50 protein-coding genes (2 of these 50 only partly in view) are annotated in these 57,671 nt (G+C 49.2%); 15 read left to right on the plus strand and 35 right to left on the minus strand.

Annotated features, from left to right (window positions below; genetic code table 11):
* The 5 genes in view from V5J77_RS19915 to V5J77_RS19935 are tightly spaced (at most 48 nt apart) and all read right to left on the minus strand, a layout consistent with a single transcriptional unit that may run on beyond the window.
* Nucleotides 1-1,839, minus strand: partial view of an ABC transporter ATP-binding protein gene (locus V5J77_RS19915; protein ID WP_338552576.1) — the 5' portion only. The gene continues 180 nt to the left of window position 1, outside the view; only the first 1,839 of its 2,019 coding nucleotides appear in the window; it begins with the start codon at nt 1,837-1,839; the stop codon falls past the left edge of the window.
* Nucleotides 1,840-1,885: 46 nt separating this feature from the next.
* Nucleotides 1,886-2,782 carry an ABC transporter permease gene (locus tag V5J77_RS19920; RefSeq protein WP_338552577.1) on the minus strand — a complete coding sequence of 299 codons (897 nt, stop codon included), beginning with the start codon at nt 2,780-2,782 and terminating at the stop codon, nt 1,886-1,888.
* A 29-nt stretch (nt 2,783-2,811) separates the two neighbouring features.
* Nucleotides 2,812-3,738 carry an ABC transporter permease gene (locus V5J77_RS19925; RefSeq protein WP_338552578.1) on the minus strand — a complete coding sequence of 309 codons (927 nt, stop codon included), beginning with the start codon at nt 3,736-3,738 and terminating at the stop codon, nt 2,812-2,814.
* A gap of 48 nt (nt 3,739-3,786) precedes the next feature.
* Nucleotides 3,787-5,466 (minus strand): ABC transporter substrate-binding protein, encoded by a 1,680-nt coding sequence (locus V5J77_RS19930; protein WP_338552579.1) that lies wholly within the window; start codon nt 5,464-5,466, stop codon nt 3,787-3,789.
* 14 nt (nt 5,467-5,480) lie between these two features.
* The gene (locus tag V5J77_RS19935) at nt 5,481-6,818 is read right to left on the minus strand and encodes an LLM class flavin-dependent oxidoreductase (RefSeq protein ID WP_338552580.1); all 1,338 of its coding nucleotides are present in this window, start codon (nt 6,816-6,818) and stop codon (nt 5,481-5,483) included.
* A 305-nt stretch (nt 6,819-7,123) separates the two neighbouring features.
* On the opposite strand from V5J77_RS19935, the gene V5J77_RS19940 reads away from it, so the two are divergent.
* Nucleotides 7,124-8,119, plus strand: coding sequence for an ABC transporter substrate-binding protein (locus V5J77_RS19940; protein ID WP_338552581.1), 996 nt, complete (start codon nt 7,124-7,126; stop codon nt 8,117-8,119).
* 149 nt (nt 8,120-8,268) lie between these two features.
* Nucleotides 8,269-9,912 carry an AraC family transcriptional regulator gene (locus V5J77_RS19945; RefSeq protein WP_338552582.1) on the plus strand — a complete coding sequence of 548 codons (1,644 nt, stop codon included), beginning with the start codon at nt 8,269-8,271 and terminating at the stop codon, nt 9,910-9,912.
* Nucleotides 9,913-10,031: 119 nt separating this feature from the next.
* Here the strand turns inward: V5J77_RS19945 and V5J77_RS19950 are convergent, their stop codons facing one another.
* The 7 genes from V5J77_RS19950 to V5J77_RS19980 all read right to left on the minus strand — a co-directional run bounded on the left by V5J77_RS19950 (nt 10,032) and on the right by V5J77_RS19980 (nt 19,370).
* Complete coding sequence (locus V5J77_RS19950; RefSeq protein WP_338552584.1) at nt 10,032-11,747, minus strand: ABC transporter ATP-binding protein; 1,716 nt, start codon at nt 11,745-11,747, stop codon at nt 10,032-10,034.
* A 221-nt stretch (nt 11,748-11,968) separates the two neighbouring features.
* Nucleotides 11,969-12,850, minus strand: a complete 882-nt coding sequence (locus V5J77_RS19955; RefSeq protein WP_338552585.1) for a carbohydrate ABC transporter permease — start codon at nt 12,848-12,850, stop codon at nt 11,969-11,971.
* Between the two features lie 13 nt (nt 12,851-12,863).
* A complete protein-coding gene (locus tag V5J77_RS19960; RefSeq protein ID WP_338552586.1) occupies nt 12,864-13,745 on the minus strand; it encodes a sugar ABC transporter permease in 882 nt (293 codons plus the stop codon).
* Nucleotides 13,746-13,840: 95 nt separating this feature from the next.
* Nucleotides 13,841-15,169, minus strand: a complete 1,329-nt coding sequence (locus V5J77_RS19965; protein WP_338552587.1) for an extracellular solute-binding protein — start codon at nt 15,167-15,169, stop codon at nt 13,841-13,843.
* A 110-nt stretch (nt 15,170-15,279) separates the two neighbouring features.
* A complete protein-coding gene (locus V5J77_RS19970) occupies nt 15,280-16,068 on the minus strand; it encodes a response regulator (protein WP_338552588.1) in 789 nt (262 codons plus the stop codon).
* Nucleotides 16,043-17,824: a sensor histidine kinase gene (locus tag V5J77_RS19975; protein ID WP_338552589.1), complete on the minus strand. Its 1,782-nt coding sequence runs from the start codon at nt 17,822-17,824 to the stop codon at nt 16,043-16,045. The genes V5J77_RS19970 and V5J77_RS19975 overlap by 26 nt, the downstream gene beginning before the upstream one ends.
* A 178-nt stretch (nt 17,825-18,002) precedes the next feature.
* Nucleotides 18,003-19,370 (minus strand): aldehyde dehydrogenase, encoded by a 1,368-nt coding sequence (locus V5J77_RS19980; RefSeq protein WP_338556939.1) that lies wholly within the window; start codon nt 19,368-19,370, stop codon nt 18,003-18,005.
* 189 nt (nt 19,371-19,559) lie between these two features.
* Here V5J77_RS19980 and V5J77_RS19985 point away from each other — a divergent pair, with 189 nt between their 5' ends.
* From V5J77_RS19985 to V5J77_RS19995, 3 genes are all read left to right on the plus strand, one after another.
* On the plus strand, nt 19,560-19,895 hold the full coding sequence (locus V5J77_RS19985; RefSeq protein WP_338552590.1) for a DUF1904 family protein: 336 nt from the start codon (nt 19,560-19,562) through the stop codon (nt 19,893-19,895).
* Nucleotides 19,896-20,056: 161 nt separating this feature from the next.
* Nucleotides 20,057-20,209, plus strand: a complete 153-nt coding sequence (locus V5J77_RS19990; RefSeq protein ID WP_338552591.1) for a DUF1540 domain-containing protein — start codon at nt 20,057-20,059, stop codon at nt 20,207-20,209.
* A 56-nt stretch (nt 20,210-20,265) separates the two neighbouring features.
* Entirely contained in the window at nt 20,266-20,526 is a 261-nt protein-coding gene (locus V5J77_RS19995) for a cysteine-rich CWC family protein (protein WP_338552592.1), read from the plus strand.
* Between the two features lie 22 nt (nt 20,527-20,548).
* Here the strand turns inward: V5J77_RS19995 and V5J77_RS20000 are convergent, their stop codons facing one another.
* From V5J77_RS20000 to V5J77_RS20015, 4 genes are all read right to left on the minus strand, one after another.
* Nucleotides 20,549-22,654 carry an EAL domain-containing protein gene (locus V5J77_RS20000; RefSeq protein WP_338552593.1) on the minus strand — a complete coding sequence of 702 codons (2,106 nt, stop codon included), beginning with the start codon at nt 22,652-22,654 and terminating at the stop codon, nt 20,549-20,551.
* A 25-nt stretch (nt 22,655-22,679) separates the two neighbouring features.
* Nucleotides 22,680-25,148 (minus strand): EAL domain-containing protein, encoded by a 2,469-nt coding sequence (locus V5J77_RS20005; protein ID WP_338552594.1) that lies wholly within the window; start codon nt 25,146-25,148, stop codon nt 22,680-22,682.
* A gap of 115 nt (nt 25,149-25,263) precedes the next feature.
* The gene (locus V5J77_RS20010) at nt 25,264-26,415 is read right to left on the minus strand and encodes a response regulator (protein WP_338552595.1); all 1,152 of its coding nucleotides are present in this window, start codon (nt 26,413-26,415) and stop codon (nt 25,264-25,266) included.
* 193 nt (nt 26,416-26,608) lie between these two features.
* Nucleotides 26,609-27,091, minus strand: coding sequence for a Fur family transcriptional regulator (locus V5J77_RS20015; protein ID WP_338552596.1), 483 nt, complete (start codon nt 27,089-27,091; stop codon nt 26,609-26,611).
* Nucleotides 27,092-27,420: 329 nt separating this feature from the next.
* Between V5J77_RS20015 and V5J77_RS20020 the strand changes: the two genes are divergently transcribed.
* Complete coding sequence (locus V5J77_RS20020; protein WP_338552597.1) at nt 27,421-29,031, plus strand: sensor domain-containing diguanylate cyclase; 1,611 nt, start codon at nt 27,421-27,423, stop codon at nt 29,029-29,031.
* 84 nt (nt 29,032-29,115) lie between these two features.
* On the opposite strand, the gene V5J77_RS20025 is transcribed toward V5J77_RS20020, so the two are convergent.
* Nucleotides 29,116-29,898 (minus strand): SDR family oxidoreductase, encoded by a 783-nt coding sequence (locus V5J77_RS20025; RefSeq protein ID WP_338552598.1) that lies wholly within the window; start codon nt 29,896-29,898, stop codon nt 29,116-29,118.
* 139 nt (nt 29,899-30,037) lie between these two features.
* Nucleotides 30,038-30,457 (minus strand): AraC family transcriptional regulator, encoded by a 420-nt coding sequence (locus V5J77_RS20030; protein WP_338552599.1) that lies wholly within the window; start codon nt 30,455-30,457, stop codon nt 30,038-30,040.
* 216 nt (nt 30,458-30,673) lie between these two features.
* Between V5J77_RS20030 and V5J77_RS20035 the strand changes: the two genes are divergently transcribed.
* From V5J77_RS20035 to V5J77_RS20050, 4 genes are read left to right on the plus strand one after another with little or no spacing between them, the layout of a single operon-like run.
* The gene (locus tag V5J77_RS20035; RefSeq protein WP_338552600.1) at nt 30,674-32,215 is read left to right on the plus strand and encodes a spore germination protein; all 1,542 of its coding nucleotides are present in this window, start codon (nt 30,674-30,676) and stop codon (nt 32,213-32,215) included.
* A 54-nt stretch (nt 32,216-32,269) separates the two neighbouring features.
* Entirely contained in the window at nt 32,270-33,376 is a 1,107-nt protein-coding gene (locus V5J77_RS20040) for an endospore germination permease (protein ID WP_338552601.1), read from the plus strand.
* A complete protein-coding gene (locus V5J77_RS20045) occupies nt 33,373-34,593 on the plus strand; it encodes a Ger(x)C family spore germination protein (protein ID WP_338552602.1) in 1,221 nt (406 codons plus the stop codon). Before V5J77_RS20040 ends, V5J77_RS20045 begins: the two co-directional genes overlap by 4 nt.
* Nucleotides 34,594-34,623: 30 nt before the next feature.
* Nucleotides 34,624-34,839 (plus strand): hypothetical protein, encoded by a 216-nt coding sequence (locus V5J77_RS20050; RefSeq protein ID WP_338552603.1) that lies wholly within the window; start codon nt 34,624-34,626, stop codon nt 34,837-34,839.
* 37 nt (nt 34,840-34,876) lie between these two features.
* Here the strand turns inward: V5J77_RS20050 and V5J77_RS20055 are convergent, their stop codons facing one another.
* From V5J77_RS20055 to V5J77_RS20065, 3 genes are all read right to left on the minus strand, one after another.
* Nucleotides 34,877-35,485 carry a DUF1349 domain-containing protein gene (locus V5J77_RS20055; protein ID WP_338552604.1) on the minus strand — a complete coding sequence of 203 codons (609 nt, stop codon included), beginning with the start codon at nt 35,483-35,485 and terminating at the stop codon, nt 34,877-34,879.
* 16 nt (nt 35,486-35,501) lie between these two features.
* Nucleotides 35,502-35,966, minus strand: coding sequence for a GNAT family N-acetyltransferase (locus V5J77_RS20060; RefSeq protein WP_338552605.1), 465 nt, complete (start codon nt 35,964-35,966; stop codon nt 35,502-35,504).
* A gap of 97 nt (nt 35,967-36,063) precedes the next feature.
* The gene (locus V5J77_RS20065) at nt 36,064-36,633 is read right to left on the minus strand and encodes a GNAT family N-acetyltransferase (protein ID WP_338552606.1); all 570 of its coding nucleotides are present in this window, start codon (nt 36,631-36,633) and stop codon (nt 36,064-36,066) included.
* A gap of 85 nt (nt 36,634-36,718) precedes the next feature.
* On the opposite strand from V5J77_RS20065, the gene V5J77_RS20070 reads away from it, so the two are divergent.
* Nucleotides 36,719-38,782, plus strand: a complete 2,064-nt coding sequence (locus tag V5J77_RS20070) for an ATP-dependent helicase (RefSeq protein ID WP_338552607.1) — start codon at nt 36,719-36,721, stop codon at nt 38,780-38,782.
* 30 nt (nt 38,783-38,812) lie between these two features.
* Nucleotides 38,813-39,820 (plus strand): HD domain-containing phosphohydrolase, encoded by a 1,008-nt coding sequence (locus tag V5J77_RS20075; protein WP_338552608.1) that lies wholly within the window; start codon nt 38,813-38,815, stop codon nt 39,818-39,820.
* Between the two features lie 66 nt (nt 39,821-39,886).
* On the opposite strand, the gene V5J77_RS20080 is transcribed toward V5J77_RS20075, so the two are convergent.
* The 3 genes from V5J77_RS20080 to V5J77_RS20090 all read right to left on the minus strand — a co-directional run bounded on the left by V5J77_RS20080 (nt 39,887) and on the right by V5J77_RS20090 (nt 42,250).
* Entirely contained in the window at nt 39,887-40,390 is a 504-nt protein-coding gene (locus tag V5J77_RS20080) for a ferritin (RefSeq protein ID WP_338552609.1), read from the minus strand.
* An 81-nt stretch (nt 40,391-40,471) separates the two neighbouring features.
* Nucleotides 40,472-40,768, minus strand: coding sequence for a DUF1450 domain-containing protein (locus tag V5J77_RS20085; protein ID WP_338552610.1), 297 nt, complete (start codon nt 40,766-40,768; stop codon nt 40,472-40,474).
* Between the two features lie 66 nt (nt 40,769-40,834).
* Entirely contained in the window at nt 40,835-42,250 is a 1,416-nt protein-coding gene (locus V5J77_RS20090; protein WP_338552611.1) for a S41 family peptidase, read from the minus strand.
* A 313-nt stretch (nt 42,251-42,563) separates the two neighbouring features.
* Between V5J77_RS20090 and V5J77_RS20095 the strand changes: the two genes are divergently transcribed.
* Nucleotides 42,564-43,361 (plus strand): Cof-type HAD-IIB family hydrolase, encoded by a 798-nt coding sequence (locus tag V5J77_RS20095; protein ID WP_338552613.1) that lies wholly within the window; start codon nt 42,564-42,566, stop codon nt 43,359-43,361.
* Between the two features lie 380 nt (nt 43,362-43,741).
* Here the strand turns inward: V5J77_RS20095 and V5J77_RS20100 are convergent, their stop codons facing one another.
* From V5J77_RS20100 to cysT, 4 genes are read right to left on the minus strand one after another with little or no spacing between them, the layout of a single operon-like run.
* Entirely contained in the window at nt 43,742-44,809 is a 1,068-nt protein-coding gene (locus V5J77_RS20100; RefSeq protein ID WP_338552614.1) for a sulfate ABC transporter substrate-binding protein, read from the minus strand.
* Nucleotides 44,810-44,853: 44 nt separating this feature from the next.
* The gene (locus V5J77_RS20105; protein ID WP_338552615.1) at nt 44,854-45,918 is read right to left on the minus strand and encodes an ABC transporter ATP-binding protein; all 1,065 of its coding nucleotides are present in this window, start codon (nt 45,916-45,918) and stop codon (nt 44,854-44,856) included.
* Between the two features lie 3 nt (nt 45,919-45,921).
* Nucleotides 45,922-46,719 carry a sulfate ABC transporter permease subunit gene (locus V5J77_RS20110; protein WP_338552616.1) on the minus strand — a complete coding sequence of 266 codons (798 nt, stop codon included), beginning with the start codon at nt 46,717-46,719 and terminating at the stop codon, nt 45,922-45,924.
* Nucleotides 46,716-47,522 carry a sulfate ABC transporter permease subunit CysT gene (gene cysT / locus V5J77_RS20115; RefSeq protein ID WP_338556941.1) on the minus strand — a complete coding sequence of 269 codons (807 nt, stop codon included), beginning with the start codon at nt 47,520-47,522 and terminating at the stop codon, nt 46,716-46,718. The genes V5J77_RS20110 and cysT overlap by 4 nt, the downstream gene beginning before the upstream one ends.
* Before the next feature lie 518 nt (nt 47,523-48,040).
* Between cysT and V5J77_RS20120 the strand changes: the two genes are divergently transcribed.
* Entirely contained in the window at nt 48,041-49,402 is a 1,362-nt protein-coding gene (locus V5J77_RS20120; protein WP_338552617.1) for a DJ-1/PfpI family protein, read from the plus strand.
* 125 nt (nt 49,403-49,527) lie between these two features.
* On the opposite strand, the gene V5J77_RS20125 is transcribed toward V5J77_RS20120, so the two are convergent.
* Both V5J77_RS20125 and V5J77_RS20130 read right to left on the minus strand, forming a co-directional pair.
* Nucleotides 49,528-50,163: a YigZ family protein gene (locus tag V5J77_RS20125; RefSeq protein WP_338552618.1), complete on the minus strand. Its 636-nt coding sequence runs from the start codon at nt 50,161-50,163 to the stop codon at nt 49,528-49,530.
* Nucleotides 50,164-50,188: 25 nt separating this feature from the next.
* Nucleotides 50,189-51,538: a glucose-6-phosphate isomerase gene (locus V5J77_RS20130; RefSeq protein ID WP_338552619.1), complete on the minus strand. Its 1,350-nt coding sequence runs from the start codon at nt 51,536-51,538 to the stop codon at nt 50,189-50,191.
* Between the two features lie 228 nt (nt 51,539-51,766).
* On the opposite strand from V5J77_RS20130, the gene V5J77_RS20135 reads away from it, so the two are divergent.
* Complete coding sequence (locus V5J77_RS20135) at nt 51,767-52,663, plus strand: NAD(P)-dependent oxidoreductase (protein WP_338552620.1); 897 nt, start codon at nt 51,767-51,769, stop codon at nt 52,661-52,663.
* A 256-nt stretch (nt 52,664-52,919) separates the two neighbouring features.
* On the opposite strand, the gene V5J77_RS20140 is transcribed toward V5J77_RS20135, so the two are convergent.
* The 5 genes from V5J77_RS20140 to V5J77_RS20160 all read right to left on the minus strand — a co-directional run.
* Complete coding sequence (locus tag V5J77_RS20140; protein WP_338552621.1) at nt 52,920-53,477, minus strand: DUF420 domain-containing protein; 558 nt, start codon at nt 53,475-53,477, stop codon at nt 52,920-52,922.
* A gap of 503 nt (nt 53,478-53,980) precedes the next feature.
* Nucleotides 53,981-54,298 (minus strand): pyrimidine/purine nucleoside phosphorylase, encoded by a 318-nt coding sequence (locus V5J77_RS20145; protein WP_338552622.1) that lies wholly within the window; start codon nt 54,296-54,298, stop codon nt 53,981-53,983.
* Between the two features lie 30 nt (nt 54,299-54,328).
* Nucleotides 54,329-56,347 (minus strand): transketolase, encoded by a 2,019-nt coding sequence (gene tkt / locus V5J77_RS20150; protein WP_338552623.1) that lies wholly within the window; start codon nt 56,345-56,347, stop codon nt 54,329-54,331.
* Between the two features lie 239 nt (nt 56,348-56,586).
* Nucleotides 56,587-57,477 (minus strand): formyltetrahydrofolate deformylase, encoded by an 891-nt coding sequence (purU, locus tag V5J77_RS20155; RefSeq protein WP_338552624.1) that lies wholly within the window; start codon nt 57,475-57,477, stop codon nt 56,587-56,589.
* A 65-nt stretch (nt 57,478-57,542) separates the two neighbouring features.
* On the minus strand, nt 57,543-57,671 hold the final stretch of the coding sequence (locus tag V5J77_RS20160; protein WP_338552625.1) for a deoxyribonuclease IV. It continues 990 nt past the right edge of the window; the window shows 129 of its 1,119 coding nt (coding positions 991-1,119); the start codon falls outside the window, past its right edge; its stop codon occupies nt 57,543-57,545.

Here is a 57,671-nt window from a genome sequence, read left to right on the forward strand (position 1 = left end):
GGGGCCGGGCTGGGGAATGGAAGCAAGTAATCCTTGCGTATACGGATGCGCTGGTCGGAGAAACAGCTCCTCGCTGGGCGCAATTTCGACCAGCTTTCCCAAATACATAACACCGATCCGGTCGGAAATATGTCTGACGATATTAAGCCCATGGGCGATAAACAAATAGGTCAGATTCATTTTTTGCTGCAAATGCTGCATGAGATTGACGATCTGCGCCTGAACCGACACATCAAGCGCAGATACCGCTTCATCCGCAAGAATAAAGCTTGGATTAAGCGCTATGGCGCGGGCAATGCCAATACGCTGGCGCTGCCCGCCGGAAAATTCATGCGGATAGCGGCTGTACCAGTCTGCCTTCAGCCCGACTAGCTCCATCAGCTCCTCTACACGCGCTTTTCTTTCCTTGCTGCCAGACTTGTCATGGACGCGCAGCGGCTCGCCGATAATGTCGCCGATGCGCCAGCGCGGATTAACCGAGCCATATGGGTCCTGAAAAACAATTTGCATATCGCGCCGCGCCTGTCGCAGCTCAGAGCTGCTTTGCCCGGTCAGCTCCCTGCCCTGAAACTTAACGCTTCCAGCTGTCGCCTGCTCCAATTGCAAAATCACCCGACCAAGCGTCGATTTTCCACTGCCAGACTCCCCAACGAGGCCAAAGGTTTCCCCTTTTTTAATGGAGAACGTAACATTGTCCACCGCTCTGACCTGCGGGCCGGAACGATGCAGCAAACCTCTCTGAATCGGATAAAATTTACTTAGTCCGCTTACCTCGAATAAATTCTCGCCTTGCAGACCGGCTTCTTGGGGAAGCCTCGTCCAAGACGCTGTTTTAGGAGCATCTCTCAGCCTTTGTTCCTCGGATTGAACGAGCTGCTCGGCATGCCAGCATGCCGTCAATCGCTTGCCAAGCGCGAGCAGCGGCGGGCTTTCGCTGCGGCAGCTATCCGTCGCATAAGAGCATCGCGGGTGAAAGCGGCAGCCAGACGGCAGCTCTGACAGGCTCGGAATCGAGCCCTCGATGGAATGAAGCTTGACGCTGCGGTCGCTGTCCAGCGTCGTAATGGATTGCAGCAGCCCTCTCGTATACGGATGATACGGCTGCCCGAACAGCTCCGCCGCCGTCGCTTGCTCAACAACCTGCCCGGCATACATGACGATAATGCGATCCGCCATCTCGGCGGCAATGCCCATATCATGGGTCACCAGCAAAATCCCCATATTAAATTCTTCCTTAAGCTCTTGCAGCAAATGGAGAATTTGCGCTTGGATCGTCACATCCAGAGCCGTCGTCGGCTCATCTGCAATAAGCAGCTCAGGGCCGCAAGCGAGCGCCATTGCAATCATAGCCCGCTGCAGCATGCCTCCCGACAGTTCGCCAGGATACTGCTTCATCCGCGCCTCCGGCTCAGGAATACCGACGCGGCGCAGCAAATGGACAGCCCGCTCCCGTGCCTCACGTTTTTTATCGCGCTTATGGCGCTCGATGACCTCCGTAATTTGACTCCCGATTGTAAAAATCGGATCAAACGCCGCCATCGGCTCTTGAAAAACCATCGCCATCCGCTTGCCGCGCAGCGCGCTCAGCTCCTTCTCCGGCATCGCTACAAGATCCGCATCGCCAAGCCGCATACTGCCACCGGCAATAACGCCATTCTCATAGTCGATTAGCCGCATAATGGCTTTGGATGTAATCGTTTTGCCGCTGCCGGACTCCCCAACGAGACATACCGTTTCCCCAGGCGCAATATGAAGCGAAACGTCTGTAATTGCCCGCAGCATGCCCCGTTTCGTCTTAAAATCAACCGTCAGATGCTCCATTGTGAGCAATTGGCTCATTTACGCTTCCTCCTTCCGCCTAGCAGGCACGGCGTTCTAGGCTGTCTTATAATCTGCTTTGCTTCGGATCTAATTGATCGCGAACCTTGTCACCCAGTATGTTAATGGAGAGAACAAACAGCGTGATGGCAAGACCTGGGAAGGTGCAAATCCACCAGGCTACGGTCAAATAGCCGCGGCCTTGGGAGAGCAGCGCTCCCCAGTCTGGAATTTCCTTTATCGTGCCAAGCCCTAAAAAGTTGAGGCCTGCTCCGGTCAAAATCGCCGTGCCAATACCGATTGCCGCCATGACAAACATGGGGGATAAAGAATTCGGCAGCACATGCCGCACAAAGATTGATAAACTCGAAGCGCCAATAGAGCGGGAGGCGGTAATGAAAGGCCGACCTTTTATACTCATGATTTGCCCGCGCATTACACGCGCGTATCCGGGTATTGAGGCTGCCGCTACAGCAAGCACGACATTCATCAGGCTTGGCCCAAGTGCCGCTGCAATTGCCAGCGCGAGCAGCACGCCCGGAATCGTCATCAGCACGTCAATCAGCCGCATAAATACAGCATCTACCACACCGCCAATATAACCCGCTATCGCTCCAATCGCTCCGCCCGTCACGCAGCCGACAAGCACCGATATGAAGCCGATCAGCAAGGAATCCCGGCTGCCATGCACGACAACACTAAATACGTCACGTCCAAAATAATCCGTCCCGAACACATGCTCAAGACTCGGCGGCTGCATAATTTGCTCCGCATCCATTAATGTAGGCGAATAGGGAGCAATCAAGCTCGGAAATAATGCACAGCTAATAATAAACAACACGATAACCGCTGCCGCATAAATCAGCAGGTCCGTAGCCGTCAGCCTTATTTTTTTGCGAGTTTTCGCAGCACCATCTACCCTGCTTCCTTGCCAAATTTGCTTGCCAATGACGGCTTGCTTCATTTGAATTCTTTGCCCCCTTTCTACCTGCGCTACCCGGTACGCCTTACGCGCGGATCAATTAACGTATAGGAAATGTCCACAAGCAAATTCACAACAATGTACACAATCGCCGAGAAAAAAATAACGCCTTGCACGACCGGCAAATCCTTCGCCATAATCGCATCAGCAATAATTCGTCCAATGCCTTGGCGCGAAAACACCGTCTCAATGACTACCGTCCCCGCCATTAAATCACCAATAATGACGCCAACCATTGTCAATGCTGGTATCAGCGCATTTCGCAGCGCATGCTTATACATGATGAACCTCCCCGGCAATCCCTTTGCACGAAGCGTGACGATAAACGGCTCATTAATGACCTCAAGCATGCTATTGCGAACCATCCGCACGATAAAGCCTGAGCCAACAAAGCCGAGTGTAATGGCCGGCAGCACCAGCGTGCTGAAGCCATCCGAGCCCATTGCTGGAAACCAGCCGAGCTGTACCGAGAAAATCAGAATCAGCAAAATGCCCGACCAGAATGTCGGCATCGAAATGCCGAACAAGCCTACTATTCGCGCGACAATGTCAATCCAGCGATTGCGGTGAATCGCCGACAGCACGCCTAGCGTGACGCCGATAACAACGGCAATGAGTGAGCTTAACACCGTCAAAGCGAGCGTCGCAGGAAAATGCTCAACGATTTTCGGCAATACCGGCTCCGAATTAACGATTGATTTGCCAAAGTTGCCTTGAAGCACATGTAGAAAATATTCCCCAAACCGCTCATAGAACGGCTGGTTCAGCCCAAGCTGCTCCCGCAAATTGGCAATCATCTCTGGAGTGGCAGAGGATGGATCAAGAATAAGGAGCGCAGGGTCGCCGGGCAGCACATTGACGATACAAAAGACGAGCACCATCGTGCCGACCAGCACGAGCAAGGACGTATAAAGCCGAACGCTTACCACTTTTAACATACTGCTTCTCCGCCCCTTTCCAGCCTTTACACTTAAAACACGGTATGTTTACTCGGCTATATACACATCATTAAAGATCGGATAGCCCAATGAGTCAAAAGCTAAGCCTTGCACCTTTTTCGAGGCGGCTACTGTATAAGGGAATACATAAATCGGGATAATGACGGCCTTGTTAATAATGAGCTGCTGTGCTTCCTTATAGATCGCTTCGCGCTTCGTTTGATCCTGCTCCGTTGCCCCATCCTCAAGCAGCTTATCGAGCTCGGGATCGGATAAATTCGGCAGGTTTTGGCGTGCCCCCGGCGCTGTTGTGTGATAGATGGAATAAAGCGCGTTAGGATCAGAGTTCACCTGACTATTGCCATACAGATCATAGTTATTATTCGCATAAACAACAGTTGCGACATCCTTCGTAATTTCCACGTCTACCTGAATGCCCAGCGGCTTCAGCTGCTGCACGATTGCCGCAATATCATTGCGCTTCTCGCGGTTCGGCGAGCCATCCACATAATGAAGCGTCAGCTTCTTGCCGTCCTTTTCCCGGATGCCATCTGCTCCGGCTTTCCAGCCCAACTCGTCAAGCAGTTGCTTCGCCTTCTCAATATCCGGCTTTACGCTGCCTTCAAGCGAAGCGTCATAACCGAAAATACCCGGTGATAGCGGCGACCACGCTTGCTCATACGTGCCTAGATACAGCGTTTTGACGATTGCCTCGACATTAATGCCAAGCTGCAGCGCCTGCCGAGCCTTTAGCTCATTCCATGGTGCTCTGCTTTGATTGATAAACAGCGTATACGGCAGACCAACGGTGTTCGCTTGGTATAGCTGGCTGTTTGCATCGTTTTTCAAGGAGAGAATATTTTGCGGCGGTACGGTCTCAGCAGCAAGCACCTGCCCGCTTTGGACGCTGCCGATCCGCGTAGCCTCCTCTGGCACAATTTTGAAAATGATTTTATCCAAATTTGGCGCGCCTTGCTGGCCGACCGTTTCCGGCGCCCATTTATAATCGGGGTTTTTCTCCACGACGATTTCCGAATTTTCATCCCATTTCACAAATTTGAAGGGCCCTGTTCCGACCGGATGCTTGGTGAATTGATCCCCGTCCTTCTTCGCCGCTGTCGGCGACACGATGCTGAGCAGCGCCTGGCTTACATTGCCCAAGAACGCCTGTGATGGCTCGGATAAGTTCAATTTGACCGTATATTCATCAATAACCTCCGACGATTCATAAGGTCGAACGAGCGCTAAAGCATTAGCAGCTTTCGTCTCCGGGTCAATAATCCGGTCAAAATTATATTTCACTGCTTCGGCGTTAAAAGGAGTGCCGTCCTGAAACTTAACGTCCTGACGGAGCTTAAACGTATACGATTTTCCATCCTCCGAAATCGACCATTCCGTTGCTAGCCAAGGCTTGATCTCTCCGCCTGGAAGCTGGACGACCAGCGTGTCATAAAGCGTCCGAATGACCCGGACAGCGACGGCAAGGCCGCTGCGATGCGGATCAAGCTGGTCGGGCGAGGTGGCGAGCGCATAGCTTAGCTCGCCGCCTTGAGCAGGTGCGCTGCTCTGCTCGGCAGAAGCCGCAGGTGCAGCGCTAGAGCTACTCCCCGCCGCATTCGTGCTGCTCTTGCCCCCGCCTCCGCTGCATCCTGCCAGAACAAGAGTAACGGCTAGGGAGAGACTGACCATTTTCATCCAAACGGCTGGCTTGCTGTATGCTTTGCTCATATCCCTCACCCTTCCTATACGGTCGTCACCTTGGCTTTGGCATAACGGTTTTCCGGCACAGGCACGCCGAGATGTCCGCGCAGCGTATCATGCTCGTATTCCTCGCGGAACAAGCCGCGCTCCTGCAAGATCGGTACAACCTGATCGACAAATTCCGTAAGGCCCGCCGGGGTAGCTGATCCAATAATAAAGCCGTCTACCGCCCCCTGTTCGAACCATTGCTGAATTTGATCTGCTACCTTCTCAGGCGTGCCGATGAATGTCGGCCTAGGCGTTGTTTCTTGAAGCGCCACCTGCCGAAGCGTCAAGCCGCCTTCCTTCGCCTGCCGCTTAATGCGGTCCGTCGTGCTGCGGAAGCTGTTTTGCCCAATTTCACCGAGCTCAGGGAACGGTTCATCGAGCGCATATTGCGAAAAGTCATGATGGTCGAAATATCGGCCCAAATAGTCAAGCGCCTTCTCGATATTCACAAGCTGCGCCAGCTCCTGATATTTGCGTTCTGCTTCCTCATCCGTCGCCCCGAGAATGGGCCCAATGCCTGGCAAAATTGCAATATCCTCCGTAGAGCGCCCATGCGCAGCAGCACGTCCCTTCACATCGTCATAAAACTGCTTGCCCTGCTCAACTGATTCAAAATGAGCAAATACTGCATCCGCTACTTTAGAAGCAAAGTTTTTGCCATCCTCAGACGAACCCGCTTGAAAAATAACCGGATGCCCCTGCTTGGATCTGGCAATGTTCAGCGGCCCCTGCACGGAGAAAAACTCACCATTATGATTCAAGGTGTGCAGCTTTTTCGGGTCAAAAAACTGCCCGCTTTCTTTATCGCGAACAAAAGCGTCATCCTCCCACGAATCCCACAGCCCCCGCGTTACCTCCAAATATTCATTCGCAATCCGGTAGCGTGTCGGATGGTCGGGATGCTCGGTTTTGCCAAAGTTTTTCGCAGAGCCTTCAAGCGGCGAGGTTACGATGTTCCAGCCTGCACGGCCTCCGCTAATATGATCAAGCGAGCTGAATTGTCTCGCTACCGTGAAAGGCTCGCTATAGGAGGTTGAAAGTGTGCCGACTAGGCCAATCTTCGAGGTAACCGCACCAAGCGCAGATAAAATAGTCAATGGCTCAAAGCGGTTTAAAAAATGAGGAATAGATTTTTCATTTATATATAAGCCATCGGCAATGAACACAAAATCAAATTTTCCAGCCTCCGCCTTCTGTGCCTGCTGCTTGTAAAATTCAAGACTAACACTTGCATCAGGCTGTGCGTCTGGATGTCTCCATCCAGCAATATTCCCGCCTACTCCGTGTATAATAGCGCCTAGCTTCAATTGTCTCTTTTTAGTTGTTGTCAAGATTGTTCCCTCCTGTTGGTTGTTCACTTTTAATTTTTATTATTCCTAGTGGTTTTGTCGTGTTTAATAATGATTGAAACGAGTTTACCATCGTTTGACGAATAAAAGCCAATAGAGCTTTTCTATTTCGGCATTAAAAAAATCAATGATCAGTTGTCCAGCCCATGCTGAACGGCTGAACTGACTTTTGTCCCAAGCATTTACTGCTGTTTGTCCATTGAACGCGAGCAGCCCCTACATTATGATAAACCATATTCGATAATGATTATCATTGTCTAAAGAGATAATAAAATGGGGGTACAAAAGTGAAATCAACTAAACATTTAATTATGTCAACCGCGAGTCTTACTCTAATGATAGGCATGCTGCTGTCTGCATGTGGAGCCAATCCATCGATTATTGAAAGTCCTGCTGCCAGCTCTGCCTCATCCGTTCAGCCAAGCACAGAAGCAGATGCTGCTGCGCAAACACGCACCTATACGGACTCGAAGGGCCATACAGTTGAAATTCCAGTCGAAGCTAAGCGCATCATCTATACAGGGAGCGATATCGGCGACATCCTGGCACTCGGTATAAAGCCTGTCGGTGCAGCGCTGGGCATTATTAAGGATCAGGTCGCATTCCCGGAGCTGCTGGATGGCATAGAGGATGTTGGCGATTTGCTTGGCGATGCCGAGAAAATAACGGCGCTTGATCCCGATTTGATTTTGCTCGACAGCGGCGGTACTTATTATGAGGAGGGCGCTTTTGACACCTTGTCCAAAATTGCTCCAACGCTCACTTATGATCGCCTCGATACGAACGAGCGACTGCGCATGCTTGGCGATATTGTAGGGAAAGAGCAGCAGGCGGAGGAATGGATTGCCTCCTATGATGCAAAGGCTAAAGAGGTTGCAGCCAAGCTTAATATCCAAACAGGAGAAAGCGCATCCGTATTCCTTCTCCTTGGTAAAGATTTCTATGTCATGGGCGACAAGAGCTTTGCAGCAACGCTGTACCATACGCTTGGCTATAAGCCAACAGAGGAAATACAGAAAAATTTAATTGATGCAAATGAACAATTTTCCAACATTTCGAGTGAGCTGCTGCCCGATTTTGCCGGAGACTGGCTGTTCGTCCTGACGGATGAAGACGATGCGGAGCGATCGGCGGCTGACTCCTACGCCCAAAGCGCCATTTGGAAGTCCATTCCCGCAGTGAAAAATGGTCAAGTCATCTATTTACCGACGAAATGGAATTTCTCTGATCCTATAACAATGGAGCGCCTGCTTGATCAACTGCCTGCCATTATGAATAAATAAGCTTTGCTGTCTGCTAGACAGGTGGCTGGCAACAGCAAAAAGCTTTTCAACATTCGGTTGAAAAGCTTTTTTATTTTATATACAATTAGCATCATATTGATAAAGGTTCTCACAAGGAGTCGATCATACTGAACAACGATCAGAAGCCTATGCCGCTAGAAGCTTTGTTATTCTCTTTTCAGGCAGCCACGGAGCTGCATGGCACTGACCAAGCATCCGTAACTCGCGAGAAAATACTTTCCCGCCACACGTTGTTTGCTATGACAACAGGTGATGCGATATGGCAGATCGAGGGGAAAGAGCCGATGCAGGCGCAACAAGGCGATTGTCTCGTGCTGCCCCCAGGGGCTGCGCTGCATTTGAGAGCTAAATCAGCCGCCAGCTTTCGCTGTGCTCGAATAACCTTCGATCTTTATAAAATAGGACAAGCCTGCCCGGAAGCTAGCCTTGGTGACCGCTTTCCCTATTATATGCCGCTTGCTATTCGGCCTCTTTCGCTGCTGCTTGATGCTCTGGAGCAGCTTCTGTCCGATAGACAAAGCTCCTCTCCGCTTGCTCGCTTCAAGCAGCAAATCAAGCTGCAGGAGCTTATTGCTATGCTGCTTGAGCAGCATGAGCGCTGCAATCAGGGAGACAGCCCAATCGCAGCGGTTGAATCGTCGGTAGCTTATATGAAGGAGCACTATTGCGAGCCGATTACGGTTGAGAAGCTGCTGCAGCTTTCCGGCGTAGGCCGCTGGCAATACAGCACGCTGTTTCAGTCATTGACCGGACGCAAGCCGCTCGACTATTTAACCGAGCTGCGATTAAACCGGGCCAAGGAACTGCTGCTGCTTCGTCCGCAGGAGCCGCTCCGCGAAATTGCCCATAGCGTAGGCTTTCAGGATGAATATTATTTTAACCGCCGTTTCCGGAACCGTATCGGGCTTTCTCCTAAACAATATGTAAGGAGAATCACCGATGTCGCCGCCTCTGCTGACTGGGCGGGCCGGAAGATCAGGCTGCCGCTGCAATCGACACGAATTGTTGCAATCGGCTATTCGCTTGGCGACATGCTGACGCTTGGTATCAGGCCAATCGGAGCCGATTTGTCGCTTATCGGCAAGCAGGTCGTTTTTCGGAGCGAGCTTCAGCATATTGCCGATGTTGGCAGTAAAGGCGATACTGCCATTATTGCCGGGCTAGAGCCTGAGCTGATTCTCCATTGCAATCTCAAGCATGAGTCTCCAGAAGCACTGGCGCGTATCGCTCCTACTCTATTTATCGAAAAAAATGCTCCTACTTATGCCAGGCTGCGCCAAGTAGCTGACATTTTGGGTAAAACCGAGCAGGCGGAGCGCTGGATTGCTGACTACGAATCTAGAGCGGAGGCCATGTGGAAATCTATTCGTCCGTATTTGCTTCCCTCTGAGACAGCATCCATTTTCGTCGTGGTCAGAGGAGACTTATACGTAATGGGCAATCACGGTCTGGCACCGTCTATTTACCACCCGCACGGGTTCGGGCAGACCGACAGAGTCAAGCAGCTGTATCGCGCCAATATCCCCTTCCTGAAAATCGATGCAGCGCAGCTTGAGGAATATTCCGGCTCGCGGATTTTTCTGCTGAGCACAGACGATGCATTATCGAAAGAATTGATTCGCCGCATCGTTATGAGTAAAGGCTGGAAGCAGCTTCCTGCTGTAAGAAGCGGACGTTTTCATATCGCGGATGCAATGTGGAATTTTGACGATCCATTAACGCGCGATCGGCTGCTGAATGTGCTGCCCCGCCTTTTGCGTCAAAGCTCCTAAGCCGGATTTTTACCGTTTGCCTATTAATGATATGCATAAGGCCCAGCATGAGATTAATTACCCTCATGCTGGGCCCTTTTTTAGCAATTCACTTGGATTTGCAGGTTTTTCAGACTCTGCTAAGCGCCGAACTGCGCTTTATGCAGGCGATTGTATACGCCTTTAATGGCCAGCAGCTCATCATGGCTGCCCTGCTCCTTAATGCCTTCCTCCGTAACGACAACGATGCGGTCAGCGTTTTTGATTGTCGCAAGACGATGGGCAATAACGAGCGTCGTGCGCCCTTTCGACAGCTCAGCCAGCGCCTGCTGGATTGCTGCCTCCGTGGCAGTATCAAGCGCCGAGGTCGCCTCATCAAGAATAAGGATTGGCGGATTTTTCAGAAACATGCGGGCAATGGAAAGGCGCTGCTTCTGTCCGCCAGACAATTTCACGCCGCGTTCGCCGATAAGTGTGTCCATTCCTTGGCCCTGCGAAAGAATAAGCTCCTCCAGCTGCGCTCGGCGAGCCGCCTCCCAAATTTCCTCCTCAGTAGCATTCAGCTTGCCGTAAGCAATATTTTCGCGAATGGTGCCATCGAACAAGAACACATCCTGCTGCACGATACCGATTTGTCCGCGCAAGGAATCCAGCTTAATTTTCCGAATGTCGAGGCCATCAATTTCAATCGCCCCGCCTGTAACCTCATAGAAGCGCGGAAGCAGGCTGCATATCGTCGTTTTTCCGGCTCCCGATGGTCCAACAAGAGCTACCGTCTCTCCTGCTTTCACGGTTAAATCAATATGATTCAAGATCGCTTTGCCTTCCTCATAACCAAAGGATACATCGCGGAACGTAATTTCTCCCTCCAAGCGGCTAATCACCTTGGCGTCCGGCGCATCCTCAATATCCGGCTCAGTTTCGAGCAGCTCCAAATAACGCTTAAAGCCGGCAATACCCTTCGGATACGTCTCAATAACCGAGTTGATTTTTTCAATTGGACCGAGAAACACATTGGAAAGCAGGACAAATGCCATAAATTCACCAAACGTCATTTGACCTTGAATCACGAACCAAGTACCGCAAGCGAGCACAAACAAGGAAACAAATTTCATCAGTATATAGCTGATTGATGAGTTCCAAGCCATAACACGGTAAGCGACCAGCTTCGTTTGTAGAAAACGACCATTGTTCACTTCAAATTGATCCACCTCATGCTTTTCATTGGAGAACGCTTGAACGACGCGAATGCCGCTAACGGTATTTTCAACGCGAGCATTATAGTCGGCAATATCGGAAAACATCCGGTGGAACGCCTTGGACATTTTGCGGCTGAAATATAGCGACAAGTAGATCATCAGCGGAATAATAATAAACGTCAGCACCGCCAGCTGCCAGTTGATGGTCAGCATAAGCCCGAATGCGCCAAGCAGCGTCATAATGGCAATAAACATGTCCTCCGGCCCGTGGTGGGCAATTTCCCCGATATCCATCAGGTCATTGGTCATCCGCGATACGAGATGCCCCGTCTTATTGTTGTCGAAGAAACGGAACGACAGCTTCTGAATATGGTTGAACAGCTTGCTGCGCATATCCGACTCTATTTGAATGCCGAGCTTATGCCCCCAATAAGTTACCACATAATGGAGAAGCGCACTTATTACATAAATGCCAATCAAGCCTACACAGGCCCACAAAATCCATTTCCAATTGCCCGAGGGCAGCAGATCATCCACGACCCGGTTTAAGGCAAGCGGGAATACCAGCTCCAGCAAAGCAGCAAGCACCGCGCAGGAGAAGTCCAGTATGAACAACCCTTTATAAGGTCGGTAATAGTCAAAAAAACGGCGAAGCATGTCATCATTCCTCTTCTATCATAATGGTAAGCCTTATTGGAAAACAATCCAACACTGATAATGATTATAATTATCAACCATACCAGTTTATCTCAGCTTCCTTTTTAAAGCAATGGACAAAATGGAGATACAAAAAAATACATCCCCTTTTACAATATTTAAAAAACAAAAAAAGACCTACATTAACATTAGGTCTTAAAATGATTTAATGACTTAATCGTTTACCCTTTAACCGAGCCCGCAGCAATCCCTTCAACAATACGGTTGCTGAGGAACAGGAACGTAATCAAAATGGGAAGAATGCTAATCATGAGCGTGGCTCCGATAGCACCCCAATCCGTCGTATACTGACCGATAAAATTTTGCACGCCGACAGTCAAGGTTTTATAAGAATCAGAGCTAATAAACGTGTTAACAAAAATAAATTCATTCCAGTTGTAAATCATGTTGATGATCGCCGTTGTAGCAAGCACGGAGCTTGTCATCGGGAAGATAATTCGGAAAAACATCCGATTGACCGAGCAGCCGTCTATTATAGCGGCTTCCTCCACCTCGCGCGGCAGCGCATAGTAGAACCCGAGCAGAATCATAATCGTTATCGGCATGTTGAAGGCCACATAAGATAAAATCAGAGACAGGGGATGATCCGTCAGCCCCACTTTATTAAACAGGCTGAACAGCGGAATTAGCGTAGAATGCACAGGAATCATCATGGCCACCATGAATAGGCCAAGCACTAGCGAGCTGCCCTTCCATCTCATTCTTGTGACAGCATAAGTGACTAAACTGCCCAGCATTACAGTAATAACTGTAGCTGAAATGGTGATCCAGACGCTGTTGAAAAAATAAACATCAATGTTGCCGGCGCTCCAAACCTTCTCATAGTTTTCCCATCGCGGATTCATCGGCAGTGACAACGGAGGGAGATTGAATACCTCCTGATTATTTTTAAGAGAGAAAAACAACAGCCAAACAAGTGGAAATAGCTGCAACGCGGCTACCGCAATTAAAACGGCATATAAAACGCTATACCCTAGCCTGATGCCGATCCCCGGTTTTATTTCCGACAGCTCATTCTGAATTTTTATATTCCCAGTAACCATGAAGACTTCCTCCTTACGAGTATTGGATCGTATCCTTTGAGGCCGTTAATTTGCGAATGACCCAAGTGGCAGCCAAGCAAATGACCAGCAGAAAAAAGCCGATTGCACTGCCATATCCAAAATCGTAGGCTCGAAACGCTTCATGATACATGTACGAGGCCATAACTTCGCTTGCCCCATTGGGACCGCCATCTGTCATAACAAAGATCAAATCAAAATATTTCAACGACCCCACGACAGCCAGTACAATCGTTACTTTAATGACTTCCATCACAAGCGGCAGCTTAATCCTCCAAGCAATTTGCAGGGCATTCGCTCCGTCAATTCTGGCTGCCTCCTCAAGTGACGCCGGGATGTTTTTCAGAGCCGCATAATAAATCAAAATATAAAAACCCGCATACTGCCACAAAATCGGAATAAATAAGGCATACAATACGAGCGATGGCTCGGCAAGCCATGCGGGAGGGTTGGCAAAACCAAGTGATTCCAGCATACTGTTCAGCACGCCATTAGTTGGATGATAGATTTTGAGCCAAAGCTGCGCAATCGCTACCGAGGATAGCAGCATAGGAATGAGATAAATTTTGCGAAATAATTGAGCTCCTTTGATTCGCGCGGCTAACACCATAGCTACAATAAGATAGAGTAAAAGGCTCATTCCCGAGAAAACGGCAAGCAGCAAAGAATGCCACGCACTGCTCCAGAAAGTTGCATCCTTGAACAAAGCGAGGTAATTATCCAACCCAACGAAGGTCATCGCACCAATGCCATTCCATTTATTCAAGCCATAATAAGCGGTTAAAACAATCGGAATATATACAATGGCTAATATTAATAACAGAGACGGCAGCACGTATAAAGCAATTATTTTTTTGTTAGAAAGCACTTTGTCCAAATGAGCCGACTCCTTTCCTTACTAATGAATGAGTGGAAGACATATTGGGGCGATGCCCGCTGCTATGTCCTCCACCGCTCAATCACAGGGGACGTTTATTTCCCTGCGGCAATGGCCTTATCATGCTCTTCTGAGAATTTCTCAGGTGTCACTGCCTTGCCGAACAAAGCTTGAATCATATTCAGATGAGTTTCGGCAGCACTCGCCTGCATTTGAACATCTGCAAATAAGGTAATGCTGCTTGCTTGATTCATTTCATTAAATAAATCAATGTAAAGCTGCGGCAGCTCCATGCTGGCTGTATCCACTTTAGTTGCCGGAATAACGCCCGCGCCCGTCACCGATTGCTCTCCCCACTGGGTTACAAAGTATTCGACGAATGCTTTCGCTTCCGCTTTTACCGCAGAATTTTCAGATACGAATAGACCGACACCCGGACCGCCTACCCAGCTGTTAATATCCCCTTTTCCGCCCTCAACCTTCGGGAATTTAAAGAAACCAACACTGTCGCGGAATTCTTTAGGGATATCTTCATTGGATGTAAAGTTTGGCAGCTCCCATGTGCCCATCATATACATAGCAGCTTTGCCATTCAGAAACTCCGACTTTGCTTCCTCATTGGACAAGCCATTGAAGCCCTTCACGAATGCCTGGCTGTCCACCAGTGTCTGCACTTCAGTTGCTGCTTGCAGCAAGCCTTCGTCTGTAAAGGCTCCTTCACCGTTTATCGCACTGGATAATGTCTGCTGCCCGGCGATTCGATCAGCTAGGTACATATACCAGAGCGAGCCCGTCCAACGGTCCTTGTTGCCAAGCGCAATTGGCGCGATTCCATTTTCGGACAGTGTTTTTGCAACCGCCTTTAATTCCTCGTAGGTTTGAGGGATTTCAAGCTTGTATTTCTCGAATAAAGATTTATTATAGTAAACTGGAGCAATGTTGAATTCTAGTGGCAGCGCATACGTTTTACCATCAATCGCATAGGCCTCTGTCGTACCGGATACGAACTTGCCGTTCAGCTCGCCGCTAAGCAGGTCATCTACAGGTGTAAACAGCTTTCCTTCCACATACGGCTGCAAGAAACCGGCCGCCCACGTCACACCGACATCCGGCAGTTTATTGGAAGCCGAAAGCACCTTCAGCTTGTTTTTATATTGCTCGTTATCCAGTACTTCTTGCTTGATCGTCACATTTTTATGCTCATCCTGATAGGCTTTTATGATTTGATTTACGATTTTGTTTTGTCCTGCTGACACACCCTCTGGCCATAAATGCATAAAGTTAATCGTAATCTGCTCGCTGCTCTCGCCTGCTGGCTCCTTGCTGCCATTGTTGCTGCTCTCACTACTGTTTGTACCGCAGCCTGCTGCTGCCAGAACTAGACTAGACGCCAATAAGAGCTTCAATCCTTTTTTCTTGAACACGTTTACATCCCCTTTGTATCTAATGTAAGCGTATTGAAACCGCTCTAATAAAATTGTAGCAATATCGCCCGTAAGCCGTAAGGACATAAGCATTGGGAGTAATACCATAATTATTGGATAATTTTTTCAGAATTAGATACGTTTTGACGATACTGCCCTGGACTAGTCCCCTCTATGGTACGAAACACTTTGACAAAATATTTTGCTGTTTGATAGCCCACCTGCTCTGAAATTTCCGCTATCGAGTCTCTCGTGTTGACTAGCAGCTCCTTGGCCCGCTGCACGCGTCTGCGACTCAAATAGTCGCTGAAGGTGAGACCCGTCTGCTCTTTAAACAGAACGCTGAAGTAGCTGGCATTCATATGCAAGTGTTCTGCAACAGCACGCATAGATACCTGCTCGCTCAAATGATCGTCGATATGGCGTAGCGCTTCTCGCACCTGAGGGCTGTACTGCTTCTCCTCTTGCACCGTCCCCAGTAATTTAGGGTCAAAAAGCTTCTCCATTCTCACCATCCGGCTTATCTCTTCCTCCCTTTTCAAAGCCAGCTCGACGGCTTGCACTAATTTTTCTTTAACTAACGGCTTTAGCAAATAAGAGACGACCCCAAGCTGAAGTGCTTTCTGTGCGTAGTCAAACTCAGGATGTCCGGAAATAACAATAACCACAGGGTGAGGTGTCAAATCGCTTAATCGTTCGACTAGCTCCAAGCCTCCCACCTCTGGCATTCTAATATCAGTTACGAGCAGATGGGCTTCGTTTTGCTGCAACCAAGCTAAAGCCTCCACTCCGCTGGCTGCCATTTCGATTCGATGCCGACCGCAGGACCACGCTTCCAGCGTTTTACGAATCCCCTGCCTTGTTCTAGGTTCATCATCTACGATTAAAATAGTCTTCATTTATTCCATTCCCTTCCAATTCATCAGGTATTTCAAACGTAACGGTGGTTCCTCGACCAGGCTCGCTCTCAATGCTCAGCCCGCTTCCAGCCGCATGATAATAAAGCCTCAATCTACGCTCCACATTTGATACGCCAACTCCCGTACCTTTATTGCTGCTCGCATACCCTTCTCTCATGGCGGCTTGGAGAGACTCCACTGCGGCTGCATCCATGCCCGGTCCATCGTCCGTTATTCTTACTCGCGTAAACCCTTCCCTGCTTGAAGGCTCGGCACAAAGAACAACCGTGCCAGGTCCGACTCGCTGCTCAATTCCATGCAGAATAGCGTTCTCTACGAGCGGTTGAATTAATAGTTTGGGCATAGGTACCAGCCTGCACGCCTCTGCGGCCTCTATTCGCCACGACAGCCTGTCCACCATCCGCATCTCCATAATTTTCAAATAACGTTCCGCATGATTCAATTCATCTCCTATCGTTACCCACTCATCATCCTCTGTTCGGTTGATCACATAACGGAACAAGCCCGACATAGCGACTACAATCTGCGCAAGGTCTTCTTCCCCTTTATCATCAAGCTCCCAATAGAACGCTTCCAATGTGTTAAACAGAAAGTGAGGATTAATTTGGGCCTGCAAGGCTTTCAGTTCCGTTCTACTCTGTATAATTTCCTTCTGGTAGACGACCTCAATTAATTCATTTAAGGAATCGACCATTTGGTTATAGGTATGGTTTAGCTCATTAATCTCCATCGTTGAGGAGGTGTTCGGATTCGCCTTCAGCGTGCCCAATCTGGCACCGCGCATCGCTTTAATCAAGTTTAATATCGGCCGAGTAATCATCGTTGACAAAATAAAGCTCAAGATCAGAAACAACAAGCCCCCGACCGCACCAGATACAAAAATAGCCGTCCGTAGAACTGAAATACCGGCCGTAGCATAATTTACAGGGGTCAATATAGCAAGCCTCCACCCTGTTTCCTTCGATTGCTGCTCAATTGCAATATACGATTCATGGCCCACCGTAATCGCTTCTCCACCATGATCAACCATATTTTCCTTACCTGCATCCATAGCTAAATCCGAAAAAATTTCTTGGCCCGCTCCATCAAATAGAGCCATATGCTCCCGCGTTTCATTCTCATTTTCTGCTCCGGCAGCTGTTAGCTCAAAGTAGCTTTTTTCAATATGAACGACTAAATAGCCAGCATGGATGAAAGAACGGTCCACTAAACGAATATGGCGAATAGCAATGACAACGTTTGCATCCTGTGGGTCAAAGCCAAGCCATATCAAGCGTCCTTTACCGCTATCTGCTTGTTCTATCCACTCCGTCGGCACCCGCCTATCAAGAGAAATATCATCTAGCGGAAACAGCCTTCTATAATCACTGCTGTACATTTCAAGCGCTCGAATTCCTGTGACATACGCTTCATATTTTCGGGCTTCCTGCTGCAACGATTGACGCTCCTCAAAGCGGATCGGCTTGCCTGCGATTTCTCGCGTCAATAATCGCTGGATAGACGCATTCGTAGCCACCTGCGCGGTAAGCGTATCGATTTGTCCAAGAAGCACGTCAAGCTTCCCCATAGCCTGAACGGCCGTCTGTTGAATATGCTTCTCCGCACTGTTTCGCAAAAGCACAGAAACCTGACCATACGTAAAGTAGCCGACCGATGCCAGCACGATAACCATTACAAGCATAAATCCAATTAATATCTGATTGCGCAGCGTATTCAACTGCCCTAGCTTCTTCACGAGCTACATTCCTTTCTATTCTCTATTCCGTCCTATCGTTCGCCCATATATTCTACCTCGTTTTCCATTAATTTCATATAGCGGATACCTAAGCAGTAGAGTCTTCTTTGTATTAAAAAAACCTCCTTAAATACAGGAGGTTTTACGATTGCAATTAGCGGAGCAATTAGCGGAGCAACTAGCGGAGCAGCTTGCGAATCAGCTTCTTGCCCCACTTGGATGTCGGATAGCGGAATGGCATATCAAAGCGTGTTGTTTGCTTAAGCAAGCTTTTCTGATGAGAGAAAGTGTAAAAGGTTTTCTCCCCGTGGTAGCTGCCCATGCCGCTGTCCCCTACTCCGCCGATAGGCAAATGCGGCGACGCCATATGCATTAATGTATCGTTAATGCAGCCGCCCCCAAAGGACAATCCCCTTGTAACCTGCTGCTGAACAGCTGTGCTTTCCGAAAATAAATACAGCGCAAGCGGGTGCGAACGAGCAGCAACTGCCGACATGACCTCCTCTATTAAATCAAACTCAAGGAGCGGAAGCAGCGGGCCAAAAATCTCCTCCTGCATCACTGGCGCCTGCCAGTCTAAGCCCTCCAGCACCGTTGGCGCGATGACCCGGCGCGCAGCATCTGTTTCGCCCCCAATGATAATGCGCCCGTCCTTCATAAAGCTCGCAAGCCTTGCAAAGTGTCGGTCGCTAATAATATGTGTGTAGCTGTCATTAAGAAGCGGCTCGCTGCTGTAAAGCTCTTCAATCGCAGCCTTCAGCAGCTTGACGAAACGCTCCTTCACCTCTCGATGAACATATAAGTAATCCGGTGCAACGCAGGTTTGTCCAGCGTTCGTAAACTTGCCGAAAGCAATCCGCTTGGCAGCGAGCGTTAAGTTCGCATCCTTATGCACGATGCAGGGGCTCTTGCCCCCAAGCTCCAGCGTAACCGGCGTCAAATGCTTGGCAGCTGCCGTCATTACGATTTTGCCAACACCGACGCTCCCGGTAAAAAAGATATAATCGAGCTTCTCTGCCAGCAGCTCCGTGCTTACCGCAGCATCACCCAGTACCGTCGTTGCCCACCCCGGCTCAAAGGCCTCCTTTACGATAGCAGCCAGCGTATCTGCTACATTCGGAGCCAGCTCCGATGGCTTTAATACGACGGTATTGCCTGCTGCAATCGCTCCAATAAGCGGCACAAGTGCAAGCTGGACCGGATAATTCCACGGTGCAATAACGGCCGCAACGCCATAAGGCTCGGAAATGACCTTGCTGGTGCTGCCAATATGCGTCATCGCTGTTTGGATACGCTTTGGCTTCGCCCAGCCTCTAATATGCTTAATTGTATGTCTAAGCTCTGTATAAATTAAGCCAAGCTCCATCGCATATGAATCAAACTCCGATTTATTTAAATCCGTCTTTAGAGCTGCAAGCAGCCTCGGCTCATGCTGTTGCATGACCTCGCGCAGCTTTTCCAGCTTCTGAATACGCGCAGCAATCGAGCGAGTCTTGCCGCTCTCGAACCATTTCCGCTGCTCCGCAACAACCTCGGCTACCGTAATTGTTTTCATTGTTTTCCATCCTTCCCTGCAACAAACGTCCGCAAAATAATCATTTCTGTTAAGATAAAGATAACTTGCTTTATACGGGACTGCAAGCAATGCCCTCATCATTGACGAGCAGGTCCTAGTAATAAGGCATAACGCTATGCAAAGCTTGAGCTTCTATAACTGAAAGGAGATTATATCTATATGCCTCACTTATTATTTCGCGGTGTGCCTGTCCCTGGATTGCGCAGCATCGCACCTGAGCTCGTACAAGAGCTTGCCGTCCTCTGTGAATGCGGCGTAGACAATTTCACGATAGAATGCCTCGCAACCACTTCTATTTACGGAGGAACTGAGCCAAATCTTTCATTCCCGTTCATTGAAGTTGGCTGGTTTGAGCGCGGACAGGAGGTTCGGGATCGATTCGCGGCTATTGTACATCAATACATGGAGAAGCTTGGATCAGGGGAAGCCGAAATCGCATTTCGGACCTATAGCGAAAATGCTTATTACATAGAGGGAAAACCTTTCAGCCCCTAATGGAGCAGGCTGCCGCATAATTGGACAGGTTGAAAGAGCTGGTTCCTTTTGGTAAGATGGACGGGTAGCTATCTACAAAGCACAAATAACCCCTTACGCCAATAAGAGGTTTATAAGCTTTATATTTGTGCACCGACTACTAACCATGGGAGGTGATAGTAATGGCTAAAGATGTATTATGCGAGGTCGACTCTTGCCGTCATTGGGTAGATGACAACAAGTGCAGCGCTTCATCCATCTATATCGTCAGCAATAGCGCAGATACTGCACACACAGCTAGCGAAACAGATTGCCGAACTTTCGAAACGAAATAACTGATTGGATGGAAGGGATGTTGCGGTCCCTTCTTTCTTTATGTATTTTACCAATAATGATTATTATTATCAAGCATTTTAATTCATTTTTTTTGAACCGCAGAAGAAAGGGGCTGTCCTCCTTGAAAAAATGTCCATTATGCGGCGGGCCAAACGGCTGCGCCATAGAAGCGGGGCTGGTACCCCACTCCTGCTGGTGCTTCCGGGAGCGCGTTCCGCAAAGTCTGCTTGAACAAATTCCGCCTGCTCAGCGCAACCAGTCATGCGTCTGCCTCAAGTGCGTCAAGCAGGCTAACGCCCAAGCTCTTGTAGAATAGTGTGTTCAGCAGCAGGCCGTTCTCAATGCTTCAAATCGCCCCATATGCCATCATTTTCCGCTTGAATCATTAAATACTTTTCCTCCAGCACCTTAGCTGGCAGCGGACGGCAATAATAATAGCCTTGAATTTCCTTACAGTCATGGCTGGTTAGAAAATCAAGCTGCTCCTTCGTTTCAATGCCTTCCGCTATGACCTCCATCTTTAAATGCTTGGCCATGGAAATAATCGTAGCGACAATCGCTTGATCGCTCTCATCCGTTGTAATATCAATGATGAAGGAACGGTCTATTTTCAGCTTATATATGGGATAATGCTTTAAATAGCTAAGCGAGCTGTAGCCTGTCCCGAAATCATCGAGGCTGATTTTAACGCCGGTGCTGTTTAATTCATTTAGTATCCCAATGGAATGCTTGGCGTCCATCATCATGCTCTCAGTAATTTCCAGCACCAGAAAGCTCGGGTCCAGCCCCGTCTCCTCTAAAATGACATGAATTTGCTGAACCAGATTCGGCTGAAGAAACTGCCTTGCCGATAAATTGACGGATACCGATGCGAAAAAAACACCCTCATCATGCCACTTTTTCATTTGCCTGCAAGCCTCGCGCATCGTCCACTCGCCAATGCTGTAGATCAAGTCGCTTTCTTCGGCCACTGGAATAAATACACCAGGCGATATAATGCCTTTGGTAGGGTGCTCCCACCGGATCAGCGCCTCAACGCCGGTCATTCGATTGTCGGCGGAGCTGATTTGCGGCTGGTAATACAATCTAAACTCCTCGCGCTCCATCGCCTTGCGCAGCTCGCTTTCCAGCTCCAGCCTGAGCTGCAGCTGCTCATTAAATTCATAGCAATAAAACTGATACCCGTTTTTACCATTGCGCTTCACTTCATACATCGCAGTATCAGCATTTTTAAGCAGCTGTACCGTATCCTGGCCATTATCCGGATAGATGGCAATTCCAATGCTGACCGTCGTATAAAAATCGGTGTCCTTCAGGCGGCAGGGCTGCTGAATGGCGGCCGTAATCCTTCCCGCCAGCAGCTCAAGCTCCTGCTTATCCTGAAAGCGATTAATTAATAACGTAAATTCATCTCCTCCCATTCGGGCTACTAAGGTTTCACTGTCTCTAACACAAGATTGAATACGACTGCCCATCTCCTTCAGGAACACATCCCCATAGGCATGTCCAAGTGAATCATTAATATTTTTGAAACGGTCAAGGTCGAGCACCATGACGGCAAAACGGGAAATCTGCTTGCTTCCCTCGTTAACACTTGCACTGCTGCGCTGGATCATTTTTGATAGCTGCTGATTGAAATGGAGTCGATTCGGCAGACCGCTTAAAGCATCATGAAAGGTCTGGTGAATCATTTCGCGCTCCGCTTTTTTGCGGGCGCTATGATCTCGAATGATCGTTAAAACCGCTGGTCGGCCATTATGGTCAATTGTTTTACTCATCGTCTCAACCTCAATAACCTCATTGCGAAGGCTAATCAGCCTAATTTCCTCTATATTGGAGCGCATCTTCGTCTGATGCATCACTTTTATTCGTTCGGTCACGATATCCCAATCACTCGGATGAATAAAGCGAAAAACATCCTGGCCAATCAGCTGCTCTCTGCTCCCGCCAATCGTTTGTTCAGCTACACCGTTAATGAACACGATTTTAGAGTCCTGATGGATGACAATGGGATCTCTGTACAAGCCCAGCAGCTCGTTGTAACGCTCACTAATAGCCTCACTCTCCTTCTGCTGCCTAACCGATTCCGAACGATCCCGAATGAGAAGATGGTTGCCTAAGCTGCTGCTGCTGGCATCATAAGGGAGCTTATACAGCTCCCAACTGATAACCTCCCCATCTAAATCGTCAAAATATAAAAAATGGCGCTCCGAACAGCTGCCATCTGTCCGGCTCAAAAATTGCTCGAGCTTCGCGCCCTCTTCCTCCGTTATTCGTCTCAGCTTTGACAATTTGGCCCCCGGAAGCAAATCGCGGATAGCCTCCCGCTGATATTTTTTAGCAGCCTCATTCATATGAAGAATGAAGCCATTTTCACCTATTGTTATTATCGGCTCAGGAAACTGCTTATACATATTTGGCAAAGATTTCTTCCAATAGTCCACCTTATCACCTCCGCTGTCTGCTGAATCAGGAATGAAATGCTGTTTTCTCTTGGCGACTAGGTATGAAAAATCCCTCTTCTACATCAATAGCGGACAAAGGACGGCTGAAATAATAGCCTTGTATCTTCTCACAGTCTTTATCAGTTAAAATGTCCAGCTGGGCTTTCGTTTCAATGCCCTCGGCAATAACCTCCATATTTAAATGCTGGGCCATGGAAATAATGGTCGATACAATGGCCTTATCATTGTCATTTTCCGTAATATCGCGAATAAAGGAGCGATCAATTTTCACCTTATGAATCGGGAACATCTTCAAATAGCTAAGCGAGCTGTAGCCCGTTCCAAAATCATCGAGACTAATCCGAACGCCAAATTCATTGAGCTGGTTCAAAATAGGTGTCGAGACCGATGCGTCCATCATCATGCTTTCGGTAATTTCCAGCTCTAAAAATTGCGGCTCAAGCCCCGTCTCCCGCAAAATATCCTTCACGTAATCAGCCAAATACGGCTGATGAAATTGCTGCGAGGATAAGTTGACTGAAACAGGAATGAGCGGTCCGCCTGCTAAATGCCAGCTTCGCATTTGACGACAGGCTTCCCGGAGCACCCAAGTTCCAAGCTCATAAATAATGCCCGTCTCCTCCGCAATCGGAATAAAAATGCCTGGCGACAGTACGCCCTTCGTTGGATGGTTCCAGCGAACGAGCGCCTCAATTCCAATCATTTGCTCATCCTCGGCTCTAATTTGGGGCTGGTAGTAAAGCTCAAGCTCGCCCCGCTCCACCGCTTTTCGCAAGTCGCCCTCTAGCTCAATTTTATTAACCAGCTTGTCATTGAGCTCAGCTGAATAATACTGAAAACCATTTTTCCCTTTTTTCTTAACCTCGTACATGGCCGTATCTGCATTTTTAAGCAATTGGCTCGTATCCATCCCATGCTGCGGATATAAAGCAATGCCGATGCTGGCAGATACATAAAAGTCGCTTTCCTTGAGTCGATAAGGTAGCTGGATAGCATGAATAATTTTCTCGGCAATTTCCGTCACCATGCCTGCATCTGAATGCGGCACCAGCAACGTAAATTCATCACCGCCCATTCGAGCAAGCAGCACATTATAGCCATTTATACTGCTGACAATTCGGTTGCCCATTTCTTGAAGGAACAGGTCGCCATATGAATGGCCTAACGAGTCATTAATCATTTTGAAACGGTCGATGTCCAGCACCATGATGGCGAAAACAGGGTCGTTTCCGCTCTCTTCCCCCTTTGCCGGTTTTGCTTTCTCAATTTCTTCTTCCAGCACTTGATTGAACATTCTGCGGTTCGGCAAGCCTGTCAGTTCATCATGAAAGGCTAAATACTTCACCTTCTCCCCAGCCTGCTTCTCCTCTGAAATATCCTTGGCGATGACATAAATACCTACAACAGCACCGCCCACAACAACCGGAGCGCTTACAACGCTAATATCAACGCGTTCCTCATTATTTCGCAATATGGCAGTTGTGTAACGCTGAGCTTCACCTTGAAAAGCTTTTTGGAACATCGCTAGTGTATGCTCCAGCTGGTCTGGCACAATATATGGCAAAAACAAATTTATAGGCTGATGGAGCAGTTGCTCGCTTCTTAGGCCTGTAATTTCCAATGCAACCCGATTAAAGCCAATGATCTGGCCTTGAATATTAACGGTAATAATGCCATCTAAATTGTTGTCGAACAACGACTTGTACCACTTCTCATGCTCGTCCAGCTGCGTTTCCGTGCTCTCCAGTCGTTTGGAGACAAATAGGACCACCAGCGACATCAAGCATGTAATTAGCGTTCCAGCTGTAATGACGTAAGCAAGCAGCTTATTTTCCAGTACCATTTCAAAAAAGATCGCTGTTTTAGTTTCCGTGCCAAATGTCGCCGCCATCATTCCTGTATAATGCATGCCGGCGATAGCCGCTCCCATAACCATGCCTGCGCTTAGCTTCTTCCAAAACATAACCTGCTTGCTGGGTTTGCGAAAATAAAATACGAGCCATAAGGCAGCAACAGATGCGGCAAACGCAATAAAAATAGAAAGTGAAAACAGCCGCGGATCATAATGAATCTGAATCAGCATCGCCTCCATGCCCACATAATGCATAACCGACACACCGGTTGCCAGCAGTAATCCTCCTGCCAGCAGCCTGCCGATTTTCAATTCATCCCTTCCAATGACATAGAGCGCAGCGAATGCGGCTACGATGACAGCGAGAAGCGACAACGCCACAACGATAAGATCATAGGCTACTACGATCGGCAAGGAGAAGGCCATCATGCCGACAAAATGCATGGACCAAATGCCCATTCCCAAAATAACGGCGCCCAGCGTAATGCCGATCCAGCGTTTGCGGCCATTGGAAATGCCAATCTTCTCGGCCATATCCAAAGCTGCAAAAGACGCAAGCACTGCAATAACATAGGAGAATATAATTAGTGAGCTATCATAGGTGCCATGGAGATGCCCCATTTCTTTCCCTCTTTTCAGTTGGCAAATATTTAAATTTTCAGTAAATTTAATCCATTATAATAAATGTTGCAAAAATGCTCGCATAGACTAACACAGCTCTGCCCTTGTAGCTCGCTTATTGCGCGGAAAAACGTTGGCTGAGCTTGTATTGCCATTGCTCGTACCATTGCTGTACCTGCGTCAGCGGCTCGGCATCAAACTCCTGCCTTAGCATGTGCACCAGCTGATCGTATTGCCGCTGTACAGCAAACCGTTCATTCATCCGGTCATACAAACGCATCAGCTCAAAATAAATCTGCTCCTCGGTGGGCAGCTGTTTTTGAATGAGCAAATATTGCTGGACTGCCTTTGCCTCATTGCCAATCGAATCATAATGCTGGGCAATACGCTGGGCATGACGCAGCCATAAGGTGCGCAGCCGACGACGCTCCGTTTCGGCCCATTCATACCCATACTCCTGCAAATAGTCACCAGGGTACATTTCCAGCATCTGCTGATGCTGCTCTAACGTTTCATCCGTTAGCGGAGGGATTCTCTTAATTTTCCGCTCCCACTCCTCCGTATCCAGAAGCACGCCATTCAAATCCAGCGTGTAGCCTTCATCACGGTTAACGATCCGAATGTCCACACCCTCGTTGTGCATAATGCGCCGAATTTGATAAATCGCCGTATACAGCTGGGCGGTGCCTTTCCGCCATTCGATTTCCGGCCACAGGTGATCAAGCAAATCTTCTTTGCGGTTCAGCTTCCCGCGATGCTCCAGCAAATAGGCGAAAAGCTCCTGCGCCTTCAAGGTTTTCCATTTGAGCGTTGCGCTCTCATCGCCCTGCGTCCCAATACGCAGTGATCGAAAGCAATGGATCATTTTAGCTGGGCCAGATGCCAGCTGTGCAGCAGGAGGAGCAATTCTGGCCCGCTTTAATAGCCGCTCAACCGTTATGCATAGCCTCTCATGGTTGAAGGGCTTCATAATATAGTCATGAGCGCTAAGCTCAAATGCTTTCACCGCATATTTCTCTTGCTCCGTTAGGAAAACAAGCATCATTTCCGGAAATTGCTCCAGCACTTGCTCAGCAAGCTGTATTGCGCCAAGCTCCTGCGTATCGATATCTAAAAATAAGGCGATCGGAGGTTCGGCTAAAATATGCTGAAACGCAAGCTCAGGATTAGAGAAGCTTCCCACTATATCAATGCCACTAGTTTTGCCCAGCTCCTTTTCCAGAAGCTTAAGCGTTAGAGGCACGTTATCTACCAATATCGTCTTCATGTTTTGTCACCTTCTTAACTGGTAGTTTAAGCCGTAAGTCCTATACTTATATAACGGTTTACCAAGCCTTATTATCAATACCAAATAATAATATGCCGTAAAAAAAACGCTGAATCCCCGTTGTTTGGTGGATTCAGCGTTTTTCAAGCCACTTGCTGGCTTATAGGCCTGCATTTCTCCATAAAATTAACCATTAACTAGCTTTCGTATCTTTGCCTCGCTTGCAATTTTCGGTATTGCAGCCTTGAAACATGCCGGTGAAATCTAATCGGTGGTCGGTAACGGTGAAGCCGAACTCGCGCTGTACGCGCTGCTCCAGCTCAAGCAGCCAATCCTCTTGAATTTCCTTTAGCATGCCGCACTTGGCACAAATCAGATGATGATGCATATGCTCTTGGTTGTCGTCGCGCAAGTCAAAGCGGGCAACGCCATCGCCAAAGTTCATTTTTTCTACAATATGCAGCTCAGTCAGCAGCTCGAGCGTCCTGTAAACGGTCGCCAGCCCAATTTCCGGGTAGGACTTCTTGACCATCATATATACGTCCTCTGCGCTGAGATGGTCCTGCTGGTTCTCCAGCAACACTCTTAAAGTCATTGCGCGCTGATGCGTCAGCTTGTAGCCCTTCGCTTTCAGCTGCTGGTTGATTCTATCTATATGATTTTCCAGTTCACTCATCGCTCATGAGCCTCCTTTGCATGCGGCTTGTCATTTCTCAATTTATAATCATTATCATCTTAATTTTATTATAGATATATTAAAAAAGCAAGCTTCCTAACTTTGCACAGCCCGCAGATTACAGCAGCAAGTATCGTTTTCTTTAGCACAGCTACTGTCTGAATCGCCTTGCAGGCTGTATAATATAAATCATAAGCTCGCCTGTAACAGTACAAGCTATATCTCCCGTCTTCTCTTCCTTTCAGAATCTAAATAAATCAGGCTCCCCCATTCATTATACACCGTTTTCCGTTGACACACTTCACGCGAAACGAAAGGAAGTCATTGCGATGAAAGCTCCACATCCAGCGTATAAGCAGGGAAAAATCAGCTTGGCAACCGTACTTAGCGGACTCGTTTCTTTGTGCGTCCTCGTTACGATTATCCTCGTGATGTTTTCAGCCTTCCAATCGAGCAAGCAATTAATGGAACGAACGGCCCTCTCCACCAACTTCTCCAAAGCGAGCAAAATGAGCGATACGCTGGACGCCCTGACTAAGACTATACGATTAAGCCTGAGATACAGTGTGCACCGAGAGCAGGCGGGCATGTGGGACGGGCCTGATCAAATCCAACGGATGAATGAGGATTTAAACCTAATGAAGCAGAGCAGTAATTTTTTTAATTCTATCGTAGTTGTAGATAAATATGGGATCATTAGAGGAGCTACTAAGGAAATAAATTACTTGATAAACGAGCCGATTACGTCGGAATCCTTGAAACAAGCACTAGCATCGCGGCGTTCCAGCATATCAGACCCTTTTTTCGATGAACGAACGGGCAATTTATTTATTATGGTAAGCGAGCCGCTGTATGATAAAAAACAGCAATACAAGGGATTTATTGGCGGCAGCATTTATTTGAAGAAAAATAATGTTATGAGTACGATTTTCGAGAAAAATACGAATGATTTTTTGGAATCTTATTTTTATATTGTGGATCAACAGGGCAATCTGTTGTTTCATCCTGACCCTATGCTCGTGGGCAAAAACATCCGCGAAAACATAATTGTGAAAAAACTGATGGCTAGGCAAAGCGGCAGCGAAACCATCACCACTATGAACAACAGCGAGCTGCTCGTCGGCTATGCCAGCGTCAAGGAAAATGGCTGGGGTATCGTAGTAGCAACTCCTGTGCAAAGCATAAAGGACCAGCTCTTTTATCATTTCAAAAATGTTGCCGTCACCGTCGCCATACCGCTGCTGCTGCTTGTATTCGCTGTCGTTATATTGGCGCGAAGCATTGCCAATCCATTTCTAAGGCTTTCGCAGTTTGTCAGTCAGCTTGGGGCCCCCGAAGAGCTCAGCTCCTGGCGCAAAAACCACTGGATCAGGGAAACCGATCTGCTGATCAAATCAACGATTCATGCAGGATCACTTATTCAGGCCCAGCATCATCAATTAACGAAGGATGCGGAAACGGACCCTCTGACAGGACTCATGAACAGGCGCACCTTAATTAAATTTTTGACGTTATGGATAGAAGAGAAGCTGCCCTTCTCCATTATCATTATAGATATTGACCGTTTCAAGCAAGTCAACGATAAGTATGGCCATCAAGCAGGCGATGCTGTGCTTAAGCAGCTGGCGCATACCGTCATTCATGCCCTTCGGCCAGAAGATATTGGCTACCGCTATGGTGGGGAGGAGCTTGTTATTTTACTTCAGCAAACGGAGCTGGAGGAAGCTTACCTAGTTGCCGAGCAGCTGCGAATGGCGGTGGCGGAGGGAGTAGATCCGGTTGTAGGACGCGTAACGATCTCACAGGGAGTCGCGCAATATCCAATGCATGGCACCAGCCCTGAGGAGCTGCTCCATAAAGCGGATCAAGCGCTGTATAAAGCCAAAAATGCGGGCCGCAACCAGACAATTGCTGCGGCAGCGGATGTTTTAAGCAGCTAGCTGCGAAGAACGATGTCGCAGCTAGCTGCTCTACTTGTATGAGGCGAGATGATTGCTGCGGCCGGGTTTATTTTTTAAATGGAGCTACAGCACCGCTGCCTTGCCGCCGTCAATATTGACTGAAGTTCCCGTAACGAAGGAGGCCGCCTCCGAGACGAGAAAAGCGATGACATTCGCCGCTTCCTCCGGGTTGCCGATACGTCCAAGCGGTATATCATGCCTCGGGCTTGCCGCAAACTCTTCCCACGATAGCTCAGAAGCGCTTTGTTTCCACATGCGCTCTATTTGATCACTGCGAATAAGACCGATGCAGACCGCATTCACACGAATGCCATCGCCAGCCAAATCCTTGCTCATCGCTTTCGTCAGCGCAAGGCCAGCTGCGCGGCTTACCGAAGTGGGCAGCGAGGAGCCTGCCGGCGTCTTGCCGCCGATAGCCGTTACATTTACGATGGCGCCGCCCCCCGCCTCACGGAGATGGGGAAGCGCCGCACGCGTGAAATGAATAGCCGCATACAGCTTGAGGTCAAGATCGGCTGCCCACGCATCAGGCTCTACCTTATCGAAGGGCAGCGCTGCTGAGGTCCCCGCATTGTTTACAACAATGTCCATCCCGCCAAGCTGCTGGACCACCTCGGCAACGGCACGCTGAACCTCGGCCTCGACCGATACATCGGCGGAGATGACGAGCGGCTTTTTGCCTGTCGCCTGCTCAATCCGTTCCGCTGCTTCTTGCAGCGGCCCCTCCTGTCTGGCAACGATCGCCACCTCCGCTCCCTCAGCCGCCAGCCGGAGCGCGGTGGCAAGTCCAATTCCTTTGCTTCCTCCCGTTACAATGGCACGTTTCCCTTGCAAACCCAAATCCATTTTAATTCCTCCTGTCTACTAATTAATTAAACTTGTCTCTCATTATCGCTATCCATTCAGTCTAAACCTGCTGCCTCTTAATATCCAGTATAAAAAAACATGCCGGAGCTATTAAGCTCCGACATGCTTCATCCTTTATTTACAATCCCGCACTATACCCAGGCACCGCATAAGCGGAAGGGGCTACACCGACCTCCTGCTTGAAGCGGCGGCTGAAATAATACGGGTCCTCGTAGCCAACCTGACGAGCGATGCTGCGCACCGTCGCATTCGTCTCCTTCAATAGTCCCTTAGCTCGGTCAATGCGAATCGCAATCAAATAATCAATGGGGCTGATGCCCATATGCTTCTTGAAGGCGCGGGAATAATGCTCCGGCGTAATGCCAACCATGCTGGCCAGCATATCCCTTGTAATCGGTTTTTGATAATGACGTTTCATATATTCAACCGTCTGTCCAAGCTTGCTTCTTCCTCCTGCAACAGATTCGGTGCTATTCCTAAAGTGTGCTTCCTCTTCCTGAAAACCCATCCGTATCGCGTTTCTCATATGCTTTATCATTTCCCACCTTCCCGGCCTATTGGCTCAGCTGAATGCTCGTTCATTCATATATAATGATTATCATTATCAATTATAATTCAAACACGTTTTTTTTTCAACACCCGGACATAATCATTCGCCGCTTCTGAAAATATCTACTTCCTTACATAGGAAAGCAGCACGCTGGTAAAGCTAAAGACAAGAAGTTGTTCTATCATCTGGAAGCGAGGGACTGCCATGCCTGGATTCAAACGCAGTAATTGGAGGCACAAAACAGCAAAGGCAGATTGGCAGCAGCCAGACGAGCACTCGTCTAAAAAGCAGCAGCCTCTTTCCCATCAATTAGATGAAAATATGGCAGAGCTGCGCCGTGTGTATGCCGACTGCGATGACCTATCCTTCCATTCCTTGCGAATCGGCGAGCTCGCGGACGCCATGCTCGTGTTTCATATCAGCATGTGCGATCACGAGCAGCTGAATCTCTTCGTTTTGCGCCCGCTTGCGAGCCATGCAGGCAGCTTGACTGCTGCAACTCCCGCACAGCTGCTGAGCCTGCTGCCCGTCGCCGCCGCCAATACGATACGCACGCTGGAAGACGCTATCGATGTCATCAGCAGCGGCATGCCGCTGCTTTTTATCGAAGGAAGCGAGGAAGCATTATCATTTGGATTGCAGAAAATCGAGCATCGCAGTATTGAGGAGCCTTCGGCGGAATCTACCGTTCGCGGCCCCCGCGAATCGTTTAATGAAGTGCTGTCCATTAATATGTCGCTGCTGCGCCGCAAAATGAAAAGTCCGAAGATGAAGCTGCTCACGATGACCATTGGTGAATATACGCGAACCAATATCGGTATTCTCTATTTGGAGGGAGCAGCAAATCCCGCTACCGTCGATGAGGCGCTGAAGCGGCTTGCCACTATTGACAGCGATGGTATTTTGGAAAGCGAATATATTGAGGAATGGATTTCCGATTCGCCTTATTCGCCATTTCCGCAAATGCTCGCTACCGAGAGGCCAGACGTTGTATGCGCAAATTTGCTTGAAGGGCGATTCGCCATCTTGATTGATGGGACACCCTTTGCCCTCATCGCGCCCGTCACCTTGTTTTCCAATCTGCAGTCTGTCGAGGACTATTATCAGCACTTTATTATGAGTACTTTTGTACGCTGGCTGCGCTATGTATTTTTCCTGCTGTCACTGCTTCTTCCATCAGTCTATGTCGCGATTACGACCTATCATCAGGAAATGATTCCAACGGTGCTGCTGCTTAGCATCGCCAAGGCGCGGGAGGAGATTCCTTTTCCAGCACTCGTCGAGGCGCTAATTATGGAAATTGCCTTTGAAGCGCTGCGTGAGGCCGGGGTGCGGCTGCCGAGGCAGGTTGGTGCGGCCGTCAGCATCGTGGGGGCACTGATCATCGGCCAAGCCGCTACTTCGGCAGGCATCGTCTCCGCACCTATGGTCATTGTTGTCGCGACAACGGGCATCGCCTCGTTTATGATTCCGCGATATGCAGCAGGCATTGCCTCTCGTCTGCTGCGGTTTCCCATTATGCTGATGGCGGGCACGCTCGGGCTGATCGGCATGATGCTGGGGCTGATTTTAATCGTCATCCATTTATCGAGTCTGCGTTCCTTCGGCGTTCCCTATCTGTCACCCGTTACGCCAGCATCAATTGGGGCCATTCGCGATGTCATCTGGCGTGCTCCCGCATGGATGAACGATGCCCGCAAACAAGGACATCCTAGACGCAGCAGTCGAAGCGGGAACAAAAGCTAGCCTTCTCATTTCAAGGCCTGACAAAAATATTAACGGAGGGGGGCTGAAGCTCCAATGATTGAAACTGGAAAAATATCATCGTCTCAAATGGCTATTTTGCTTTATCCGTCGATCCTTGCTACATCGTTTTTGTCTGTACCCAGCATTACGATGACTCATGCCCATCAGGATATGTGGCTCTCTCCGCTTTGGGCGGGCTTGTTTGGCATGCTGACTGTATGGGTCGCAGTCAAGCTCAATCGGCTGAAGCCAGACAGCACCCTGATACGAACGAGCTTCAGCCTGCTTGGAGCAGTTCCAGGTTTTCTGGTTGGCTTGTATTATATTTTTTATTTGGCCCATTTAACCGGCATCATTATTCGCCAATATGGCGAGTTTATTATAAGCAATGCACTGCCAATGACGCCGCAGTTCGTAGTAACCGGATCAATGGTGCTCGTATGCGCCATTAATGTGCGGATCGGCATCGAGGTCATCGGGAGAACCTCTCAAATTTTCACAGCTATATTTATATTTCTCTCGGCCTTTATATTTGTATTGCTGATTGGGGAGCTTCATCCATCGGAGCTGCTCCCGATTGCTGAAAATGGACTAGCTCCCTCCATTAAAGGTGCGCTGGCGCCAGCCGCCTGGTTCAGCGAATATATTTTGATCGCGTTTCTGCTTCCCTTTGTGAACGATAGGGAGAAGGCGATGCGCAAAAGCATGCTATCCGTGCTGTTTGTCACCCTTACGATGGTTGTCACCAATCTCGTATGCTTGTTTCTAATGGGGGATTTAACGACCAGCTTTATTTATCCGGTCATGGTTGCTGCCCGTTATATTACAATTGCCGACTTTATGCAGCATTTGGAATCGCTCGTTATCGCCTTATGGATTTCAGGCATTTTTGTGAAAATATCGGTATTTCTGTATGTCTATTCGCTTACTGTCGCAGATTGGCTTAAATTGAAGCACTATCGTTCCATCGTTATGCCACTAGCCTTTCTATGTACGGTTTTTGCCTACTGGTCAGCCAGAAGCCAGGGCGATATCGCCAATCTGATCAGCGTATCCGGAAACACGTATACCATTATAAGCTTGTTCGTGCTGCCTACGCTGCTTCTGCTGCTCATGCTCCTTAAAAATAAGCTGACCCGCAAAAAGAAGGGCTCCCCATGATAAGCAGAGGGCTGCACAAGCTGCGGCGGAAAATCGCGCTCCTGCTTCTGGCGGCATGCAGCGCGATGCTCTTGCAAGGCTGCTGGGACCGCATGGAAATTAATGATTTGGCAATGGTATTGGCAACAGGCATAGATCGAACCAAAAGCGGCAAAGTCCATCTATCCATTCAAATTTTCATTCCGCGCCAAAGCGGCAGCAGCGCAACCGGAGGGACCGGCGGCAGTGAAGGCTCTCCGAGCGGCGTTACGATGGTACGGACTGCCGAAGGAAACAATATTGCAGATGCCATGACTCGGCTGCAGCGCAAAATATCCCGCCACGTGTTCTGGGGACATTGCGAGACTATTGTTATAGGGGAAAAGACGGCAAGGCTCGGCATTCGCGAGTATATCGACTTTCTGCTGCGCTTCTCCCAATTCAGAGAGCACGCCTATGTTTATATTAGCGAGACTAAAGCGCAGGATATACTCGCCCTGCTGCCTCCACTGGAGAGAAGCTCGGCCGAGGCGCTGCGTGAAATGGGCAATATGAAGCTGGGTACAAAGGTGACGGTGCTTGATTTGGCCCAATCGCTGGAGGGTCTAGGCAAATCAGCTATTGTTTCCAGGCTGAAAATTCCTCGGCCCGAATCAGGACAAAGCAAGCTAGCTACCATGCCTTATATATTTGGGCTGGCCATGATTCGCAATGACCGGGAAATTCACGTCGTGACCGAGCCGATGAGCCTTGGCGTGCTAACGCTGCTTAATGAGTTGGAAAATATTGTGTTGACGGTTAATCCAGACGTAGCCAACAAACAAGCGGCTGTCACCATCAAACCGCAATTCATCCGCACCGAGTTTATACCCGGCTTTGCTGACGGAAACTGGACGATGCAGCTCAACATTAAAACAAAGGGGGATGTCATCTTGAATACAACCGATCTGTCGCTTCTGCCGCCGTCAAACGTTGAAAAAATTCAGGCTTTGTTTCAAGAACAGTTCAAGCAGCGAGCGGAGGCTGCGTTGCAATTGGCCCAGCAGAAGCTGAAAACGGATTTTTTTGGCTATGCGATTGCGTACCGCAAACATTTCCCGCACAAATGGAAGGCAAAAAAAGCGCAGTGGGAAAGCGATTTTCCAAAAATAAAGACGACAATTCATGTAGAGGCTCGCATTTTGCGTACAGGAAAATCCACTGATCCGCAAGGGATACCGGGTCAATCCAATGAATAAATGCAGCATAAAGATGCAGGAGGGCTTGCGATGAAGGCACTATTTATTACAGGTATTGTGCTCGTCTCCACCATCATTGTATATGGTGAAGCTCGCGGGGGGAGGAGCAGCCGCCGGGAAATCAATACGGCTGTCATCATTACCGCCATAACGGCCGCTCTGGCGATTTTGCTCGTTTTCTTTCCCGACATGCCTGGCCCAACGGAGCTCATTGCCTTCCTGTTCAGCACCATTGGCATGAAGTAGCAGCTCTCTGCTGCTCCTATTGCGGCTGAAACCGGCCTTAATTAACGCTACGGATGTCGCCAATGACGTTTTTGCTGATTTTTAAATAATCAAACGTTGCGACGCTGCCTTCGCCAATCGGTGATTGGGCGACGACGCCCACTTTAATCGCTGCGGGAGCATCCATCCCAAAATAACGAACCATTTTCCATTTGACGCCATCATGCGAATAATGGAATGCAAAGCAATTGCCTGCCCGGGCAATACGCAAAAAAGGACGAACGATATGGGCATCGCTGGAAACACAATCATCGGAGGCCCCGCGCGTTACAACGCTGAGTATGGACGGCATATCGTCAAAAAACTCCGAGCAAAGCTTTGCCCAATGATCATCATCCACCATTATCATCAGGCAGCCAGAATCGTACGTCTGCTTCATATCGACCGCAACGCGAGTGACGGCATAAAAATCGCCGTCAACTATTGTATAAAGAAAAGGAGCAGACTTTTTCGTATTTCCTCCTGCCGGATCAATAAAAAAATCGCCCATCGGCGGTGCTTGCACAACTAGTTGTTTATGCTCATTCACTTCCCAGCTCTTCGGCTCATTTTTCCATAAAAGCTGCTTGCCAAGGTTTTGCTTGCTGCATCCTTCAAATACATTCATCGTGTTCTCCCCTTCTTTATGCGCCAAAACGCTTCTCATAGCACATGCTCAGCTCATAATCGACATATTCGCCAAATTTCCCGATAAATACATAGCCATGCTTCTCATAAAACTTCAACGACTCCGGCTGCTCAGGCCCCGTCTCCAGACGAATGCCCGCAAAGCCGAGCAGCTGCGCCTGATTCTCCAGAAAGGAAAGCATAGCAGCAGCAATGCCAAGCTTTCGGCTTTCTTTGCGTACGAAAAAGCGCTTCAGCTCCGTATATTGGGCATCGAGCGGCCGAATGGCACCGCAGCCTACAGGCTTGTCCCCGGAAAAGGCGACAATAAATGTAGTGTCTTTAATGCCAGGATCGGTGAAATCAAGCCCATGCACCTCTTCCGCCGGATAGCGCTCCAGTAATTCCTCGTCTAGTAATTGAATGAGTTGGTGCAACGTTTCATCGAGTGGCTCTACGATACGAATGCTTATGTCTTTCATCTGATATGCCTCCAAAGCTGCTTCTAGCATGTTAGTAAATGAATGGAATATTTTCCATATGGCTATCGTACCTGTTTGCTCTCCACTTCGCAATCTATTATTGCGACAGCTGCTTTACCATCCGAATATAGCGATGGCCTGCCAACTCAAGCTCTCCATCCTCGGCGTAGCCCAGCCGAATATAGAGCGCCGTCGCCTTCTCGTTATCATCCAGCGCAATGAGCGATACGCATGGCCAGCCCGCTTCTCTTGCCTTATGCTCAAGCGCGCTGATCAAAGCCCGCGCTATTCCCTTTCCCTGATACGCGGGATATACCGCAATGGAATCCAAATAATATTCGCCGGGCCTTGCCTCGGTCATGATCTGATAGTCGTCTGTATAGCTTGGCTCCTGATGACGTATCCGAGCAAGCAACGGGGCATCCAGCTTTGCTGCTTCATCCCCGCCGTAGCCGAGCGCCATGCCGGCGATGGCATCCCCTTCCCAAGCGACAAGCACATGCTCGTAGCTGAGCCTATTGCCTTTTTCCACATAAAAATCGGCCAGTATATTCATAGCCTCCTGCTCGTCTTGAGCGGCCGTTAGCGTATAGGCGATATCACCGATTGCGGCATGGATAAGCGGCATGACTTGCTGCACATCTTCTTTTTTCGCTGGAACGATCATTTCGCTCATCTCCCACTGTTATTCTACACTTAGTTTATCCTAATCCATTCAGCCATGCTATAATCAAGCATAGGTGATTATACATATGGAGCAAACACGTACAAAATATTACGCCAGACCTTACGGTATAACGACAAACATAATGCCGCGGGCAAATCAGGCAGCAGCTGATACGAGCAAGCAGCTTGTCAGAAGCGGGGAAGCCGATGCCGCTTTTTTCCGCTCGCTGGAGCAGCACGGCATTGAGCTGAACGAGGCTCAAATAGCTGCTGTCCGCCATACCGAGGGGCCGCTGCTCACACTCGCTGGAGCCGGCTCCGGCAAAACCTCCGTTCTCGTATGCCGAACGGCTTATTTGCTGTCTGTCCGCAGCGTAATGGCTTCCCAGCTGCTGCTTATGACGTTTTCCAAAAAAGCAGCGGAGGAAATGAAGTCGCGCATCGCCACGCTGCCTGGCATATCTGCTCATGCTGCCGCTGCGGTAGAGGCAAGAACCTTCCATTCCTTCTGCTTGCAGCTGCTGCGCAGGCGGGGCATGAAGCAGGCGATTTTAGGCGACAGCGGAAGGAAGCAGATTTTTTTCAAGCGACTGCTGCGCGAACGAAATTTGCATGAGACGTACCAGCCGGAGACGCTTATTGCATTATTTTCTGCCTACAAGCTGGAAATGCTGGAGCTCCATGAGCTGCCAGCCAAAACAGAAGAGGATAAGCAATTGAAAATTCTGTTTGAATGCTATGAGCAGTGGAAGTTGGAGCAGCAGCTGATCGACTATGACGATATGCTGCTGGCCGCTTACCGGCTGCTGACGACCGATCAGAGCTTGCTCGAGATGCTCCAGCGCCGCTTCCGCTACGTGATGATTGATGAGTTTCAGGATACGAATAAGGTGCAATATGAGCTAATTAAGCTGCTTGTTAAGCAGCATGGCAATTTGATGGTCGTTGGCGACGATGACCAGACCATTTATTCGTTTAACGGGGCGCGCAACGATTATATTTTGAATTTTGAACAGCAATATCCCACCAGCAAAAATGTTGTGCTCGACATTAACTATCGCTCCGGGTCTGCCATTGTCGGGCTGGGCAATGTGATTATTAGCAGCAACAAGCAGCGCCGGCCCAAGTCGCTCAAGGTGGCGAAGGCGCAAAGTCACTCCCCATCATTTGCAAGGCCCGGCAATACCGACGATGAGGCCCAGCTAATTGTCAATAAAATTACGGAGATGCAGAGTCTGGGGAAGCGCTGCTATGAGGATTTTGCCATTTTGTTTCGTACGGCGAGCAGCAGCCGCGCCATCTTCGACCAACTGGTCATACGGCAAATTCCGTTTATTGATTACGGCGGAGGCGAGTCCTTTTATGAGCAATGGGTCGTAAAGCCGATCATTGCCCATTTGCGGCTGGCAATTGATCGCCGACATTTTGATGCGATGCAAAGTATACTGGCGACGCTTTATGTCAAGCCGGAGCAGGCGATGGCCTTCATCTGGAACGAGGAGAAGCAGCAGGCCAAAAAATGGCCTTTAATCCACCTCGTCCGCTTTCCTGGCATTAAGGAGTTTCATCAAGAAAAAATCAAAGAGCGGCTGCGGCTCATTCGCTCCTTGTCAGCGCTCAAGCCCGAGCAGGCCATTCGCCTGCTGCGTGAAGGCTTTTATGACCATTACATTCAGGCCGATAAAAGCCAGACGCTCACGGAGCATAAGGACGCATTGAAGGAAACGCTGGACGAGCTGGAGACGGCCGCCAAACGTTTTGCAACAATCGCTGAGTTTTTGGCCTTCGTGGACGAAATTGCGCTGAAGCTACAGGAAATGAGGCAGCTCAAGCTGGCTAGCCGGGGCGCTGATGCCGTTCATTTTATGACGATCCACAAATCAAAGGGGCTGGAGTTTCCCGTTGTGTTCGTCAGCGGGGCATCCGACGGCATTTTGCCGCACAGCTCCGCGCTGTCCGCTAGCAAAAATAGTGACCGCAGCGCTATTCAGACGGGGGATGACGTTGCTGTGGCTGCACTGGAGGAAGAACGTCGGCTCGCGTATGTCGCCGTTACGCGTGCCAAGGAAGAGCTGTACATCAGCTCGCCTGGTTATTATCGCGGCAAGCCGGCAGCCGTTTCTTCTTTTTTACTGAACGCTTTTAAATAAATATACGCCTATAAGTGGGGTGGCTACTGGATGAACGATCAGCTTAGAACCTTTTTACAGTTAGGTGATGCTGTTATTATTACCGATAATCAGCATCAAATATTAGAGATCAATAAGAGCTATGAAGCTATTACTGGCTACAGCCGCAATGAAATTTTAGGTAAAACCGCCGGTATTGTTCGCACTAGCCATACCCCCACGCATATTCATGATAGCATGAAGGAAGCGCTGCGGAAGAAGCAGCCGTGGTCGGGCGTGTTCATTAACCGTCGCAAAAATCGACAGCTGTGGCATTCCTCTATAACCATTACCCCATTGCTTATAGAGGAGGACTGGTATTATATCGGTGTTTTCCGTGAATTGGAGCAGCTGCCTAGCGGTTTTTATATGCCACAGGAGCGTATTGGGCATATTCAGAGCTCACTGCTCAAGGTGCTTGCTATTTCCTGTGAAATTCGTGATCCGGGCATTGAATCGCATCTCGTGCGGGTGAGGGGTCTGACGGAGGAGCTCGTGTGTTATCATAATGAGCGAATGCAGCTGGGATGGAACGAGGAGCGGCTAAGCCACATTGCCTCGGCCAGCATTTTGCACGATATCGGAAAGTCGGGCATTCCTGAGGGGATTTTGTACAAGCCTGGTCCATTAGCCGATTATGAACGCACCATTATTGAAATGCATACGTTTATAGGTGTTGATATTATAGAGAAAATTTTCAGCGAATTTAATGATGAGTTGTTTACGAGCGAGCTGACGGCGAGCAAGCATATTATTTTGCACCATCATGAACGTTGGGATGGCACCGGCTACCCGCACAAGCTTGCCGGGGAAGCAATTCCCATTGAAGCGCGCATTGTAAGCATCGTTGATGTTTTTGACGCCCTTACCAGCAAGCGCCCCTATAAGGAAAAATGGCCGGAGGAGCAGGCGCTCGCCTACATTCAAGAGCAGCGCGGCAGCCAGTTTGACCCTGATCTGGTTGATTCCTTCATCCAGCTTAATCAGCAAAAAGGCTTATCGCAGTTCTCAGGCGAATAAGCTTCTGCCTTATTTTCAGACAAAAAGAGGGAGTGGCGCTATAGCCAATCCCTCTTTCTTGTTTGCTTATTCTACAGGAGGCGTGAATGTGCGCTGTGCAAATTCAGCATCCAGCATGTAAAATGCGTTGCTGTCTTTATCAATGCGCTTCAGCTTCGAAATAATGCCGTCGAACAAGGACTCCTCTTCTACCTGCTCATCAATGAACCATTTGAGGAAGTAGATAGTCGCATGCTCACGCTCGCTGAGCGCAAGGTCAGCAAGGTTGTAGAACTTGCGAGTGTTTTGCTGCTCATGCGCATAAGCGCGCTCAAATGCATCCAGCATGGATGTATATTCGTTCTTAGGCTCATGAAGAGCCGACAAAGTAGCACGACGATTGCGGTCGTTCAGGAATTTGTATATTTTCATGCCATGGAAACGCTCTTCCTCAGCCTGGATAATAAAGAAATTCGCAAACCCGTCCAAACTTTCGCCGGAACAGTAAGCTGCCATTGCAAGATACACATGCGCCGAATAAAATTCAAAGTTCATTTGTTCGTTTAATGCTTCAGCTAATTGATCATTCATCACTTATGCACCTCTTCTTTTTCGGAGTTGCCTCTATCTTAACACAAAAAAGGAGGACGGCAAAAGCCGCCACCCCTATATTTATCCAATTAAATTTTTAAGTTCCTTGTAAAGCTTCTCGGCTGACGGAGCGCTGACCACCTTAGATTTCACCACAGCAAAGCATTCATGCCTGCATGTTTTGCAATTTCCGAGACAATCGGATTTCTTCATCTTGATGTCGGGGAACTTATCCTTCATCGCCTTGTATACCGGCTTGGTCCCGTTTTTGAAATTTTTGGTGCAATATTTGATCTTCATTGGTGTCACCCCGCTGCCGCAACGGCTGTCGATTAAGGTTGTTTTGTATGGACACACGCAATCGTCGGCTCCATGCAAAAGGCCCCCTATCAAATGATAGTAATTATCATTCCCGTTGTCAATAGCCGCGGGCAGCGGCCAAGCTTATTTTTTCAACCGTTCTATGCCTCGTTGCAGTTGGGTATCTTCCTTATCCAGCTTTTCCTTAAGCAGCTCGACGATTTTGTACGCCGTCTTATCATTAAGCGATCCTGTGATGTCAAGCTTCTCCGCCTTCTGAAAAGCGCGCATCGCTGCCTCCGTCTGCTTATCGAACAAGCCGTCTGTGCCGACGGACGCATAACCAAGCTCCTTGAGCATAGATTGCAGCGTCTTGACGTCTTCGCCGTAGCTGCCATTTTTCAGCTCGCTGCCCATCGGAAGCGGACGCAAGCTTGCATAGGCAGGCAGGCTGACAACCTCATTAGGCATGACGCCAACCTTGTGAATCCACGTGCCAGCAGGTGTTTTCCACTGCGCCTCGGTCAAGCTGAGCACCGAGCCATCCTTAAACTGCTCAAACGCCTGTACGACGCCTTTGCCATACGTTTTCTCGCCAATGACCGTTGCTCCCGCCGACTCCTTGAGAGCGGCGGTCAACACCTCACTAGCGCTTGCTGACTGGCCGTTCACAAGTACGACGATAGGAAGCGTCCACTCCTCCTTCTGCGTCGATTTATAAACAACCGGATTGCTTTCCTCCTTATAAACGACCTCCAGAATGACTTTCCCCTTCGGTATAAGCTTGCTGCCAATCGCAATCGTCGGCTGCAGCAGGCCGCCCGGATTGGAACGAAGATCGAGCAGCAGCTTCGTCATGCCCTGCTCCTTCAGCTTCGTTACCGCTTCGTCAAATTCGGTAGCTGTCTTCTGGGCAAAGCGGCTAATCGTAATATGGCCGATACCATCCTCCAGCAGCTTTGAGGTAACGGTATACACCGGAATCGCCTCACGCTTAAGCGTGATTTCGATAGGCTCCGCCTCTGCCGCGCGCTGCAATGTCAGCTTCACCTCGGTACCAGCCTTACCGCGCATAAGTGAGATTAGATCCTGAAACTTAATTTCCTTCGTCTCTTTGCCATCAACGGCCATAATAATATCTCCGGCTTGCACGCCACCGCGTTCGGCTGGGGCACCAGGTGTCAGCGCTTGAATGATGAACTGACCGTCCTGTTCGCGCACCTCTGCCCCTACTCCGGAAAATTCGCCTTCATAGCCTTGCGTGTAGGCATCGCCCTGCTCCTCAATTAAATAGCGAGAATACGGATCTTCCAGCGAGGCCACCATTCCCTCGGATGCGCCATTGATCAAATCCTCTCCGTCCGCTCCATTTAAATATTTATCCATAATGGTATTATAGGATACCGCAAAGTTCTGAAACGCAGGCTCCTTCAGCATTGGATACCGATGCCCCATCCAGAGCCACCCCACTGCGAATCCAAAAACCATAAATAATATAGCCCCAACCAGACCAATTAACAGCACTCTGCGCCGTGCAGCAGCATGTGTAAAATACCTCAACTCGTCATCTCCCCAGGTTCAACTCTCATCCGCTTTCTTTTACTGTATCTTATTGAAGGGGGATGGAGCAAATTTTCACAAAAGCATGTGCTATGCTTCCCAGTCCAAGCCGCTTTAATCGCCCATTCCTTATGTACATGATCCCCCATCTTAGCTTCATCCTTGCCCATCCTCTCTCTATCCATTCTTTAAAAGCCCCTTCTATTATACAGGAAAAGCAGGTGATCGCTTGTACAGATGCCGATTTTTCGCTACAATCAACCTAGCTTATGCACACGATAAAGAGGCTTGGAGAGGGGAACAAACTGTCATTATGTATAAACTAATTGCAATTGATGTGGATGATACGCTGTTGAACGATGAATTAGTTGTCACTGAAGGAACGAAACGCGCCATGGAGGAAGCGATAGCCAAAGGCGTTACCGTGACGCTGGCTACCGGAAGAATGTACGCTTCGGCCAGACAAATTGCGGAGCAAATTCAGCTTAATGTGCCAATCATTACGTATCAAGGCTCGCTCGTCAAGACGCTGCTCGATGGCAAGGTGCTTTATGAGCGCAGCGTGCCTACGGATGCCGCTAAGGAGCTGTATGCTTTTACCGAAAAGCATGGCCTGCATTTGCAGCTTTATGTCGATGACCAGCTGTTCGTGAAGGAAGCGAATGAAAAGGCGCTTATGTATTCGCGTCTTTCCAAAATCCCTTACACAGTAGCACCGGATTTCGAGCAGCTTCTGGAGGAGCCGAATACAAAAATGCTCATTATTGATGAGCCGGACTATCTCGATGAAATTGCTGAGCAGCTCAAGGCTCTGATCGGCGACCGCGTGCATATTACGAAATCCAAAGCTCATTATTTAGAGTTTATGCACAAAGAAGGAACAAAAGGACATGCGCTGCGTTTTATGGCTGAGCATCTTGGCTGCACGATGGATCAGACGATTGCAATTGGCGATGCGTGGAATGATCATGAGATGATTGAAGCAGCTGGACTTGGCGTAGCAATGGCTAATGCGATTCCGGCGCTGAAAGAGGTCGCTAATTATGTGACGCTTAGCAATAATGATGAGGGCGTTCGTCACGTATTTGAAAAATTCGTTTTGAACTCGTAAGGGATAGGAGCTGGTGAGATCGGATTCTGCGCTGCGTGAGAAGGTAGGGGCTCCGATCGTCATTGCTGTGGAATTTCTTCGATTAGCCGACAACGGCTGAAATTCCACAGCAAAAACGAACACTTCGTTTCTCCACCCCCACCTTCTCACTCCGCTTCGACCCACTCACCTGTACAACCTTAAAGCGTTTACCGATTTTTTGAGGGCAATAAAACAAACCGTGGAGCTGGCTCATTCGATAGCCAAATCCACGGTTTGTTTTTCTTTAATGATTTAGAGAACAATTTGCTTGAAAAATCAAGCGTTAGAGTTAACACAAGACACTAACAACAGGCCTTAACAGAAGGCAATATTGCATTCAACTGCAAATTTGATTGCGTTTAAATTCCCGCAAGCACTTGGTACCAGATTCCTTTTTTGGAATAGAGCGTCTTCTTTACCTCGGGCCAGCCGCCAAGGTAGCTGATGTCGAATAATTGCTGAGGCACGATGTATTTGCTCGCGCTCTCCTTGGCTATCGTCTCGTTAACCGGACGGAAGCCGTAATCGACAAGCACACGCTGCGCTTCGTCGCTGTGCAAATAATGGATGAACGCTTCGGCCACCTCGCGTGTGCCGTGCTTGTCTACATTTTTGTCTACAACCGTCGCCGGGTTTTCAATTAGAATCGTGCTTTTCGGCACGACGATATGATAGTCCTTACCCTGCTTAATGCGCGCCAGCAGCTCGTTCTCATACGTCACGATCACGTCGCCAACACCATATTCGAACGCCGCCATAGAAGCACGGCCGCTTTTATCGAGCGATTCCACGTTGGCATGAACAGCCTTGAGAAAGTTTTTTGCATAGGCCGGGTCTTTAGTTCCCGTCTCTTCCTCCGACTGCTTCAAACCAGCACCGTAGATCGCATTAATGTCCCACTGAGCGCCGCCAGATGTTTTTGGATTCGGATAGACGACCTTCACTCCGCTGTGAGTAAGATCAGACCAATCCTGAATGTTCAGCGGATTGCCCTCGCGTGTGCCAAGCACAACAATCGACTTGGTCACGAACTCGCCGTCCGCTTGCTCCTTCCAATTCGGATCAATAAGTCCCGCATCGGCAATTTTATTGACGTCGCCTTCCATCGCCAGCACGGCAACGTCGGCATTAAATCCGCCTATAATGGCGCGCGCTTGCGTACCAGAGGCTTCATAGGATTCCTGAAATACAACCTTTTGTCCCGTTTGCTGCAGCCAGTAAGCCTGGAATTGCGGCAAAATTTCGGCGAAAGCATCCTTCACTATGGAGTATGCACCAATGACAAGCGTGACATCGCCGTTTGGAACGGAGGATTCCACCGCCGGGTCATTGTCTTGCGCTTCGCCGCAGCCCGCTGCAACAAGCAGCAGGGAGACGGCAAGCAGCAAGGCGAGCAAACGGCGGCTTGTTGTCTGATTAGCATTCATAATGGCATACAACTCTTTCTGCTCGATGTTCTCTTATCAAGCTATTAGATATGAATTGGCATTGGATCTTCCTTCAGGCTGTTCTCCTGAATCCAGCTTTCCTGATCATTAAATAAATAGGCACGATGCACCAGCACTTGAACGCGGTCGCCCGGCTGCAAGACATCCTTCTCCAGCGAACGATAGGTGACAAGCTTAACCGAGCCTACCTCAAGCTCAACCAGCCACTCGCTGCCGCGGAAATGAATATGCTTGACGCTTGCTTCCAGAGCGGCAGATGCAAGACGAATTTCGCCCGGCTTGCCGATTTCAATATATTCGGGACGGATGAGCGCCTTCGTACCGGGCTTGCCAGCAGCAGAGTCAAAGCCCTTCAATACGCCAACATCCTCGACAATTGTCGATTCCCCGATAAAGCTCGCTACGAACGGCGTCTGCGGGTCCTTGTAAATCGCCCATGGCGAGCCCTTCTGCTCCAGCCTGCCCTTGCTGATAATCATAATTTCATCAGCAACCTCAATTGCCTCATCCTGGTCATGCGTGACGAAAATCGACGTAATACCGACGCGCTCAATCATTTCCTTGAGCCAAGTGCGAAGCTCCGTGCGGATTTTCGCATCAATTGCCGCGAACGGCTCATCGAGCAGCAGCAGCTGCGGCTCAGGAGCGAGTGCTCTAGCGAAGGCGACACGCTGACGCTGGCCTCCCGAAAGCTGGTGGGCATAACGATGCTCAAAGCCCTTCAGACCTGTAAGCTCAACAAGCGTCATAACACGCTCGCGAATTTGTTCTTTGGTTTGCTTTTTCACCTTAAGTCCAAAAGCGATATTATCATATACGGTCATATGCTTGAACAGCGCATAATTCTGGAATACAAAGCCAATGCCGCGCTCCTGCGGCGGCAAATCATTGACGCGCTTGCCATGAAATACGATATCGCCCGAGGAAGGCGACTCAAGCCCTGCCAGCATGCGGAGAATTGACGTTTTGCCGCCGCCGCTCGGCCCCAGCAGGCCAATGAGCTGGCCTTTCTTAATATCGAAGCTGACATCCTGCACCGCATGAAAATCCCCGAAGCTTTTGTTTAAATTACGGACTTCAATATGCATGGCTTAATGCACTTCCTTTCGTTTCTTCGCCCATTCCATTAATAGCAGCAATCCTACGGAGAACGCCGCCAGCACGAGCGCAACCCCGTTCGCCGCCACAACATTAAAGTTCTCCACATCCTGATACACGAGCGTCGTTGCCGTCTGCGTCTTATTCATAATGTTGCCGGATACGACGAGGACAGCGCCAAACTCGCCAAGCGAGCGGGCAACCGTCAGCACAACGCCGTAAATGACACCCCAACGAATAGACGGCCATGTTACCTTCCAAAACGTATACCATGAGTATGCGCCAAGCGTAGACGCCGCTTCCTCCTGCTGAGCTCCGATTTCCTGCAATACGGGAAGCACCTCACGCACCATGAGCGGGAAGGTGACGAACAGCGTTGCAAGCACCATGCCTGGCAAGGCGTAGACGATTTTAAAGCCCGACGCTTCAAAAAACGTTCCAATAACGGTGCTAGGCCCAAGAATAAGAACAATCATCAAACCGCCGATAACCGGAGACACCGCAAACGGCAGGTCTACCAAGCTGTTCAGCAGGCGCTTAATACGCGGCCCGATCCATTTTGCCCGTACCAGATAAAGCGCAAGCATGACTCCAAAAAGCGTGTTTAATGCAGTTACAATAACGACGATTAATGCGGTCATTTTGAGGGCATGAAGCGACTGCTGCCTTAGCAGCCCTTCTGTAAAGCCGCTCCAGCCCTCTGCCCAGGACCCGCGCACGATTTCGACAAGCGGTATGATAAGTAGAAGTATAAATACGACGTAAGTGAGCGTAATCCATAGCTTTCTCATTGGCCCGGCCTCCTGGATTGAATCAGGTTAACCGTCCACAAGATGAAGAAGGATAAGGTGAGCAAAATAACGGAAACCGCCGCCGCCCCCTGCGGATTATCGCTTTCGATTTCCCCAAAAATATAAACCGATGCAATGAGCGTCTTGCCGGGAATGTTGCCCGCTACTAGCACAACTGCACCAAACTCGGCTATGCCGCGCGAGAATGCCAGCATCGCTCCACTTATAATACCTGGAAGCATCGAAGGTAAAATAATGCGAAAAAACGTCAGCGCTCTTGAAGCGCCCATCGTATACGCCGCTTCCTCCTCCGACCGATCCAGCTCCTCCAGCAAAGGCTGTACAGCGCGGATAACGAATGGGAAGGTGACGAACACCATCGCAATAATAATCGCAGGTTCATGGAATACGATATCGAAGCCCAGCTTCGTCGCCAGCTCTCCAACAAAGCTGCGCGGGCCAAGCAGCAGCAAAATCATTAGACCTGCAACCGCGGTCGGCAAAGCAAAAGGCAAGTCGACGAGCGAGTTGAGAAATCTTTTCCCGGGAAATTTATAGCGAATAAGCACCCAGCCAATCATCGTTCCGAGAAAAATGTTGATTATCGTCGCAATAACGGCGAGCCTGACGGTGAGCAGCACCGCTTTCCACGCGAGAGGATCGCTTACGCTTTCCCAAAACGGCTGCCAGCCAAGCGACAGCGATTGCGTGTAAATACCGAATATCGGAATAATAATCAGGATAATAAAATAAAGCATAACCGTGCTTCGGAAGCCGAAGCTCCACCATTTGTTTCGAAACATAGCATTCACGTTGACGTTACCCTCCAGACCATCGACTCGTGTCGTAGGTGAAACCACAGACGAACAGCGAAAAGTAAAAAAGTGAAGAAATGAAGAACAAAAGCATAAAAGATAATCCCTATTAACAAACTTGGTATTATCAATTTAGCAGATCATATTAGTCCAAGTCAATGCTAAATTAGCCTTTTATTTGTAGACTTCAACGGACGGCTGGAAATCGGGGCTGCGCTGCGTGAAGGGAGTGGCCTACGATTACTGTTAAAACATAATCGCCACCCCAAAAAACGAAAAAATTTTCGCATGGATTTCGATTTTCTAACGGACTCCTGCCAAAATAGCTCCTTCGAGTTATTGCTAATTTAGGTGACTGGTCTATAGTTTGGGAGCCCCTTCGACGCTGGTCTAGATTTCCTCCCAACTCGGGACCGAATCCTAAACAGCGGATTGCTGATATTCTACTGTAGGAGGAGAAAACATACGATTTCATCCAACTATCATGAACAATGGGAGAGTAAAAAATGAAAACTGTGCTGAGAATTATCGTTTGCTTGTGTTTGTTAGTTGTGCCTGTAGGTGCTGCTGGAGCCTCCGGGTATATTTATACAATGAATGATGTTATGTCGATTTACGATAAAAACACCCCTTCTCTGCAAAATGTGCAGCAGCCCCCTTACGATTCGAGCAAGCCTACAGTAGCCGTTCTTCTTGCTGCGGAAGTTACCGAGGTTTTTGATTTCTTGGTGCCCTATGAAATGTTTGCGATGACGGAAGCTTATAACGTGTACGGTGTTGCACCTGATCGCAATATCAAGACCTTAACAGGGGGCCTTGATGTTGTGCCGCACTATTCATTCGAAGAAATGGATCGTTTGCTCGGTGGAAGCCCGGATATCATTGTCATTCCATTCATGCCCATACTGGACGAAAACAAGTATGCCCCTGTTCGCGAATGGATAAAAAGGCATAGCAGCGATCAGACGATCCTTCTTTCCATCTGCAATGGGGCGGAGAACTTGGCTAATACCGGCTTGCTGAGCGGTAAAGCTGCTGCGACACACTGGGGTGATATTGGCAGGCTAATCAAGACTTATCCTGATATTGATTGGAAGAAGGATCAGCGATACGTCTCTGACGGCAATATCGTATCCTCAGCGGGTCTTACATCCGGAATTGATGCAACGTTGTATGTGATTTCGCAGCAATTGGGAGAGCCCGCAGCCGCGAAGGTAGCTGCCGAAATGAAGTATCCGTCCTACGCCTACGTGCAAAATCCACAAATGGAGCCCTTCTTAACAGGACTTAGCGATTTAACCTATGTAGTTAACAATGCTTATCAGTGGAATAAAGTTAAAGCGGGCGTCCTGTTATACAACGGTGTAGATGAATTGGCATTGTCAGCGGCATTCGACACGTATTCAGCATCTGGTACAACAAAGACGATAACGGTATCCAGCTTTGATGAGCCAATCATCACCAAGCATCATTTGACTCTGGTTGCAAGAAACTCGATGAATCATGCGCCGAAGCTGGATAAAATGATCGTTGCTGGAGCGGAAGCGCAAACAGAGGCGGAGCAGGACATCGAACGCTGGAGCTCCAGCAACAAGGACACGCCCCTCCTCATGCTGCATGAAGATAAGGCTGAACGGTTTGCTATGGAGCCTGCGTTTGAAGACTTGGCAAAGCAAGAGGATGTGCGTACAGCCCAATTCGCAGCCAAACGTCTGGAATATCGCGCGACCGAGCATCTCAACCTGCAAGGGGCTTCCTTTTCGCTTGAGGCGTTCGCCGTTCCTGCCCTCATTATTCTACTTTCCTTTCTGGCGGCTTTTTATGTAGACAGACGATTTTTTGCAAAACAAACAAAAATGCATAAATAAGCATAAGGTTCTGTTCGCTGCTTTGAGCCGCTTCAGATAACGGCAAAAGCGCCCTATTCATTAGACCCAATGGGGGTATGAATAAGGCGCTTTTTTGCAATTTATACTAGCACATGATGGGGTTATTATTCGCCCTCAATATAATAGACGCTCTCGCCTGCCTCTATCTCGGCCTGGCCCTGCGTGAAATCCGTCATCCACGCGATAAAAGCTTCCGCCTCCGGCTCCACCGGCAAACAGCTGACGATAACGCGGTCCGTAAATTCCGTACCGCCTACCCGTATGCCACGGCCGTGCAGCTCGTTCTCCAGCTTGCCATACCAAGTGTAATCAACGGAAACCCGCACCTCGCGGTGCAGGACGTTGACGATCTCGCCTGCCGCTTCGATTCCAGCAACTGCACCGTCCGTGTAGGCACGGACAAGTCCCCCCGCGCCTAGCATCGTGCCGCCGAAATAGCGGGTGACGACGACGGCGATATTTTTGAGACCCTTGTGCTTAATGACCTCTAAAATTGGCTTGCCCGCCGTACCGCTTGGCTCGCCGTCGTCAGACTGCTTCTGGAATTGGTCACGCTCCCCCACCATATAGGCGGAGCAGTTATGCGTCGCGGTTTTGTGCAGCCGCTTGATCTCGTCAATAAACTGCTGTGCTTCCTCCTCGGTCTCTACTGGCTTTGCATAGCCAATAAATCGGGAGCGCTTGATGACGATTTCGGCATCGGCCTGCTGCCTAACCGTTCGGTAACGTTCAAGCTTCATCAGGAAGGCTGCCCTGAAACGACGCCTACAGGCGCGCTTCCAGCTCCGCTTTCTCCTTCTCGTAGCCCGGTTTGCCAAGCAGCGCGAACATGTTTTTCTTGTATGCTTCTACGCCCGGTTGGTCAAACGGATTTACGCCAAGCAGGTAGCCGCTGATGCCGCAAGCCTTCTCGAAGAAATACACGAGGTAGCCGAAGGTGTATGGCGAGAAATCGGCAATGTTGACGATAAAGTTAGGAACTTGACCGTCTGTATGCGCAAGCAAGGTGCCTTCAAATGCTTTCTTGTTGACGAAATCCATCGTTTTGCCCGTCAGGAAGTTCAGGCCGTCCAAATCCGCATCGTCATGGCCGATGGAAATATGCTCGGACACTTCCTTCACTTGAATAACGGTTTCGAAAATGTTGCGGTTACCCTCTTGGATGAACTGACCCATCGAGTGAAGATCTGTCGAGAAGTCAACAGAGGACGGATAAATTCCTTTGTAGTCCTTGCCTTCGCTCTCGCCAAACAGCTGCTTCCACCACTCCGATACGAAGTGAAGCGAAGGCTCGTAGTTTACGAGAATTTCAGTTGTTTTGCCCTTGCGATACAGCGAGTTGCGGGCAGCCGCATATTGGTAGGCTTCATTTTCAGCCAGATTCGGATTGCTGTATTCTTTGGCAGCGTCAGCCGCGCCTTTCATGATCTCATCAATATCAACGCCAGCTGCTGCGATTGGCAGCAAGCCTACAGCCGTCAATACGGAATAGCGGCCGCCAACGTCATCAGGGATGATGAACGACTCGTAGCCTTCTTCCGTTGCAAGCTTTTTGAGCGCGCCTTGCTGCTTGTCTGTCGTTGCATAAATACGCTTGCGCGCCGCTTCCTTGCCGTATTTTTTCTCCAGCAGTTCACGGAACAGACGGAATGCGATAGCCGGCTCAGTCGTCGTACCGGATTTGGAAATAACGTTGATTGACCAATCGCGGCCTTCAAGCAGCTGTGTCAAATGCGTCACGTAAGTGGAGCTGATGTTGTTGCCGGCAAAAAGCACCTGCGGCGTCTTGCGCTGCTCTTGCGGCAGCAGGTTGTAGAAGGAATGCGACAGCATTTCAATTGCTGCGCGCGCGCCCAAGTAAGAACCGCCGATGCCGATTACGATCAGCACCTCGGAGTCCGATTTAATTTTTTCAGCCGCTTGCTTGATGCGGGCAAATTCTTCTTTGTCATAGTTTTCAGGAAGGTCGATCCAGCCCAGGTAGTCAGAGCCTGCGCCCGTGCCGTTATGTAGTTGGTCATGCGCAAGGCGAACTTGCTGCGTCAAGTTGTCGATCTCATTTTGCCCAATAAAAGTTAGTGCTTTGCTGTAATCGAAATGTACCGTTTTACTCATAAACGAATAAGCCTCCTTAGGAATATGAACGGCATTGCTGCCGTTTTCAAAATATCGTACGATTAGCGGCGGGGCTTCAAGCTTACCCCACTGATAATCAACATCATGTATAGCGTCAAAATCTACAATATCGGATTTAAACTATAAAAACAAGCTTATAACAATGAAATCTTGATGAAGAAGCCGTATAATGTAAGGAAAACGTTAGCCATGGGAGGAACCTTTCGTATGAAAACAGTAGCATTTATCGGACTTGGCGTGATGGGTATGGGAATGGCGGCGAACCTGCTGCGCAAGGGCTATAGCGTCACCGTGTACAATCGTACACCAGGAAAAGCAGCAGCACTTATCGAGCTTGGAGCGACTGAAGCATTAACTCCGGCTGAAGCGGCCGCTAACAACGACGTCGTAATTACAATGATCAGCAATGATCAAGCTGTACGGGACGTTTATTATGGTGAAAATGGGATTTTCACCGCTGTCCGTTCCGGCGCTGTACTGATTGACAGCAGCACCATCTCGCCAAGTCTGGTGCGCGAGCTTGCAGCCACCTCCGAGCAGAAGGGCGCCTCGTTCCTTGATGCCCCGGTTACAGGCAGCAAGCCGGCAGCCGACGCTGGAACGCTTGTATTTATGATTGGCGGCAGCAAGGCGGTGCTGGACGCCAATGATGACATTTTGCTAGCGATGGGCGGCAAGCTCATTTATATGGGCAGCAGCGGCAGCGGCTCCATCGCCAAGCTTGCTCATAATACAATCGTCGGCATCAACGTTGTTGCCTTGACGGAGGGCATGGCGATTGCTGCTAGCGGCGGCCTCGACAGCAGCGCCTTTCTGGAGCTGGTGCAGGCTGGCAGCGCCTCAAGCAAATCAGCCGAGCTTAAGGGCCCTAAGCTGATCAATGCCAACTATGATGTACAGTTCTCACTAGAGCTGATGCTCAAGGACCTCAAGCTGTCCTCTGTGCTGTCTGACAGCCTGCGCGTGCCCACACCGCTGCTTGAGTCGGCGAAAAGCATGTTCCAGGTTGGCGAGTCGATGGGACTGAGCGAGCTGGATATGTGCGCCGTAGCACAAGCCTACGAGCAGTATATCGGGCGCAAGCTTGGCGGCGGCAGCTTGTAAGCTGGCGGAACCTTGCGGTACGTGCATTATGCTCGCCTTGTGTGCTAGGCCTGCGGTACGTGCTAGGCCTGCGGTACGTGCTAGGCCTGCCTTGCTAAGCAAAGCTTAAGCACAAAGCGATAGCAATGGAAATACATGAGTGGCGAGCGCCATTCAAATGCTCCTCTGATTATAAAACCGGGTACAGCTTGTCCTTTCATGTGACAGGCTGTACCCGGTTTTATTTTTGCAAGGCGAAGCGGAAATTCGCTCCTCCTTAATAGTACGGCGAAATCATTAAATAGACGACAACGCCCGTGAAGCTGACATAGAGCCAAATCGGCATCGTCCATCTCGCAATTTTGCGGTGACGCTCCACCTGCATGGAGAGGCCTCTTGCCACAGATAGCAGCGCGAGCGGCACAACGACGATTGCCAGCAAAATATGCGTGATCAGCACGAAGAAATAAATGCTTTTGAGTACCCCTTCACCGCCGTATTTCGTCGATTCAGTCAAATAGTGGTAGGTCACATAGGACACGAGAAACAAAGTCGTTGAGACGAATGCCGCTCCAATAAAACGGCGATGCAGCCTGATGTTCTTTTTGATAATCGCAACTAAAGCTACGACCAGAGCAATAAATGTAAAGCAGTTAAATATCGCATTGAGCAGCGGCAGCAATTTCACATTGAAGCCAAGCTCCCCGTCATAGGCCGGCAGAAAAAACAGCACCGTCACTAGCCCTACAATCACAACGGTCAAAATCGCAATCAACGGCGTATAGTTTTTGTCCGGCAGCAGCTTAAGGCTCTGCTCCTGTTCCCTTTTACTCATCGCTTCTTCCTCCTACAAATATGCTTCATCCTCAAGGTGAAACGGCTGTCGCCTTCCTCTGGCGGCGCGCAGCGTTTCAGTCCGAGAAATATAGAGAAAGCATGGCGATATTATATACTTTCCTATATTTCAAGGTGAAACGTTGTGCGCCTTCCTCTGGCGGCGCACAGCGTTTCAGCCCGAGAAATATAGAGAAAGTGTGGCGAATTAATATACTTTCTCTATATTTCTCTGTAGAAAACAACAGCTTCCTTCCCGATTATGCCATGGCAACGACACCTATTTCAGACGTTTATGTCACAAAAAATCGAACTCTAAGCATGAATTAGAAAAGTTGACACAAATAAAGCTCCTGCCAGTCTAGTATCAGCTTATACATGCGGAGATATAACCATTTTTTGGGAGTTCGTGTTGTTTGGTGAAGTAGACATCGGGCAGTCGATAAACGACGAAAAGGGCAGCCTCGCATATGCGAAGCAGCCCTTTTCGTTGATTTTGGAAGCTTATTCGTAAATGTACGAGCAGCAGTAATCTGCTACCGTCGCAACTTGAAGCTTGAATTTCGTGTTGGCAGGCACAGTGAACTCGCCTTTGCCTTGAATGTGCAGCCACTCCGTCTCTCCTGGAAGCAGCACCTTCAAATCCCCAGCAATAATTTCCATAATTTCTACGCAGTCTGTGCCGAACTCATAGTCGCCTGGCAGCATAATGCCGAGCGTTTTTTTCGTACCATCCGCGAACAAGACAGCGCGGCTCGTTACTTTACCGTCAAAATAAACGTTAGCTTCTTTGACGACCGTTACATTTTCAAATTGAGACATGGCGGGTATAATCTCCTTCTATTTCGAAAATTAAAGTACGGATTTCACTTTGCTTACAACGTTCTCAACCGTAAAGCCATATTCAGCAATGACGCGGTCGCCAGGAGCCGAAGCGCCGAAACGGTCGATACCGATAATCGCGCCTTGATCGCCAACATAACGCTCCCAGCCGAATGGGGAAGCCATTTCGATAGCAACGCGAGCCTTAACCTCAGGCAGCAATACAGAATCTCTGTACGCTTTGTCTTGCTTCTCGAACAGATCCCAGCTCGGAAGGCTGACAACGCGAACTTGAATGCCTTCTTCTGCAAGAGCTTTCTGAGCAGCAACAGCCAGTTGAACCTCGGAGCCTGTAGCAATGATTTGTGCTTGCGGCTTGCCGTCTTTTGCATCGGATACCACGTAACCGCCGCGGCGAATGCCTTCGCGTGCGTTATCTACTGTACCTTCAAGAATCGGCAGGTTTTGACGAGTCAAAACAAGGGCAACTGGGTTGCTCGTGTTCTCAAGCGCATAAGCCCATGCTGCGGAAGTTTCGTTGCCGTCAGCTGGACGAATAACCGTAAGGTCTGGAATGATGCGAATCGAAGCAAGCTGCTCGATTGGCTCATGCGTAGGACCATCTTCGCCGACAGCAATACTGTCATGCGTTAGTACGTAAACAACAGGAAGCTTCATGAGAGCTGCCAGACGAATAGCTGGACGCAGGTAATCGGTAAATACGAAGAACGTACCGCCGAATACTTTCAGACCTGTATGAAGAGCAATACCGTTCATTGCAGCAGCCATGCCGAACTCGCGAACGCCGAAATAAATGTTGCGGCCATCGTAGCTGCCTGGCTTGAATACTGGCAAGCCTTTCAGATGCGTCATTGTCGAGCTTTCAAGGTCAGCGGAGCCGCCAACAAGGCTAGGAACATTTTTCGCTAAACCATTCAGGGCATTACCGGAAGCTACGCGAGTCGATACAGGCTTGTCTTCTGTTGTGTAAACAGGAAGGTCTGCATCCCAGCCAGCTGGCAATGAACCGGAGGTTGCGATTTCGAATTGAGCAGCAAGCTCAGGATTTGCTTTTTTGTATTCGGCAAACAAAGCATCCCATTTCGCATTGGACTCCTCGCCTTGCTTCTTCACAGCCGCGAAGTGTGCGCGAACTTCATCTGGCACGAAGAACTGATTATCTTCATCCCATCCGTAGAACTGCTTAGTCAGCTTCGTTTCTTCAGCACCCAGCGGAGATCCGTGAGGACCAGCATGTCCGCCTTTGCCGCCTTTGTTCGGGCTGCCGTAACCGATAACCGTCTTCACTTCGATCAAAGTCGGTTTAGCATGGTCTTTTTGCGCTTCTGCAACCGCTTTGGACAGAGCATCCAGGTCGTTGCCGTCTTCTACGCGCAGCACTTGCCAGCCATATCCTTCAAAACGCTTCTGAACGCTTTCCGAGAAGGACAAGCTCAGCTCGCCATCAAGGGAAATATCATTTGAGTCATATAGGACAACCAATTTGCCAAGCTGCATGTGACCAGCCATGGAAGCCGCTTCATGCGAAATACCTTCCATCAAATCGCCGTCGCCACAAATCGCATAAGTATAATGGTCGATTACGTTAAAGCCTTCTTTATTATAAGTAGCAGCAAGCTGTGCTTCTGCAAGCGCCATACCAACGCCCATAGCTACGCCTTGTCCGAGTGGACCAGTCGTTGCGTCAACGCCAGCTGTATGGCCAAATTCAGGGTGACCAGGTGTCAGCGAGCCCCATTGACGGAAGTTTTTCAGTTCCTCAATTGGAAGATCGTAGCCGGAGAGGTGCAGCAGGCTGTATAGCAGCATGGAGCCGTGTCCAGCGGAAAGTACGAAACGGTCACGGTTTACCCAAGTCGGGTTAGACGGGTTGTGAACCATGTTTTTAGCGAAAAGCTGATAACCCATTGGAGCTGCACCCATCGGCATGCCTGGGTGTCCAGATTTTGCTTTCTCAATCGCGTCGATCGCAAGTGTACGAATCGTATCAATCGAAAGCTGGTCAACTGATTTTTGAGTAACTGTCATTAGCTTGTTTCCTCCTAAAAATCCATTCTGGTCTTCTTGTTTCAGGTGTTGCTCTCTCTTTAAAAGCATGGCAAGTTGAAACGGCTTTCGCCGCCCGAAAAAGAGCTTTCCTGTGGAAAGCCTGCATTTTTCAACATGCTTATAGGTCTTGCGCAATTGAACACAATGGCTTTGAACATTGTAACACCCGCCAGAGCAGTTTGCCTATTAAAAAATATTGATAAATAACCGCGAAAAACCTAATTAAATACGACCGTCTTGTTATGATGAACGATAATCCGGTCCTCAATATGCCATTTAACTGCACGGGCAAGAACGACGCGCTCAATCGTGCGGCCAATCCGCTTTAAGTCGTCCACATTATCCCTGTGGCTGACCCGCTGCACGTCCTGCTCGATAATTGGACCGCCGTCCAGCTCCTCGGTTACATAATGCGCTGTAGCGCCAATGATTTTCACGCCGCGCTGGTAAGCCTGCGCATACGGCTTGCCGCCAACGAAAGCAGGCAAAAAGGAATGGTGAATATTAATGATGCGATTCGGGAATTGCTCGATAAATTTCGGCGATATAATTTGCATGTAACGGGCTAGCACGATGATGTCCGCTTTATCCGCAACAACCTCCATCTGCTTGCGCTCCGCTTCCGCTTTCGTATCCGCTGTGATCGGAATGTGGTGGTAAGGAATACCGAAGCCTTCCACCATTTCGCGCATATCCGGGTGATTGCTGACGACCATGGCAATATCGGCATCAAGATCACCGGCTTTCCATTGCCACAGCAGCTCCATCAGGCAATGATCTTCCTTGGAAACGAAAATCGCCAGGCGCTTCTTGCGGCTTGCACGAAACGTATGCCATTTCATATCGAAACGGTCGGCAACGCGGGCAAAATCCTCTACTAATACAGGCAGCTCCTGCTCGAGGTCAGTCAAATCGAATTCAAAGCGGATAAAAAACATTCCGCCCTCCGGATTCATTGTGTACTGGTCGGACTGCACAATATTTGCCCCATGCTCGTGTAAAAAATGAGAAACGGCTGCCACGATTCCGGAGCGGTCCGGGCAGGATATAAGCATGCGAGCCCGTCCGCTCTTGGCGGACGACTGCTGCGATATAGATGGTGATGACATGTATTTCAAACTTCCTTCCTTCAACTATTATCTACATTCTATTCATCATTTATAAATGTTTATATTTATAGCACAGCTTTGCCAGCGAACCATGCTGTAATCCGTTGGTTAATTTGCTCTTCCGTCAGCTCTGTCGGCAGTACGCCGCCTTCGATAACGAGGTCGTAAATCCGCTCCATTGGCTCGCGAGGATC

The sequence above is a fragment of the Paenibacillus sp. KS-LC4 genome (assembly GCF_036894955.1).
In the GTDB taxonomy this organism is placed as follows: Bacteria; Bacillota; Bacilli; order Paenibacillales; family Paenibacillaceae; genus Pristimantibacillus.

Coding starts and splice junctions, on each gene's coding strand:
- V5J77_RS19920 (WP_338552577.1), bottom strand. CDS start 2,782: ATGAAGCAAGCCGTCATTGGCAAGCAAATTTGGCAAGGAAGCAGGGTA.
- V5J77_RS19925 (WP_338552578.1), bottom strand. CDS start 3,738: ATGTTAAAAGTGGTAAGCGTTCGGCTTTATACGTCCTTGCTCGTGCTG.
- V5J77_RS19930 (WP_338552579.1), bottom strand. CDS start 5,466: ATGAGCAAAGCATACAGCAAGCCAGCCGTTTGGATGAAAATGGTCAGT.
- V5J77_RS19945 (WP_338552582.1), top strand. CDS start 8,269: ATGCCGCTAGAAGCTTTGTTATTCTCTTTTCAGGCAGCCACGGAGCTG.
- V5J77_RS19950 (WP_338552584.1), bottom strand. CDS start 11,747: ATGCTTCGCCGTTTTTTTGACTATTACCGACCTTATAAAGGGTTGTTC.
- V5J77_RS19955 (WP_338552585.1), bottom strand. CDS start 12,850: ATGGTTACTGGGAATATAAAAATTCAGAATGAGCTGTCGGAAATAAAA.
- V5J77_RS19970 (WP_338552588.1), bottom strand. CDS start 16,068: ATGAAGACTATTTTAATCGTAGATGATGAACCTAGAACAAGGCAGGGG.
- V5J77_RS19985 (WP_338552590.1), top strand. CDS start 19,560: ATGCCTCACTTATTATTTCGCGGTGTGCCTGTCCCTGGATTGCGCAGC.
- V5J77_RS19990 (WP_338552591.1), top strand. CDS start 20,057: ATGGCTAAAGATGTATTATGCGAGGTCGACTCTTGCCGTCATTGGGTA.
- V5J77_RS19995 (WP_338552592.1), top strand. CDS start 20,266: ATGATTATTATTATCAAGCATTTTAATTCATTTTTTTTGAACCGCAGA.
- V5J77_RS20005 (WP_338552594.1), bottom strand. CDS start 25,148: ATGGGGCATCTCCATGGCACCTATGATAGCTCACTAATTATATTCTCC.
- V5J77_RS20010 (WP_338552595.1), bottom strand. CDS start 26,415: ATGAAGACGATATTGGTAGATAACGTGCCTCTAACGCTTAAGCTTCTG.
- V5J77_RS20015 (WP_338552596.1), bottom strand. CDS start 27,091: ATGAGTGAACTGGAAAATCATATAGATAGAATCAACCAGCAGCTGAAA.
- V5J77_RS20020 (WP_338552597.1), top strand. CDS start 27,421: ATGAAAGCTCCACATCCAGCGTATAAGCAGGGAAAAATCAGCTTGGCA.
- V5J77_RS20025 (WP_338552598.1), bottom strand. CDS start 29,898: ATGGATTTGGGTTTGCAAGGGAAACGTGCCATTGTAACGGGAGGAAGC.
- V5J77_RS20030 (WP_338552599.1), bottom strand. CDS start 30,457: ATGATAAAGCATATGAGAAACGCGATACGGATGGGTTTTCAGGAAGAG.
- V5J77_RS20035 (WP_338552600.1), top strand. CDS start 30,674: ATGCCTGGATTCAAACGCAGTAATTGGAGGCACAAAACAGCAAAGGCA.
- V5J77_RS20040 (WP_338552601.1), top strand. CDS start 32,270: ATGATTGAAACTGGAAAAATATCATCGTCTCAAATGGCTATTTTGCTT.
- V5J77_RS20045 (WP_338552602.1), top strand. CDS start 33,373: ATGATAAGCAGAGGGCTGCACAAGCTGCGGCGGAAAATCGCGCTCCTG.
- V5J77_RS20050 (WP_338552603.1), top strand. CDS start 34,624: ATGAAGGCACTATTTATTACAGGTATTGTGCTCGTCTCCACCATCATT.
- V5J77_RS20055 (WP_338552604.1), bottom strand. CDS start 35,485: ATGAATGTATTTGAAGGATGCAGCAAGCAAAACCTTGGCAAGCAGCTT.
- V5J77_RS20060 (WP_338552605.1), bottom strand. CDS start 35,966: ATGAAAGACATAAGCATTCGTATCGTAGAGCCACTCGATGAAACGTTG.
- V5J77_RS20065 (WP_338552606.1), bottom strand. CDS start 36,633: ATGATCGTTCCAGCGAAAAAAGAAGATGTGCAGCAAGTCATGCCGCTT.
- V5J77_RS20070 (WP_338552607.1), top strand. CDS start 36,719: ATGGAGCAAACACGTACAAAATATTACGCCAGACCTTACGGTATAACG.
- V5J77_RS20075 (WP_338552608.1), top strand. CDS start 38,813: ATGAACGATCAGCTTAGAACCTTTTTACAGTTAGGTGATGCTGTTATT.
- V5J77_RS20080 (WP_338552609.1), bottom strand. CDS start 40,390: ATGAATGATCAATTAGCTGAAGCATTAAACGAACAAATGAACTTTGAA.
- V5J77_RS20095 (WP_338552613.1), top strand. CDS start 42,564: ATGTATAAACTAATTGCAATTGATGTGGATGATACGCTGTTGAACGAT.
- V5J77_RS20100 (WP_338552614.1), bottom strand. CDS start 44,809: ATGAATGCTAATCAGACAACAAGCCGCCGTTTGCTCGCCTTGCTGCTT.
- V5J77_RS20105 (WP_338552615.1), bottom strand. CDS start 45,918: ATGCATATTGAAGTCCGTAATTTAAACAAAAGCTTCGGGGATTTTCAT.
- V5J77_RS20110 (WP_338552616.1), bottom strand. CDS start 46,719: ATGAGAAAGCTATGGATTACGCTCACTTACGTCGTATTTATACTTCTA.
- cysT (WP_338556941.1), bottom strand. CDS start 47,522: ATGTTTCGAAACAAATGGTGGAGCTTCGGCTTCCGAAGCACGGTTATG.
- V5J77_RS20120 (WP_338552617.1), top strand. CDS start 48,041: ATGAAAACTGTGCTGAGAATTATCGTTTGCTTGTGTTTGTTAGTTGTG.
- V5J77_RS20125 (WP_338552618.1), bottom strand. CDS start 50,163: ATGAAGCTTGAACGTTACCGAACGGTTAGGCAGCAGGCCGATGCCGAA.
- V5J77_RS20130 (WP_338552619.1), bottom strand. CDS start 51,538: ATGAGTAAAACGGTACATTTCGATTACAGCAAAGCACTAACTTTTATT.
- V5J77_RS20135 (WP_338552620.1), top strand. CDS start 51,767: ATGAAAACAGTAGCATTTATCGGACTTGGCGTGATGGGTATGGGAATG.
- V5J77_RS20140 (WP_338552621.1), bottom strand. CDS start 53,477: ATGAGTAAAAGGGAACAGGAGCAGAGCCTTAAGCTGCTGCCGGACAAA.
- V5J77_RS20145 (WP_338552622.1), bottom strand. CDS start 54,298: ATGTCTCAATTTGAAAATGTAACGGTCGTCAAAGAAGCTAACGTTTAT.
- tkt (WP_338552623.1), bottom strand. CDS start 56,347: ATGACAGTTACTCAAAAATCAGTTGACCAGCTTTCGATTGATACGATT.
- purU (WP_338552624.1), bottom strand. CDS start 57,477: ATGTCATCACCATCTATATCGCAGCAGTCGTCCGCCAAGAGCGGACGG.